41 protein-coding genes and 1 pseudogene are annotated in these 45,006 nt (G+C 69.5%); 18 read left to right on the forward strand and 24 right to left on the reverse strand.

Annotation, left to right across the window (positions count from 1 at the left end; translation table 11 throughout):
* Together TSO221_RS21620 and TSO221_RS21625 are read left to right on the forward strand one after the other, a co-directional pair.
* The coding region (locus TSO221_RS21620) for a flagellar hook-length control protein FliK (RefSeq protein ID WP_146208866.1) at window positions 1-808 on the forward strand (808 nt) is incomplete at its 5' end.
* Window positions 809-822: 14 nt separating this feature from the next.
* Window positions 823-1,482 (forward strand): flagellar hook assembly protein FlgD, encoded by a 660-nt coding sequence (locus TSO221_RS21625; protein ID WP_109120598.1) that lies wholly within the window; start codon window positions 823-825, stop codon window positions 1,480-1,482.
* A gap of 12 nt (window positions 1,483-1,494) precedes the next feature.
* Here the strand turns inward: TSO221_RS21625 and TSO221_RS21630 are convergent, their stop codons facing one another.
* Genes TSO221_RS21630 through flgF form a run of 5 tightly spaced genes read right to left on the reverse strand, consistent with a single transcriptional unit; the run spans window position 1,495 to window position 4,962 of the window.
* Window positions 1,495-1,956 (reverse strand): flagellar basal body-associated FliL family protein, encoded by a 462-nt coding sequence (locus TSO221_RS21630; RefSeq protein ID WP_109120599.1) that lies wholly within the window; start codon window positions 1,954-1,956, stop codon window positions 1,495-1,497.
* A 25-nt stretch (window positions 1,957-1,981) separates the two neighbouring features.
* Window positions 1,982-2,716, reverse strand: coding sequence for a flagellar basal body L-ring protein FlgH (gene flgH, locus TSO221_RS21635; protein ID WP_109120600.1), 735 nt, complete (start codon window positions 2,714-2,716; stop codon window positions 1,982-1,984).
* Window positions 2,717-2,729: 13 nt separating this feature from the next.
* Window positions 2,730-3,425 (reverse strand): flagellar basal body P-ring formation chaperone FlgA, encoded by a 696-nt coding sequence (gene flgA / locus TSO221_RS21640; RefSeq protein ID WP_247878171.1) that lies wholly within the window; start codon window positions 3,423-3,425, stop codon window positions 2,730-2,732.
* Between the two features lie 5 nt (window positions 3,426-3,430).
* Entirely contained in the window at window positions 3,431-4,216 is a 786-nt protein-coding gene (gene flgG, locus TSO221_RS21645; RefSeq protein WP_109120602.1) for a flagellar basal-body rod protein FlgG, read from the reverse strand.
* Window positions 4,217-4,239: 23 nt separating this feature from the next.
* Window positions 4,240-4,962 (reverse strand): flagellar basal-body rod protein FlgF, encoded by a 723-nt coding sequence (gene flgF / locus TSO221_RS21650; RefSeq protein WP_109120603.1) that lies wholly within the window; start codon window positions 4,960-4,962, stop codon window positions 4,240-4,242.
* Window positions 4,963-5,108: 146 nt separating this feature from the next.
* On the opposite strand from flgF, the gene TSO221_RS21655 reads away from it, so the two are divergent.
* The 10 genes from TSO221_RS21655 (at window position 5,109) to ppk2 (ending at window position 16,470) form a co-directional block, all read left to right on the forward strand.
* The gene (locus tag TSO221_RS21655) at window positions 5,109-7,556 is read left to right on the forward strand and encodes a hypothetical protein (RefSeq protein ID WP_247878172.1); all 2,448 of its coding nucleotides are present in this window, start codon (window positions 5,109-5,111) and stop codon (window positions 7,554-7,556) included.
* Window positions 7,557-7,638: 82 nt separating this feature from the next.
* On the forward strand, window positions 7,639-8,526 hold the full coding sequence (gene motA / locus TSO221_RS21660; protein WP_109120604.1) for a flagellar motor stator protein MotA: 888 nt from the start codon (window positions 7,639-7,641) through the stop codon (window positions 8,524-8,526).
* 11 nt (window positions 8,527-8,537) lie between these two features.
* A complete protein-coding gene (locus tag TSO221_RS21665) occupies window positions 8,538-9,521 on the forward strand; it encodes a flagellar motor protein MotB (RefSeq protein ID WP_109120605.1) in 984 nt (327 codons plus the stop codon).
* A gap of 155 nt (window positions 9,522-9,676) precedes the next feature.
* Window positions 9,677-10,936 (forward strand): flagellar hook protein FlgE, encoded by a 1,260-nt coding sequence (locus TSO221_RS21670; protein WP_109120606.1) that lies wholly within the window; start codon window positions 9,677-9,679, stop codon window positions 10,934-10,936.
* Window positions 10,937-10,961: 25 nt separating this feature from the next.
* Window positions 10,962-12,365: a flagellar hook-associated protein FlgK gene (flgK, locus tag TSO221_RS21675; protein ID WP_109120607.1), complete on the forward strand. Its 1,404-nt coding sequence runs from the start codon at window positions 10,962-10,964 to the stop codon at window positions 12,363-12,365.
* 4 nt (window positions 12,366-12,369) lie between these two features.
* Window positions 12,370-13,473 carry a flagellin gene (locus TSO221_RS21680; RefSeq protein ID WP_109120608.1) on the forward strand — a complete coding sequence of 368 codons (1,104 nt, stop codon included), beginning with the start codon at window positions 12,370-12,372 and terminating at the stop codon, window positions 13,471-13,473.
* Window positions 13,474-13,482: 9 nt separating this feature from the next.
* Window positions 13,483-14,622 carry a flagellar basal body P-ring protein FlgI gene (locus tag TSO221_RS21685; protein ID WP_109120609.1) on the forward strand — a complete coding sequence of 380 codons (1,140 nt, stop codon included), beginning with the start codon at window positions 13,483-13,485 and terminating at the stop codon, window positions 14,620-14,622.
* 15 nt (window positions 14,623-14,637) lie between these two features.
* On the forward strand, window positions 14,638-14,946 hold the full coding sequence (locus tag TSO221_RS21690) for a rod-binding protein (protein ID WP_109120610.1): 309 nt from the start codon (window positions 14,638-14,640) through the stop codon (window positions 14,944-14,946).
* The gene (locus TSO221_RS21695; protein WP_109120611.1) at window positions 14,943-15,470 is read left to right on the forward strand and encodes a flagellar protein FlgN; all 528 of its coding nucleotides are present in this window, start codon (window positions 14,943-14,945) and stop codon (window positions 15,468-15,470) included. The genes TSO221_RS21690 and TSO221_RS21695 overlap by 4 nt, the downstream gene beginning before the upstream one ends.
* 169 nt (window positions 15,471-15,639) lie before the next feature.
* Window positions 15,640-16,470, forward strand: a complete 831-nt coding sequence (gene ppk2 / locus TSO221_RS21700; protein WP_109120612.1) for a polyphosphate kinase 2 — start codon at window positions 15,640-15,642, stop codon at window positions 16,468-16,470.
* A 25-nt stretch (window positions 16,471-16,495) separates the two neighbouring features.
* Here ppk2 and TSO221_RS21705 read toward each other — a convergent pair whose 3' ends face one another.
* The 9 genes from TSO221_RS21705 to TSO221_RS21745 form a co-directional block, all read right to left on the reverse strand.
* Entirely contained in the window at window positions 16,496-17,041 is a 546-nt protein-coding gene (locus TSO221_RS21705; RefSeq protein WP_109120613.1) for a hypothetical protein, read from the reverse strand.
* Between the two features lie 89 nt (window positions 17,042-17,130).
* Entirely contained in the window at window positions 17,131-18,237 is a 1,107-nt protein-coding gene (flhB, locus tag TSO221_RS21710; RefSeq protein WP_109120614.1) for a flagellar biosynthesis protein FlhB, read from the reverse strand.
* 9 nt (window positions 18,238-18,246) lie between these two features.
* Window positions 18,247-19,005, reverse strand: a complete 759-nt coding sequence (locus TSO221_RS21715) for a flagellar biosynthetic protein FliR (RefSeq protein ID WP_109120615.1) — start codon at window positions 19,003-19,005, stop codon at window positions 18,247-18,249.
* 10 nt (window positions 19,006-19,015) lie between these two features.
* Window positions 19,016-21,109: a flagellar biosynthesis protein FlhA gene (flhA, locus tag TSO221_RS21720; protein WP_109120616.1), complete on the reverse strand. Its 2,094-nt coding sequence runs from the start codon at window positions 21,107-21,109 to the stop codon at window positions 19,016-19,018.
* A gap of 24 nt (window positions 21,110-21,133) precedes the next feature.
* Window positions 21,134-21,940, reverse strand: a complete 807-nt coding sequence (locus tag TSO221_RS21725) for a transglycosylase (RefSeq protein WP_109120617.1) — start codon at window positions 21,938-21,940, stop codon at window positions 21,134-21,136.
* Between the two features lie 6 nt (window positions 21,941-21,946).
* Window positions 21,947-22,213 carry a flagellar biosynthesis protein FliQ gene (gene fliQ / locus TSO221_RS21730; protein ID WP_109120618.1) on the reverse strand — a complete coding sequence of 89 codons (267 nt, stop codon included), beginning with the start codon at window positions 22,211-22,213 and terminating at the stop codon, window positions 21,947-21,949.
* Between the two features lie 14 nt (window positions 22,214-22,227).
* The gene (locus TSO221_RS21735) at window positions 22,228-22,566 is read right to left on the reverse strand and encodes a flagellar hook-basal body complex protein FliE (RefSeq protein WP_109120619.1); all 339 of its coding nucleotides are present in this window, start codon (window positions 22,564-22,566) and stop codon (window positions 22,228-22,230) included.
* Between the two features lie 11 nt (window positions 22,567-22,577).
* Window positions 22,578-22,997, reverse strand: coding sequence for a flagellar basal body rod protein FlgC (gene flgC, locus TSO221_RS21740; protein ID WP_109120620.1), 420 nt, complete (start codon window positions 22,995-22,997; stop codon window positions 22,578-22,580).
* 17 nt (window positions 22,998-23,014) lie between these two features.
* Complete coding sequence (locus TSO221_RS21745) at window positions 23,015-23,404, reverse strand: flagellar biosynthesis protein FlgG (RefSeq protein ID WP_109120621.1); 390 nt, start codon at window positions 23,402-23,404, stop codon at window positions 23,015-23,017.
* A 111-nt stretch (window positions 23,405-23,515) separates the two neighbouring features.
* On the opposite strand from TSO221_RS21745, the gene fliI reads away from it, so the two are divergent.
* The 4 genes from fliI to TSO221_RS21765 are packed head-to-tail and all read left to right on the forward strand — an operon-like array spanning window position 23,516 to window position 26,101.
* Complete coding sequence (gene fliI, locus TSO221_RS21750) at window positions 23,516-24,850, forward strand: flagellar protein export ATPase FliI (RefSeq protein ID WP_109120622.1); 1,335 nt, start codon at window positions 23,516-23,518, stop codon at window positions 24,848-24,850.
* Entirely contained in the window at window positions 24,847-25,428 is a 582-nt protein-coding gene (locus TSO221_RS21755; RefSeq protein WP_146208867.1) for a hypothetical protein, read from the forward strand. Before fliI ends, TSO221_RS21755 begins: the two co-directional genes overlap by 4 nt.
* A gap of 11 nt (window positions 25,429-25,439) precedes the next feature.
* On the forward strand, window positions 25,440-25,664 hold the full coding sequence (locus TSO221_RS21760; protein ID WP_247878173.1) for a hypothetical protein: 225 nt from the start codon (window positions 25,440-25,442) through the stop codon (window positions 25,662-25,664).
* Window positions 25,661-26,101 (forward strand): hypothetical protein, encoded by a 441-nt coding sequence (locus TSO221_RS21765; protein ID WP_109120624.1) that lies wholly within the window; start codon window positions 25,661-25,663, stop codon window positions 26,099-26,101. The genes TSO221_RS21760 and TSO221_RS21765 overlap by 4 nt, the downstream gene beginning before the upstream one ends.
* Here the strand turns inward: TSO221_RS21765 and TSO221_RS21770 are convergent.
* From TSO221_RS21770 to TSO221_RS21810, 9 genes and pseudogenes are all read right to left on the reverse strand, one after another.
* Window positions 26,052-27,215: an AI-2E family transporter gene (locus TSO221_RS21770; protein WP_109120625.1), complete on the reverse strand. Its 1,164-nt coding sequence runs from the start codon at window positions 27,213-27,215 to the stop codon at window positions 26,052-26,054. The two genes, TSO221_RS21765 and TSO221_RS21770, sit on opposite strands and share 50 nt — an antisense overlap.
* 49 nt (window positions 27,216-27,264) lie before the next feature.
* On the reverse strand, window positions 27,265-30,027 hold the full coding sequence (locus tag TSO221_RS21775; protein ID WP_109120626.1) for a glucosidase: 2,763 nt from the start codon (window positions 30,025-30,027) through the stop codon (window positions 27,265-27,267).
* A 53-nt stretch (window positions 30,028-30,080) separates the two neighbouring features.
* Complete coding sequence (locus TSO221_RS21780; protein ID WP_247878174.1) at window positions 30,081-33,212, reverse strand: efflux RND transporter permease subunit; 3,132 nt, start codon at window positions 33,210-33,212, stop codon at window positions 30,081-30,083.
* The gene (locus TSO221_RS21785) at window positions 33,209-34,336 is read right to left on the reverse strand and encodes an efflux RND transporter periplasmic adaptor subunit (protein ID WP_199229566.1); all 1,128 of its coding nucleotides are present in this window, start codon (window positions 34,334-34,336) and stop codon (window positions 33,209-33,211) included. The genes TSO221_RS21780 and TSO221_RS21785 overlap by 4 nt, the downstream gene beginning before the upstream one ends.
* Entirely contained in the window at window positions 34,333-35,415 is a 1,083-nt protein-coding gene (locus tag TSO221_RS21790) for an efflux RND transporter periplasmic adaptor subunit (protein ID WP_109120627.1), read from the reverse strand. Before TSO221_RS21790 ends, TSO221_RS21785 begins: the two co-directional genes overlap by 4 nt.
* Window positions 35,416-35,443: 28 nt before the next feature.
* Entirely contained in the window at window positions 35,444-36,655 is a 1,212-nt protein-coding gene (locus tag TSO221_RS21795; RefSeq protein ID WP_109120628.1) for an acetate/propionate family kinase, read from the reverse strand.
* A 5-nt stretch (window positions 36,656-36,660) separates the two neighbouring features.
* A pseudogene (locus tag TSO221_RS21800) lies at window positions 36,661-37,590 on the reverse strand (bifunctional enoyl-CoA hydratase/phosphate acetyltransferase); the annotation flags it as partial.
* 63 nt (window positions 37,591-37,653) lie between these two features.
* Window positions 37,654-38,124, reverse strand: a complete 471-nt coding sequence (locus tag TSO221_RS21805; protein ID WP_109120630.1) for a hypothetical protein — start codon at window positions 38,122-38,124, stop codon at window positions 37,654-37,656.
* 56 nt (window positions 38,125-38,180) lie between these two features.
* A complete protein-coding gene (locus tag TSO221_RS21810) occupies window positions 38,181-40,601 on the reverse strand; it encodes a DUF3141 domain-containing protein (protein ID WP_247878175.1) in 2,421 nt (806 codons plus the stop codon).
* Between the two features lie 1,894 nt (window positions 40,602-42,495).
* Between TSO221_RS21810 and TSO221_RS35085 the strand changes: the two genes are divergently transcribed.
* Entirely contained in the window at window positions 42,496-42,876 is a 381-nt protein-coding gene (locus tag TSO221_RS35085) for a hypothetical protein (protein WP_146208868.1), read from the forward strand.
* A gap of 7 nt (window positions 42,877-42,883) precedes the next feature.
* Here TSO221_RS35085 and TSO221_RS21820 read toward each other — a convergent pair whose 3' ends face one another.
* Window positions 42,884-43,339: an EipA family protein gene (locus TSO221_RS21820; RefSeq protein WP_158284169.1), complete on the reverse strand. Its 456-nt coding sequence runs from the start codon at window positions 43,337-43,339 to the stop codon at window positions 42,884-42,886.
* A 1,077-nt stretch (window positions 43,340-44,416) separates the two neighbouring features.
* On the opposite strand from TSO221_RS21820, the gene TSO221_RS21825 reads away from it, so the two are divergent.
* On the forward strand, window positions 44,417-45,006 hold a 590-nt coding region (locus TSO221_RS21825; protein WP_247878176.1), incomplete at its 3' end, for a 1-deoxy-D-xylulose-5-phosphate synthase N-terminal domain-containing protein.

Consider the following 45,006-nt stretch of genomic DNA (forward strand, 5'->3'; position numbering starts at 1 on the left):
CCCTGCCCCCACCCCACCTCCACCGGCCATGGCCGCCCTGCCGCCCGGCGACGGCCCGGCTGAACGTCCGGAGGCGGCGAAAGCGCCGGGTGAGCGCAGCGACGCAAAGCCGCCGACGCGGGCCAACGCGCGCGAGGACGTGTCCGGCACGGACGCGTCCCGCCCCGCCGACCCGCCCGCCACCGCTCCACAGGCGGCCCCGGCGCACACCACGAACGACGGCAAGGGCAACGGCGGCGAGCGCCGCGCGCCGAACGGCGATGCCGTCGCCGACGTGAAGCAGGCCGCAGCGCCCCCCCGCACCGAAGCACCGCCCCTGGTGTCGCCGCAGGCGGCGTCGCAGTATTCGGCGACCACGCACGCCACCGCCGCGCCGATCGCCCGTGGCCACGCGCCGGCCATGCAGCTCGCCGATCAGATCGTGCGCGTCGCCGATGCCGGCGGCGGCGAGTTCCGCATCGAGCTCACGCCCGCCGACCTCGGCCGCGTCCACGTCGTGGCCGGCGTCAACGACGGCCGCGTCGCCCTCACCGTGCAGGTGGAGCAGGCGGACACCCTGCGGCTGCTGATGCGCGACGTGCACCAGCTGGAGCGGGCGCTCGGCGAGGCCGGGCTGCGGCTCGACACCGACACGCTGCAGTTCTCCCTGCGCGGCGACGAACAGCAGCGCGGCTTCTCCGCCCAGGGCGAGACGCCGAACGGCGGGCGCGGCCAGGCCTGGACCGTCGCCGCCCAGGCCGCCTCCGCCGACCCCGTTCCCGAACGCGCCCCTGTCCTGATCGACGGCATCGTCGACGTCACCGTTTGACCGTGAGGCCCCGCATGACCACGACCACCATGACCACCGACAAGCCCTCCCTCCCCGCCGCCACCGCGGCGGAGAGCAAGAAGGGAACCGTCGATTACGAGGCCTTCCTCAAGCTGCTCACCGCGCAGCTGCGCAACCAGGACCCGCTGGCGCCGATGGACGCCACGCAGTTCATGAACCAGTTGGCCCAGATGTCCACCGTCGAGCAGGCGGTGAAGACCAACGACACGCTGGGCCAGGTGCTGGAGACGCTGAAGAACAGCGGCATGCGCATGGACATGGCCTATCTCGGCCGGACCGTGGAGGCGTCGAGCGACGCCCTGGCGCTCAGCGGCGGCAAGGCGCAGACCGCCTACGCCGTGGAGGGCGCCGCCGCCACCGTGACCATCGACGTGCTCGACGATGCCGGGCGCACGCGCTACAGCACCGGCGGCTCGCCGCAGGCCGGCCGGCAGGTCTTCGCCTGGGACGGCCGCCAGACCGGCGGCGGCACCGCGCCGGACGGCGTCTATCACGTTCGCGTCACCGCCAAGGACAAGGACGGCAACGCGGTGAACGTCGCCACCGTGACCTCCGACACGGTGAAGGAGGTGCGCACCGTGGACGGCGCCACCCAGCTCGTGCTCAAGGGCGGGGCGATCGTCCCGGCCAAGGACGTCCTGTCGGCGTCCTGAGCCCGCCGGTTCTCAGAGCCGGGTGTTGTCCTGCTTGAGGAGGCGGTCGATGACGACCGCCTTCACCATCCCGCGGCCGAGCTGCTCGTTGACGCTCTCGCGCAAGGCGCGCGCGGCCGCCCCGAGCTGGATGGCCGGCCCCTCGAAGACGCTGGCACCCGCCAGCCCATAGAGTCCCTGGAGCAGCGCGCTGCGCGCCTGCGGCAGGCGGCGGCGCAGGGCGCTCGCCTGGACGGCGCCCTCGGCTTCCAGCGTGACCTGCGCCAGCACGTACGAGGTGGTCCGCCCGCCGGCGAGCACGGGGACGACGAACTGCCCCAGCTCGACATAGTGCGGCCCCTCCCCCTCGCCCTTCGCCGGGGAGGAGGCGCCGGCCTCCTGGGTTGCCGGCGGACGCATCTGCAGGAAGCCGCCGCCGTAGCCGGCGGCGAACGCCAGCACGGTCAGCGCGGCCAGGACGGCCATCGGTCGCATGGAAAGGTTCCTCCTCGGCACGGGGTCAGAACGGCAGGACGATGTCCAGGACCTGCTGCCCGTAGCGCGGCTGCTGGACGTCGGTGATCTGGCCGCGCCCGCCGTAGGTGATGCGCGCCTCGGCGATCTTGTCGTAGTCGATGGTGTTGATGTTGGTGACGTCCTCCGGACGGATGACGCCGGCGATGCGCATCTCGCGCAGCTCGTAGTTGACGCGCACCTCCTGCCGGCCGGCGATCACGAAGTTGCCGTTCGGCAGCACCTCGGTCACCACGGCGGCCACGCGCATGGCGATCCGCTCGTTGCGCTGGATCGTGCCGTTGCCGTTGGACGAGGCGGTGCTGTCCATGTTGACGAGGTTGGACGGGTTCATGGAACCGGGCAGCTTGGTCTCGAGACCGAAGAAGTTCGGGACGCCGAGTTTCTCCTCGTTGGCGCGCTGGCGTTGCGTCTGGTTCTGCATCTGCGCCTGGTCGGTGATGTTGATGATCACCGTGAGCAGGTCGCCGGTCGTCTTGGCGCGCGGGTCGCGGAAGAAACTGCGGGAGCCGGCCTGCCACAGGGAGCTGGGGATCTGCTCGGTGGACGCGGCCTGGGGCATCGGCATGGAGATCACCCGCGCCTCCGGATTGAGCCCCGGGTTGCTGATCTGCGACAGCGCGGGTTCCTGCCCGACGTTGGCGAGGCGGCTGCACGCACCGAGCCCGATCGACAGGACCCCGATCGACAGGACGGTGAGCGGAGCGACGGCAAAGCGCATGGTGAGATATCTCCTAGGGCGTGGCCACCGCGGCGGCCGAACCGCCGACCGCGACGGTCTGCGGCCCGGTCACGGTGCCGGTGACGACAATGCTGCTGGTGGCGTTCATCACGCGCACGGAGTCGCCGATGCCGGCGTCCTGGAGCGCACGCCCGCGCGCCGCAAGCTGGAGCGGCCCGTCCTCGTAGACGATGGTCACCGGCTTGTTGCGCTGGACGACGATGGGAGTGCCGACCGCCGAGGCCTGGATCAGCCGGCCCGGCGAGAGCTGCCGGCGGCTCGCCTGCCCGACCAGCGCCTCGCGGGAGGCGACGACCCCACCGGTAATCCGCTCGAATTGCATGGCGATGGTCGTCAGGTCGGACTCGGCGATCACCTCGCCGGGCTGGATGCGGCGCACCGGGACCGGAACCTCCACGGTGATCTGCGCCCTGGCGCCGACGTCGTAGAGCTTGCCGCCGCTCTCCACCAGCGCACGCACGGCGCCGGTGCGCGGGTCGTAGCTGAGGTCGCGGACGGCATCGGCGGCGCCCGCGAACGGCGACGTCAGCAGCACCGCGACCCTGGCGTCGGCCGGGACCGCGGCACCGAGGCTGGCGGACAGCTCCCTGGCGAGCGTCGCCTCGACCGAGCCGGCCGCTCCGGCGGAGGGCGCCAGCCCGGCCACGAGCGCCACGGCGGCCACCCACCGCGGCAGGAGGGGAAGCATCGTCATCACCGCATGTTGCTAAGCGTGCCGGCCATGTTGTCGCCGGCCTCGATCACCTTGGCGTTCATCTCGTAGGCGCGCTGCGCCGAGATCAGCTCGGTGATTTCCTGCACCACGTTGACGTTGGACGATTCCAGATACTTCTGCCGGATGGCGCCGAAGCCCGCCTGACCGGCGAAGCCGTCCTGCGGTTCGCCGGACGCGGGGGTGGTGCGGAACAGGTTGTCGCCGAGCGCCTCCAGGCCGGACTCGTTCACGAACACCGTCATGGCCAGCTGTCCCGGCTTGCTCGGCTTGGTCTGGTTCTCGGCGTAGGCCAGAATCTCGCCCGAGCGGTTGATGACGACCTCGCGCGTGCCGGGCGGCACGGTGATGCCCGGCCCCACCGTGTAGCCGTCGGCGGTGACCAGCTGCCCTTCGGGCGACAGCTTGAAATTGCCGGCGCGGGTGTATGCGGTCTCGCCGCCGGGCATGACCACGTTGAAGTAGCCGCGCCCCTCGATGGCGACGTCCAGCTCGTTGCCGGTGGAGGTGAAGCTGCCCGTGGTGTTGATGCGGCTGACCGAGGTGGGCCGGACGCCCAGGCCGATCTCCACGCCGGCCGGGACGATGGTGCCGGTGTCGGTGGACTGGGCACCCTGGCGCCGCTCCGACTGGTACATGAGGTCCTGGAACTCGGCGCGGCCGCGCTTGTACGCTGTGGTGTTGATGTTGGCGATGTTGTTCGAGATGACCTCGACGTTGAGCTGCTGCGCCATCATTCCGGTGGAGGCGATGTTGAGCACGCGCATGGATCGTGACTCCCAGATCCTGATTATGACTTAGCGAGGCGGTTGATGGCGGAGCGCAGCAGGTCCTGGCCCTCGTCCACCATGCGGGTGACCGACTGGTAGTCGCGGGACAGCTCCATCATCCGCGTCATCTCGGCGATCCCCTGGACGTTGGACTGCTCGACCTTGCCCTGGACGAGGCGCGCCTGCGGCGCCGGCCGGGCCGGCGCGTCGGCGGCGAACAGCACGTCGCCGACCTGGCGGAGCGCCTGCGGGTTGTCGAAGCGGACCGGGCGCAGCCGGCCGATCATTTCGTTGTCGGCCGACACCACGCCGTCGGTGGACACGCTGACGTGGCTGCGGTCCGACGGGATGGAAATCGGCTGCCCGTTGTCGTCGACCACGGGGTGGCCGTTCACGTTGACCAGCTGCCCCTCGTTGTCGCGGCGCATGCGGCCGTCGCGCGTGTAGCGGACGCCGTCCGGCGTCTGCACCTGCAGCCAGCCGTCGCCGTCGATGGCGACGTCGTAGGGGTTGCCGGTCTCCTTGAACCCGCCCTGGCGCATGTCGGTGTAGGTGGCGCGGTCGATGGTGAAGGCGATCCGGTCGTTCGGCCGCGTGCCGCCCGGCTCCATGGCGGCTTCGAACAGCATCCGCTCGCCCCGGAACCCGGCGGTGTTCATGTTGGCGATGTTGTTGGCGACCACTTCCAACTGCCGGCGCAACGCCACCTGACGCGACAGGCCGACGTAAAGTGAATTGTCCATCGCCAACCATCTCCAGTTTGAACCCGGCCTTAACCTAGGCGATGCAGTTTAAAGCTGGGTTTCAGCTCTGCCCCTCGCCGACGGTGCTTGTGCTTTCCGGGGCGGCGGAATTCTGACGATTTGCATAAAATTATGGATGTACTGCGATGCATCACTTCAAGGGGACTTGGCCGCTCGTGGCCGCCGGCGTGCTTCTGGCCCTCACCGGCGGGCCGGAGGCCGGTGCGGCGGGGGAACCGGCGCTGCGCGTGCAGGTGGGCGACCACCCCGGCTATTCGCGCATCGTCGTCCGCCTGCCCTCCAACCGTTCGCCCCAGGTGAAGCAGAACGCCTGCGGTGGCCACATCGTCTTCGACGAGGCCGTGGCGTGGCCGCTCGACCGGCTGAACGCAACGCACTCCCGGCGCATCAACGGGTACCGCGCCGGCGGCGGCGGCCGGGCGATGGAGTTCGACGCGCCCTGCGGCTCCCGCATCCGCGGCCTGCGCGAGCGCAACATGTTCATCGTCGATGTCGCCGATCCCCCCGCGCCCGACCGCAAGCCCGACCACCCTGCCCTGCGCACCGCCGGGACCGCCGTGGCCACGGCCACCCCTGCACCGGCGGCCGTCGAGCCGCCGCCGCCGGCATCGCCGGTCGCCGAGGTCGCCCGCATCCTGGCGCCGGTCGCCGAGGCCAGTGCGCAACCCCTTCCACCCGCCGCGGGACCGCCCGTCGACCTGCGTCCGACCGCCGTCCCCGAGGCGCCGCCGCAACAGCGGACACCCGCCAAGGCGAAGCCACCGGCCGGCGATCTTGAACGCGCCGTCCGCGCCAGCGTGGAACGGACGCTGCTGGACCTGGAGCGCACGCCGCGCCTCGCGCCGCCCAAACCCGGCGCCACGCCGCCGGCGGAACCGGCCAGGCATGCCCCGCCCCCACCGCCGCGACCGATCGGCCCCTTCGACTTCGCGGCCTGGGCCGGAGACGACTTCCGCACCACGCGCACCGCGCTGGAGCAGGCGGTCAACGCGGCGCAGGGGGCGCAGCGGGTGGACGCGTCCATCGCGCTGGCGCGCTTCCATCTTGCCCGGGCCATGCTGGAGGAGGGACGCGGCGCGCTCGAATCGGCGGGGAGCTTCGGGCCGACGGCCGACCAGCGCTTCCAGCTGTCGGTGCTGGCGGACGCCTTCCGCACGCTCGACGGAACCGCCGACCCGGCCGGCAGCCTGTTCGCCACCGTCCCGCCCGGCAATGCGGCGGACCATCACGTGTGGCGGGCCGCCACGCTGGCGCCGACGCGGTGGAGCGCCGCCAAGGAGGGCCTGCCGATCGCGCTGCGGCGCCTGCTGTCCTATCCCGCCGATCTGCGCAACCGGCTGCTGCTGGTGCTGGCCGAGGCGGCGAGCGTCGACGACGCGCAGGCACTGAACATGATCATCATGGAAATGATCACCGTCGACGGTGCGGCCTCGGCGGACGGCCAGATCCGCTATTTCCGCGGCCGCCTGTCGGAGTTGCAGAAGCAGCCGGACGCTGCGCTCGACCACTACGGCCACGCGGCCGAATCGCCGGGCCCCTTCGGCCGCCGCGCGCAGGTGCGCAGCGTCGAGCTGCGGCGCGGCCTCGCCCGCCTGGACGACGCCGGCGCCATCCGCGAACTCGAAGCGCTGCGCTACGCCTGGCGCGGCGACTCCATCGAAACCGAGGCGCTGGCCGCGCTGGGCGACGCCTACACGCGTGCGGGCCGGACCGAAGCGGCCCTGGACGTCTTCGGCATGATCGCCCAGCGCTTCGGCGCCACCGCGCGCGGCCTGGCGGCCCTCGGCGCCGGCCGCACGCTCCTGGACGCGGTGGTCACGGCGCTGGAGGACCGGCCGCCGGACGATCCGGCGGCGCTCGGGCTGCACGTGCGCTACGGCGCGCTGATCGCCAAGGTCGACAAGGAGCGCCCGGCGCTGCGCCGCCGGTTGGCCCGCCTGCTGACCCGTGGCGGCTTCACCGTCGAGGCGGCGCGCAGCCTGCACGCGCTGGCCGAGGAGGCGCAGGGCGAGGAGCGCGCCGGGATCGGCGCCGACCTGGCGCAGGTCCTGGTGGCGGCCGGCCGCGGCGCCGAAGCGCTGGAGGTGCTGGCCCGCACCGCGGCACCCGGCGGCGACACCCCGGCGCTCGCCGAGGAGCGCGCGCTGCTGCGCGCCGAGGCGCTGGCCGACGAGGGCGACACGGTGCGCGCCATCGACGCGGTGCGCGGGCTGACCGGCACGCGGGCGATGCGGGCGCGGGCGCGGATCCTGTTCCAGGCCGGGGAATGGACGGCCGCACGCTCCGCCCTCGCCGACCTCGTCGAACGGGACGGCAACGAGGAGGTCACCGCCGACGATGTGGCCCACTACGGCCTCGCCGCGTTCCGCGCCGGCGAGCCGGATCTGGTGCGCGCCGCCGCCGACCGCCACCGGGCACGGCTCGCCGGCACCCGCTGGGACGGCCTGCTGACCACGCTGGCCGCGGCGCCGGAAGCGGGCAGCCGCCCCCTGAAGGAAGCCGACATCGCGCGCCATCTGGCGGCGGCCGACGCCACCGCCGGAATCGTCGGCCGCTGGCGCACCGCGCGTTGAACCGTAAAGCGGCTTTAAACGCCGCGCTCTAGCGTTGCCCGACGGGCGCGACCCGCCGCCCCGCCGATCCGAAGGAGAAGACATGCGTCTGTTGTTTGGAATCATCGCGGTGTTCCTGAGCGTCTTCGGCGGTTTCGCCGCGATGGGCGGGCGCATGGCCGTGCTGTGGCAGCCGGTGGAAATCCTCATCATCATCGGCGCCGGAATCGGCGGCTACGTCATCGCCAACACGCCGCCGGTGCTGAAGGAGACGGCGCGCACGATCGGCTTCCTGGCGAGCGGCCGGAGGACCAGCAAGAACGACTACATCGACCTGATCTCGCTGCTCTACGGGCTGTTGCGCGTCGCCAAGTCGAAGGGCATGTCGCAGATCGAATCCGATGTCGACCGGCCCACGGACAGCCCGCTGTTCACCCAGTACCCGGCGGTCCTCCGGCACGAGCGCAGCCTGACCTTCCTCTGCGACTACCTGCGCCTGATCGCGCTCGGCCAGGACAACCCGCACGACGTCGAGGCGCTGATGAACGAGGAGATCGAGACCATGGCGCGCGAGCTGAACCAGGTGCCGAAGGCGCTGCAGAACCTCGCCGACGCCTTCCCGGCGCTGGGCATCGTCGCCGCCGTGCTGGGCGTCATCAACGCCATGGGGGCGATCAGCGAGCCGCCGGAGATCCTCGGCCACATGATCGGCGGCGCGCTCACCGGCACGTTCCTCGGCGTCCTGCTGTCCTACGGCCTCGTCGGTCCGCTGGCCAGCGCGGCGCGGCACCGGCGCGAGTCGGAGCTGAACATGTTCATCTGCATCAAGGCGGGCCTCATCGCCTACCTGCGCCAGAGCCCGCCGCAGGTGTGCGCGGAGTTCGCCCGCAAGGTGCTGTTCGCCGACATCCAGCCGAGCCTCGGCGAGATCGAGGTGGCCACGACGCTCTCCTCGCAGGGCAAGAACCGCGAAGCGCGGCAGGCCGCCTGAGGAAACTAGCCATGGCCCGCAGCAAGCCCCCCAACACGCTCATCGTCGTCAAGCGCCGTGGCTATGAGGACGAGGAGGAACACACCGGCGCGTGGAAGATCGCCTACGCCGACTTCGTGACGTCGATGATGACCTTCTTCCTGGTGATGTGGCTGATCAACATCACGACCAAGGAACAGCGCGAAGGCATTTCCGAATACTTCAACCCCGTCGCGGTGTCGCAAGCGAATTCCGGGGCGGACGGCGCGCTGGCGGGCCGCTCGGTGGACAAGACCGGCGCGCTGACCTCGCCCAACGCCTCGGGAACCCGCAGCCTCCCCGTCGCCTCGCCGCCGGTGGTCGCGTCGGTCGGCAAGGACGACCGCAACCCCGCCGGCCGCAAGGATCCCACGCCGAACCCGGACAGCGCCGGCCAGCCCGCCACCCTGCCGCAGGTCACCCGCGCCGAGTTCGAAGCGCTGCTCGACCGCCAGAGCGCGTCCGTCCAGGAACAGATGGCGTTCAATCAGCTCGAACAGGATATCCGCAAGCAGATCGCCGCCGCCGGCGACCTCAAGGCGCTGTCCGAAAGCATCGTCATCCAGCAGGTGCCGGAAGGCCTGCGCATCCAGCTGACCGACCAGGCGAAGTTCTCCATGTTCACGGTCGGCTCGGCGCAGATGACCGACCAGACCCGCCGGCTGATGCGTCTGGTCGCGGGGGTGATCGCCACGGTGCCGAACAGCCTGAGCATCAGCGGGCACACCGACGCGCTGGCCTATTCCAAGGACAGCCGGTACGGCAACTGGGAACTGTCCAGCGACCGCGCCAACGCGGCGCGGCGTGAACTGATCGCCTCGGGCGTTCCCATCCAGCGCGTCGTCCGCGTCGAGGGGCGCGCCGACCTCGACCACATGGTCGAGAACCGCCTCGACCCCCGCAACCGCCGCATCAGTATCACGCTCCTGCGCCATGACACCAATGGATCGCCGGCCGCGACCCGTTCTGTTCAGTAAAACCGTACACACTACAAATATAGATAAAATCCGCGGAAGCCCCATCTTTAAACCGGCTTTAACAGCGTGGCTGTAGCGTGGCAGCGTGACTGGTCCGCCGCGGAGAATCCCCGGATCCACTTCCCGTTCAAAAGTCGATACAAGAGGATTCGACGATGAGCCTGTTCAGTGCGATGCGATCCGGGGTCAGCGGCATGTCGGCACAAAGCTCGCGCATGGCCGCCATTTCCGACAACATCAGCAACTCCGCCACCGTGGGCTACAAGCGGGCCGACGTCCAGTTCTCGACGTTGCTGACCTCGCCGAGCCGGGAGAACTATTCCGCGGGCGGCGTGCAGTCGCACACGTTCTTCCAGGTGCAGAAGGACGGCACCATCCAGGGCACCCAGTCCTCCACGGACATGGCGATCCAGGGCGACGGCTTCTTCGTCGTGGCGGACCGCGCCACCGCCGCCCTGGGCACGCCCGAGCGCGCCTTGACGCGCGCCGGCAGCTTCCTGCCCGACGCCGAGGGCTATCTGCGCAACAGCGCCGGCAACTATCTGCAGGGCTGGAAGCTGAACCCCGACGGCAGCCTGCCCGCGGTCAACCTGTCCGCATTCACCGACCTTTCGGCCATCAACGTCGCCAATCTCGCCTATGGCGGCAGCCCGACGAGCCACGTCGACTTCTCCGGCAACCTGCCGGGGCAAGCCGCGATCGGGACGACGTTCGACACGACGACGACCATCTACGACGGTCAGGGAACCGCCCTCGACCTCAAGCTCACCTGGAAGGCGCTGGGCAACGACAAGTGGGAGCTGAACGCCACGCTGCCCACGGACAACGACACGCCGCCGGCACCCTACACGTTCGCGCCGACGTCGCCGGCGATGCCGCTGACGGTGGACTTCGCGCAGACCGGGCCGAACGCCGGCATGCCCATCACGCCGATCCCCAATCTCTCCGTCCTCTCGCCCGCCAAGCCGGTTTCCGACACCATCGCCGTCACCTTCCCGAACGTGACGCAGCTCAACGGCGACTACGTCCCGCAAGTGACCGGCGACGGCTCGAAGGCGGGGATGGTCAGCGCGGTGAACATCGACACCTCCGGCAAGCTCTGGGCGATCTACGACAACGGCGCGCGCCGGGCGCTGTACCAGATACCGGTGGCCGACGTGACGAACCCCGACGGCCTGGTGCCGCAGGACGGCAACACCTACACGCTGGGCGCCGACAGCGGCAACCTGACGCTCAACATCGGCAACGCCGGGGGCATCGGCAGCGTCATCGGCAACGCGCTGGAACAGTCCAACGTCGACCTCGCCGACGAGATGGTCTCGCTGATCGAAACGCAGCGCGCCTATTCGTCGAGCGCCACCATCGTGCGAACCATCGACGAGATGGTCGACGAAACCACGCGCCTGAAGCGCTGAGCGTGCCGGCAAGGGAGCCCAAACCATGAGCATCCAACTGGCCCTGCACGCCGCGCTGTCGGGGCTGCGCGCCACGCAGCAGAACGCGGCGCTGGTCTCGCACAACATCACCAACGCGACGACGCCGGGCTTCGTGCGCAAGGAGCTGAGCGTCTCCGCCGCCCTCACCGGCGGCCACGGGCAGGGCGTGCGCGTCAACGGCGTCAGCCGCGACGTGGACGAGCTGCTGATCCGCGACGCCCGCTTCGAGCAGAGCCGCTACCTCGGGCAGGAGGCGCGCGCCTCCTCGCTGTCCGACTACGCGCAGGTGATCGGCCAGCCGCAGGACGAGCGCTCGGTGTCCACGACCGTCGCCAAGCTCCAGCAGGCCTTCGAGCGCCTGCACGGCATGCCGGACGACAAGGCCGCGCAGAGCGGCGTGATCGACGCCGCCAACGCGCTGGCCGGCCGCATCCACGATGCCGCCTCCGCCGCTCTCACGGTTCAGGGCGACGCGCGCGCCCGCCTCTCCGCCTCGGTCGCCGACGTCAACGCGGCGCTGGTCAAGATCGGTGAGCTGAACACCTCCATCGCCACCCAGCAGGCCCGGGGCGCCGACGTGGGCGACCTGATGGACCAGCGCGACGTGCTGCTCGACCAGGTGTCCGACGACATCGGCATCCGCACCTACACGCGCGACAACGGCCAGGTGGTGGTGATGACCCGCAACGGGCAGACGCTGCTCGACCGCGAGCTGCCGGCGGGCGCGCAGCCGATCCAGATCGTCAACGATCCCGTCAACGGGCTCACGTTCCAGATCGGCGGGGTCGTCTCGGCCAACCCCGGCCAGGACATCCAGAGCGGCCGCATCATGGGCTACTTCCAGGTCGTCACGCAGGACATGCCGCGCGTGCTCGACCAGCTCGACGGCCTGGCGGCCGGTCTGGCGCAGAGCTTCCAGGCGGCGGAGGCCGATCCCACGCAGCCGGGCCTGTTCACCGTCGGCACGCCCGTCAACCCGGGCGATCTGGCGTCGGGCATCGCGGTCAACAGCGCGGTGCAGGGCAACAGCTGGCGCGTGCAGAGCGGCGTGCAGGCGACCGTTCCCCTCGCCCCCGGCGACCAGACGCAGATCGCCAAATTCCTGGATGCCTTCACCGCGGTGAACGGCTTCACGGCAGCCGACATGCCGGCAACGGCGACGCTGGGCGATTACGCCACCGCCATGGTGTCCGCCCAGCAGACCTACCGCACCGGCGCCGTCGCCGACATGAAGACGCACAAGATCGCCGCCGACACCCTGCAGACCGCGCGGATCAACCGCGACGGCGTCAACATCGACGACGAGATGCAGAAGCTCCAGCTCATCGAGCAGAGCTACGGCGCCAGCGCCCAGGTCATCCAGGTGGCCGGCCGCATGATCGACACGCTGCTGCGGATCGCGGAGTAGGCCCATGCTGTTCAACACCGTCTCCACCCTGGGCCTGAGCCGCCGCCTGCAAGGCTCCCTCACCGACGTGCAGATCGAGCTGAGCCGCGCCGGCGACGAGGTCGCCAGCGGCAAGCACGTCGACGTGGCCGAACATCTCGGCGCCCGCACCGGCCGGGCGATCAGCCTGCGCAACCTCTACGACGACGTGGACGAGCACCTGAAGACGTGCTCGCTGCTCGACGGGCGCTTCTCCACCATGAACAGCGCCATGACCAGCATCCTCGCCGCCGGCCAGGACGTGCTCGCCTCGGCGTCGACCGGGCTGGGACAGCCCTCGCCGACCGGCACCTCCCTGCAGATCCGCGCGCGCGGCGCGCTCGAACAGATCGTCGGCCTGCTCAACGCCTCCTCCGGCAACGGCTACCTGTTCGGCGGGGTCGAGGTGTCGCGGCCGCCGGTGCGCAACGTGGCGGGCGACTCGTCCGGTCTGCGCTCGCCGATCACCATCGTGCAGGATGCGATCGCGGCGGCCACCGGCGGCCCGGCGGCGCCGGTCACCGCGGCGGACAGCGCCGCGGCGGTCGCCACGCTGGACACCCTTTTCGCGACCCGTGACCCGGCCACGCCGCCGCCGGCACCGCTGACCGACACCTTCGAGGGCGGCTTCTACGTCGGCGCCACCGCGCTGAAGCCGGGCGGCACCCCCAATCCCCGCCTGACCGGCCGGCCGGACGCCTCGGTCGAGCTGGCCTACGGCGTGCAGGCGAACGACCCCGGCGTGCGCTCGCTGCTGGAGGGGCTGTACATGCTGGCGGCGGTGGACACCAGCAAGCTGCCGCTCGACGCCTACCAGCCCTACGTCCAGGCCGCGGTCGACCGGCTGTCGGCCGGCACGGAAGGGATGCGCGACGCCACCGCGCAGCTCGGCATCCAGCACGCCACCCTGCTCGACGTCGCCGAACGCCACCGCACCCACCAGAAGATCCTGGCCGACCAGATCAACGACCTCGAAAACGTCGATCCGGCACAGGCGAGCGTGCGGCTCAACCAGTTGGAGATGCAGGTCGAGGCGACGGCGAGCGTGACGGCCCGCATCGCGCGCCTGCGGCTGACCAACTACCTGTAAGAGCACCGCATGCCCCCGCACCGCCCTGCCCGCCCGCTTCGGCGCACGTTCGCCGGGCTCCTTCTGGCCGCCTTCGCAGCCCTCGCGACGGCGGCCGGAGCGTCCGCACAGACCCGCGTCAAGGACCTCGTCACCTTCGACGGCGTGCGCCGCAACCAGCTGATCGGCTACGGCCTGGTGGTGGGCCTGAACGGGACGGGCGACCGGCTGATCAACACGCCGTTCACCGAGCAGAGCCTGAAGGGCATGCTGGAACGGCTGGGGATCAACACCCGCAACGAGGTGCTGCGCACCCGCAACGCCGCGGCGGTGATGGTCACCGCGACGCTGCCGCCCTTCGCCCGCCAGGGCACCAGCATCGACGTGGCGGTATCGGCTCTCGGCGACGCGACGAACCTGCTCGGCGGCACGCTGCTGGTGACCCCGCTGCTGGGCGCGGACGGGCAGGCCTACGCCGCGGCGCAGGGGCCGCTCACCGTCAGCGGCTTCGCCGCCACCGGCAACGCCGCCAACATCACCAAGGGCGTGCCGACCACCGCCCGGATCGCCAACGGCGCGACCGTCGAGCGCGAGCTGAAATTCGTGCTCGACGACATGAAGGGGATGCGCATGGCGCTGCGCAACCCGGACTTCACGACGGCCAACCGCATCGCCGACGCCGTCAACCAGCGGCTTGGCCCGGCGAGCGCCCACGTGCTGGATCCGACCACGGTCGACGTGCGGATCCCGCCGGCCTACGTCGGCAACATCGCCCGCCTGATCGGCGATGTCGAGCAGCTGCATGTCCGCCCCGACGTGGTGGCGCGGGTGGTCGTCGACGAGCGCAGCGGAACCATCGTCATCGGCGACGACGTGCGTGTCGGCCGGGTCGCCATCACCCAGGGCAACCTGACGGTCCGCGTCGTCGAGACCCCGCAGGTCTCCCAGCCGCAGCCGTTCAGCAACGGCGCCACGGTGGTGGTGCCGCGCACCGACATCCAGGTGCAGGAGGGCAACGGCCGGCAGTTCGTGACCGTCGGCGGCAACGTCAGCCTGCAGCAGCTGGTCAACGGCCTGAACGCGCTGGGCGTCGGCCCGCGCGACATGGTCGCCATCCTCCAGGCCATCAAGGCCGCGGGCGCGCTGCACGCCGATCTCGAAATCATCTGAACGAGCGAGGATGCCATGGACGTGACGGGTGTCTCCCCGGCCACCACCGACCGGCGCCCGGCCGTGAAACCGGCAGGCGACGCCGGGCATGCCGCCACCGAGTTCGAGGCCATGATGGTGGGCCAGATGCTGCAATCCATGTTCGAGGGGGTGCGCACCGGCGGAGCCTTCGGCGGCGGCGATGCCGAGCGCACGTGGCGGGGCTTCATGCTCCAGGAGTACGGCCGCGCCATCGCCGAAGCGGGAACGCTCGGCATCGGCCGCATGGTGCACGCGGAGGTCGCCCGGCTGTACGGCGACGGCGACGCGGGCGGCCGGCCATGAGCCGGGGGTTGCGCGACGTCATCCGCGAGTTCGCCCGCGACCGCCGGCCCAAGCCCGAGGCGGCCCCGGCACCGGCCGAGCCGGTCGCCGCGCTGCCGGCGGTGGACGGCGCGACGGCGGTCGTCATGGTCGAGTTCCTCGACACCGTCCGCGCGCTGAGCGACCTGCTGGACGAGGAAAACGCCGCCATCGCCGCCGGCGAGGTGAACGGGCTGGAAGGCTTCGCCCGCCGCAAGCTGGGCATGGCCGAACGCCTCGAAGGGCTGCTGGCCCAGGCCGATGCCGATGGGGTGGCGCTCAACGGCGACCTGCGGGCCATGGCGCTCGAACGGATCGAGCGGCTGGACCGCGCGGTCAGCGACAACGCCGCCGGGCTGGTCGCCCTGCGCAAGGCGGTGCTGACCATCAACCGCACCCTGCTGAACGCGCTGGAGAAGGCGGCGAGCGACGGGCTCTACGCACCCACCGGCCGCGCGATCCGCCCGGTCGAGCTGTCGGCCTCCGGCCTCAACGCCGAACTCTGAAGGCATTGCCCCCGGGAGGAGGCACCCGCGAATACCCCATGTGCCTAGGGTCGGCACGCCCTTATTTCGCGGGCGGCGGCTGCATGGACGAGGCAGAATGAGAATGCCAACCGGTCATCCTGATGACGGTGCCGGCCATGCCGAAGTTCCAGCAGCAAGGACGGTGAGCATGTCCAAGAAACTGAAGGCCACCGAAGACGTGAAGTCCATGTCGCCAAAGCTCAAGCGGCGGGACTACGAGGATGAACTGGCGAAGCTTCATGTCGAGCTGGTCAAGCTGCAGCAATGGGTCGTCCACAAGGGCCTGAAGGTCTGCGTCATTTTCGAAGGACGCGACACCGCCGGCAAGGGCGGGACCATCAAGGCGATCACCGAGCGCGTGAGCCCGCGCGTGTTTCGCGTCGTCGCCCTGCCGAGTCCGACCGAGCGCGAGAAATCGCAGATGTACATCCAGCGCTACCTGCCGCACCTGCCGGCGGCCGGGGAAATCGTCATATTCGACCGGAGCTGGTACAACCGCGCCGGCGTCGAACGGGTGATGGGCTTCTGCACGGAGGAACAGACGAAACGATTCCTCGCCATCGTTCCCAATGTGGAGAAGGCGATCATCGAATCCGGCGTGATCCTGCTGAAGTACTGGCTGGAAGTCAGTCCCGAGGAGCAGACGCGCCGGCTGGAGGCGCGGATCAACGACGGGCGGAAGCTCTGGAAACTGTCGCCGATGGACGTGAAGTCCTATGGCCGCTGGTACGACTATTCGCGCGCCCGGGACGACATGTTCGCGGCGACCGACAGTTCATGGGCGCCCTGGTTCGTCGCGCGGTCGGACGACAAGAAGCGGGCGCGCCTGAACATCATCCATCACCTGCTGGACCACATTCCCTACGAAGAGGCGCCGAGGGACAAGGTGAAGCTGCCCAAGCGGCAGGATCCGGACGGCTACCGGGAGCCCGACTATCCGTTCAAGTTCGTCCCGGAACGCGCATGGTCCGTTGGGTAGGGCGGTCTTGGTTTGAAACGGGCCGTCACGGCGTCTGCCGGCGCGCCGCCGAGCGCAGCGTGCCGGCCTGCTCCAGGCGCACGATCTCGGCCACCAGGGCGCGCTGGAAGGGCCGCGCGTCGCCCGGCAGCGCGAAGCCCTGCCCCGTCGTCCAGAACTCCACGAAGGCGCAGTCGGCCGCCTCGGCGGTCGGCCATTCGACCGCCACCGCCAGCCCCATCTCGACGCTCGTCCGGCGATGGTCGGTGACGACGAGCTGCGCCTCCCAATGCATGCCGCCGGCGCCCGCGTCGGCGCGCTGCTGGCTCCAGGTCCGTGCGTAGTCGCGGAAGTTCTCCGACGCCCGGTCCATGCGCAGGTAGCTGGAGCGGTCCACCACCGCCGGCGACAGGCGGACGACGTAGCGGGCCTGCCCCAGCGCCTGGGTCACCTCGGCGGCGAGCCGCTCGAGGGTCGTGAAGGCGCCGCGCAGGTTGTCGGCCAGCGCCGCCGCCAGCGCGGCGCCGTCCAGGGGGCGCTTGGCGCTGCGGTCCGCGTTGTAGATCGCGAAAAGGTCGTCGGGCTCGCTCATCGACAGGCCGGCTGTGGGATGGCGGGAGCCTCATGCGTCCCGTGCGAACGTCATAGGGCGGAAACCATTGAAAAGGAATTAAGCCGTTCTCACGGTCCGCGCCCCGGCGCGCCGCGGCGGGCGGCGGGCCCGCCCTTCAGGCGCAGCACGTAGGTGATGACCTCCGCCACCGCCTGGTAATGCTGGAGCGGAATCGGCTCGTCGATCTCCGCCGAGCCGTGCAGCGCGCGCGCCAGCGGCGGGTTCTCGATGATGGGGACGCCGTTCTCCTCGGCGATGGAGCGGATGCGCAGCGCCATCAGGTCGGCGCCCTTGGCCAGGCACACCGGCGCCGGCATGCGGGCGCGGTCGTACTCCAGCGCCACCGCGAAGTGCGTGGGGTTGGTGACGACTACGGTGGCGCGCGGCACGCTGGACATCATGCGCCGGCGCGAGCGCTCGCGGCGCATCTCGCGCAGCCGCGCCTTGACGGCCGGGTCGCCCTCCGTCTGCTTGAACTCGTCCTTCAGCTCCTGGAAGGTCATGCGCAGGCGCTTGCGCCACTGGTAGCGGTTCCACAGCACGTCGATGGCGGCCATCAGGACCGTCGCCAGCAGCACCGCCAGCAGCAGCCGCAACGTCAGGTCCCGCAGCAGTTCGGGCAAGGCGGCCACGTCGAGGTTCACGACCCCCTCCGTCCAGGTGATGTAGGGTGCGACGGCGAACCACGCGGCGAAGCCGATGGCCGCCAGCTTGGCAAGGCTCTTGAGGAATTCGGCGAGCGCGCTGGTGGAGAAGATGCGCTTCCAGCCGCCGAACAGCGACAGGTTGCTGAGCTTCGGCCGGATGCGCTCCTGGGCGACCACCAGCTGCCCCTGGCCGAACGCCGACACCGCCGCCGCCAGGACCAGGATGCCGAGCACAGGCAGCAGCGCCAGCCCGACCCCGGCGAGCAGCCAGCTCAGGCTGTGCAGCACGTCGTACGGACTGCCGTCGATGCGGATGTCGTCCGGATTCTCGATGAGCGGCAGCAGCGTCGCCGCCAGCCGGCTCGCCGCGCCGGGCGCCGCGGCCGCCACGATCAGCCAGGCCGCCGCCATGGCCGCCAGCAGGCCGACGTCGCGGGCGCGCGGGACGTCGCCCTTCTCCTCCGCCTCGCGCAGCCGCTTCTCGGTGGGCTCCTCGGTTTTCTGCTCGTCGTCCTGCCCGTCGGCCATGCCCCCGCCTCACCCGCCCGCCAGCCAGCCGCCGAGCGCCGTCAGGAAGGCGCCGACGATCGCGGCCGCGGTCGTCATGACGATGAGCAGCCCGGCGATCAGCATGACCGGGGTGCCGACGAAGAACACGGGCATGGCGGGCATGACCCGGTTGACCAGACCCAGCGCCAGGTTGAACAGCACCCCGAAGACCAGGAACGGCGTCGCCATCCCGACCCCCAGCCGGAAGGTGGCGGCGACCAGCTGGGCGTAGCGCCCGGCCAGCAGCCCGGCGTCCGGCCACTCGGCGACCGGCCAAGTGCCGTAGGAGCGCGCCAGCGCGTCGAGCATGACGTAGTGCACGTCGGCCGCGAAGATGGCGGCGAGCCCGGCGATCACCAGCGTGCCGGAGAGCACCGACCCGCCCTCGAACCCCGCCCCCTCGATGGCGAAGGGGTTGGCGAGGCCGATCGCCTGCGCCGCCAGCGTGCCCGTCACCTGGAGCGCCGCGAGGAACAGCTTGGCGCCCAGGCCGAGGAAGGCGCCGATCAGGATCTCGCCGGCGAACTGCTGCAGGATCCCGGCCGCGTGCCCGGGCATCGCGGCGGGCAGGCCCGGCACGGTGGGGGCCAGGGACAGCGCCACCACGCCGGCGATGGCCAGCCGCACCCGCACCGGCACAGCGAATTCGCCGAAGCCCGGCAGGAAGCCCACCGCCGCCGCCACCCGCACGAACACCAGGAACACCCGGTAGATTTCCTGGCTGAGCATCTGCGCCAGAAGGTCCATCGCCCGCCCCTCAGACCTGATCGACGGTCTTGAGCGCCGCCTTGCGGTGCAGTTCGGCGTGGCTGATGATCGGCGTCATCGGGCTGACCCGCTCCAGCAGCGAACGGACGAACGGGCGCACCTCGGCCGCGACCAGCAGCGCCGGCCACACCGACGGGCTGGCGTGCTTCTGGATGCGGGTCCGGATCGCGGTGAGCAGCTCCTGCACCTGGCTCGGCGGCATGGCGAAGCGGCGGTCCTCGCCTTCGGTGACGATGTTTTCCAGCAGGGCCTGCTCCCACGTCGGCGTCAGGGCGATCACCGGGATGAAGCCGTCGCTGCCGGTGAGCTGCTTGCAGATCTGCTGACCGAGGCGGATGCGGACGTGCTCGGCGATCATGGTGATGTTGCGGGTCCAGTTCACCGCCTCGGCGACGGCCTCGACGATGGCGGGGAGGTTGCGGATCGACACCCGCTCGGCGAGCAGCGCCTGCAGCACCCGCTGCACCACCACCAGGGTGATCTGGCTGGGCACCATGTCGTTGATCAGCTTCTGGTATTCCCGCGGCAGGCCGTCGATCAGCTTCTGCACGGCGGCGAAGGTCAACAGGTTCGGCAGGTGGTCCTTGATCACCTCGGTGAGGTGCGTGGTGATCACGCTGTCGGGATCGACCACGGTGTAGCCCTTGGCGACCGCCTCCTCGTGGCGGGCCGGGTCGATCCACTTGGCCTGGAGCCCGAAGGTCGGCTCGCGGGTGGTCTCGCCCTGGATGTCCGGCGCCTCGCCGCCGCTGGGGTCGATGGCCATGAGGTGCTTGGGCCGCACCTCGCCGTTCGCCACCTCGACGCCCATGATGCTGATGACGTAGCCCTTGGGCGGCAGAAAGCTGGAATCCTTGATGCGCACCGAAGGGAGGATGAAGCCGAACTCCTTGGCGAAGCGCTTGCGCAGCGTCTTCACCTTGCCGGTCAGCGGCCCGTCCTTGTTGAGGATGAGCGGCACCAGATGATTGCCGACCTCCACCTTGACGTCGTCGACGCGCAGCATCTCCTCGACGGTTTCCTCGGCCGCGGCGGCCGGCGCCTTCTTGCCCTCGGCCAGCTTGGCCAGCGCCGCCTGCCGGGCGCGCTGGCGCGGCAGGTACCAGCCGGCGGTGCCGAAGCCGGCGCCCAGCAGCGCGAACGGCCCCATCGGCAGCCCCGGCGCCAGGGCCAGCGCGCCGAGCAGCCCGCCCGCCACCATCAGCGCCTTCGGGTAGCCGCCGAGCTGGTCGATCACCGCCTTGTCGACCGAGCCGGTGTTGCCGCCCTTGGTGACCAGCAGGCCGGCCGCCAGCGAGACGATCAGCGCCGGGACCTGCGTCGCCAGCCCGTCGCCCACCGTGAGCATGGTGTAGGTGGCCGCCGCGGCGTCGAACGGCATCCCCTGCTGGGCGACGCCGATGGCCATGCCGCCCAGCACGTTGATGGCGGTGATGATGAGGCCGGCCACCGCGTCGCCGCGGACGAACTTCGAGGCGCCGTCCATGGCGCCGTAGAAGGTGCTCTCGTCCTCCAGCTCCTTGCGCCGGGCGCGCGCCGCGGTGTCGTCGATCAGGCCGGCCGAGAGGTCGGCGTCGATGGCCATCTGCTTGCCGGGGATGGCGTCGAGGGTGAAGCGGGCGCCGACCTCGGCGATGCGCGTGGCGCCCTTGGTGATGACGACGAAGTTGATGACCACCAGGATGCAGAAGATCACCACGCCGATGACGAAGTTGCCGCCCATCACGAAGCGGCTGAAGCCCTCGATGACGTGGCCGGCGGCGCCGGTGCCGGTGTGGCCCTGGCTCAGCACCAGGCGGGTCGAGGCGATGTTGAGCGCGAGGCGCAGCATCGTCACCACCAGCAGCACGGTGGGGAAGGACGAGAAGTCCAGCGGCTTGGCGATCCACAGCGCCACCATCAGGATCAGCACGCTGACCGACAGCGACAGCGCCAGCCCGAGGTCGAGCAGCCACGTCGGGATCGGCAGGAACAGCACCGCCAGCACCAGCACGATGCCGATCGCGAACATCACGTCGCGGTTGGCGAGGCCGACCGTGCCGAGGGCGCTCATCGTCGAGCGGAAGCCACCGGTGAAACTCATGCGTCAGGGCTCCGAAGGCGGGCGTCACCGCTCATGCGCGGCGTCCGGCAGCAGCGGCCGGCTCGGCCCGCTGGCGTAGAGGCTGGAAAGGAACGACAGACGGCCGAGGTCGGCCTTGCCCCAGACTGGTGTCTCCCGGGCCGATGTTTCCCGGGCCGGCGCCGCGGCCTGCGGCCCGGCGGCCAGCGTGCGCAGGTAGTCGATGGCGTGCGCCACCCAGCGCCGGTTGCCGGCGACCCGCTGGCGGTACGCGCTGCGCCGCTCCGCCTGCGCCGAGTGGTAGTGGCCGATCGCCTCCTCGAAGGAGCCGTGCGCACGGCCCAGTTCGGCCAGGAAGCGCGCCGCGTAGGCGGCGTTGGCCCGCGGCTCGAAGGCGGTGGTCAGGTCCGGGAAGGCGCCGGGGTGCCATTTCAGGTTCACCTGCAGGCAGCCGACGTCGATGGAGCGCACGCCCCGGGTCAGCAGCGCCTGCACGTGGGCGACGGCGGCGTCGCGGGTCTCGAAGTACTGCGACTGCCCCTCGGCGTTCACGGTCCACGGCCAGACGGTGAACAGGCGGTCGGCGGTCATCCGGCCCGCCTCGGTGAAGCCCATGGCGAGCAGCGCGTTGTCGGCCAGCCCGGCCTCGCGCTCGGCCGTCAGGATGGCGTCGATGCACACCGCCTCGGGGGGCAGCGCCCGCGCGTGGGGCGGGGGCGGCGCCGGCGGGGGCGCCATCGCGTAGAGCTGCGGCCCCCACGTGCCGATCTGCGCCGCGTGCTGGGCGGTCGCCGGAGCCGACGGGGACGCCAGGAGGCCGACGCACAGCAGGGCTGGCAGCGCGATGCGCACGGACCGTCACTCGACGGAGACGATGAGCTGGCTCAGGTGCTCCGCGTATGAGGCGAGCGCGCTGAACATGAAGGGCAGAGCCAGCACCGTGGTGACCAGGATGGCGACGATCTTCGGCACGAAGGTCAGCGTCATCTCCTGCACCTGGGTCAGCGCCTGCACCAGCGAGATGACGACGCCGACCAGCACCGCCACCGCCAGCGCCGGGGCGGCGATCAGCAGCGTCGTCCAGATTCCGGTGCGCAGCACTTCCAGAACATCGGCCTCGTTCATGGTCCGGTCTCCGCTCAGACGGCCATGCGCATGATGTCCTGGTACGCCTGGACCATCTTGTCGCGGATCGAGACGACGGACTGCACCGTCATCTCCGCGGCGAGGACCGCGCGGACCACGTCCTGGGCGCTCGCCTTGCCGGCGATGGCGGCCATGGACACCCGCTCGCTCTCCTTCACGGTGTCGATGGACTGGGTGATCTGCCGGTCCAGGAAGTCGCCGAACGACGTCTCGGCCGCCGCCGCACCGGAATTGGCGGCGCCGGTGGCTCCGGCATCGACGGGCGGCCGCGGGGTGGTCAGGCTGTGCGGAGCGTAGGCGCCGGCGGCGCGGACGGCGGTCATCTCGATCATGGGGGTCCTCCTCAGCCGCGCAGCAGATCGACCATGCGCGTCATCATCGAGCGCGCCTGCTCGATGACGTTGACGCTCGCCTCGAACGAGCGGCTCGCCTCGCGCATGTCCATCATCTCGATCAGCGGCTGGACGTTCGCGTGCTTGACGTAGCCCTTCTCGTCCGCCGCCGGGTGCGACGGGTCGTAGACACTCTGGAAGTCGCTGCGGTCGCGGCCGATCTGCTTGATCCTGACGATCTCGCTGCCGGTGGCGCGGTCGACGGCCGAGGCGAAGGCGACGGTCTTGCGGCGGTAGGGGTCACCGCCCGGCGTCTGCGCCGTGGAATCGGCGTTGGCGATGTTCTCGGCGACGACGCGCAGCCGGGTTCCCTGCGCCTGCAGGCCGGAACTGGCGATGCGCAGGGTCGCGCTCAAGGGATCGGTCATCATGGCTCGGTCTCCCGGGGTCAGGCCTTCCAGGCGGCGCGCAGCATCTGCACGTTGCGCTGGAAGAGGCCGGCGGTCAGGGCGAAGGCATCGCGCGTCTCGCTGCCCTTGGTCATTTCCTGCTCGAGCGCCACGGCGTTGCCGTCGGGCGTCACCTCCCACAGCTCGGGCCGGCGCGTCTCGCGGACGATGTCGGCCGGGCGCGTGCTGGCGAGGTGCGCGGACGAGGTCCGCGCGGCCGCCACCGGCTTCATGCCGCCCAGCAGCGCCTCGAACGGCTTCACGTCCTTGGCGCGGTAATCCGGCGTGTTGGCGTTGACGACGTTCTCGGCGATCAGCCGCTGCCGTTGCGCCAAGTGTTCCAGCCGGGCGCCGGCCAGCCGGAACACACCAATATTGTTAAAATCCATCTTTTCTGTCCTCCGCGAAGACGAGCCCAAGATGCCGGCCCCGGTTTAAAACCGGATTTAAATTCGCCCCGCTAGCATGCCGGGGTTCGACACCCGCCGGAGCTTCCCTGCATGCGTGTTCTGTCCAACCTGATCGCGGAGATCGAGCGGCTGCCGACGCGCACCTGGCGCGGCCAGGTCCGCACGGCCACCGGCATGACGCTGGAGGTCGACGGGCTGCAGCGCGTCCTCGCCGTCGGCGACAAGTGCCACGCGGTGACCCGCGGCGGCGAACGGGTGCTGTGCGAGACGATCGGCTTCCGCAACGGCCGCTCGCTGCTGATGGCCTTCGACACCCTCGACGGCGTCGCCGAGGGGTGCGCCACCGTCACCGACGACGCGGCGTTCACGCTGCGTCCCGGGCCGGGCTGGCTGGGCCGCGTCGTCAACGCGCTGGGCCAGCCGGTGGACGGGCTGGGCCCGCTGCGCAACGGCGAGCACTGCCGCCCCCTGCGCGCCGCGCCGCCGCCGGCCTGCCTGCGCCGGCGGGTGGGCGCCAAGCTCGACACCGGCGTCCGCGCCCTCGACGCCTTCGTGCCGGTCTGCCGCGGGCAGCGCATGGGGGTGTTCGCCGGCTCGGGCGTCGGCAAGTCGACCCTGCTGTCCATGGTCGCGCGCTACGCCGAGGCCGACGCCATCGTCATCGGCCTGATCGGCGAGCGTGGGCGCGAGGTGCGCGAGTTCCTCCAGGACGACCTCGGCGCCGACGGCCTCGCCCGCTCGGTGGTGGTCGTCGCCACCTCGGACGAGCCGCCGCTGATGCGCCGGCAGGCGGCCTATCTCTGCATGACCGTGGCGGAGGAGCTGCGCGACCGCGGGCTGCATGTGCTGTGCCTGATCGACAGCGTGACCCGCTTTGCCATGGCACAGCGCGAGATCGGGCTGGCGGGCGGCGAACCGCCGACCACCAAGAGCTACCCGCCGAGCGTCTTCTCGGAGCTGCCGCGCCTGCTGGAGCGCGCCGGCCCCGGCAGCGAAGGACAGGGCGACATCACCGGCATCTTCACCGTGCTGGTCGACGGCGACGACCACGACGAGCCCATCGCCGACGCCGTGCGCGGCATCCTCGACGGTCACGTGGTGCTCGACCGCCGCATCGCCGAGCTGGGGCGCTATCCGGCGATCAACGTGCTGCGCAGCGTGTCGCGCACCCTGCCCGGCTGCCACGACCCGGAGCAGAACCGCCTCGTCCGTCAGGCGCGGACGCTCGCCGCGACCTACGACAACATGCGCGAGCTGATCCGCATCGGCGCCTACAAGCGCGGTTCCGACGCGGAGGTCGACGCCGCGGCGCGGGTTCATCCGCTTCTCGAAGACTTCCTGCGCCAGGGCAAGGACGACCGCACGGCTTCGGCCGACGCGTTCGCGCGTCTCGGCGCGCTCCTGACCGCCCACGGAGGTGCATGATGACGGTCGACACCAAGCTGGCCGCCCAGGCCCTCGCCTCCAGCGATCCGACCCCCTCCCGCCCGGCCGCGAAACCCGCCTCCCTGGAGGTGCCGGACTTCGGGGACGTGCTCGATGCGCTCAACCCGCTGCACCACGTTCCGGTGGTCTCGACGCTCTACGAGGCGGCGACCGGAAGCCGGATCAGCACGGCGGCGCGCCTGGCGGGCGGCTATCTGTACGGCGGCCCCGCCGGCCTGCTCGGCAGCGCGGCCATCTCCCTCGTCGAGGGCGTCACCGGCGACAGCGTCGGCGGGCACCTGCGGACGCTGGCGGAGCAGCTCGGCGAGCCGGACGCCGCCGGGCCGCCGCCGGCACTGCCCTGGATGAAACCGGCGACCGCGCCGGACGCAAGACCGGCAACCGGCGCCGCGTCGTCGGACGCGGTGGCGGAGGCGCTGCGCCAGGCCGCCCGCACGTCCGACGCGGCGTTCCCCGCCACCGGGCCCGCAGCCGCGCGGTTGCCGCCGGAGCTGCTGGCCAAGCTGTACGCCGCCCAGGCCACGCAGCCGGACGGCGCCCGCTCGATCCGGATCTGACGAAACAAGGAGTGAGAGAGTTCGTGGACGCGGCAACGAAGCATATGGTCGAGGACATCTACCAGGAGGCGGCGCAGGAAGCCCTGCGACGTGGACTGTCCCGGCTGACGTCGCACAAGGAGGGGGTGGTGGCTGCCGCCATGCTGCTGTCGGCGATCACCGGACAGGAGGACGACGAGGCCAGAGGCGCCGTCGTCGGGCTCAACCTTCGGCCGGCCTACGGGGAAGAGGCATGACGCCGCCCGCCCGCGCCTGCCCGCGCCGCTCCGACCGGCTCCGGCTGGCCGCCGCCCTGGCCGTGGCGCTCACCGCCGCACCGGCGGCGGCGGAGACGTTCGACACCAGCATCTGTCGGCTGTTGCCGCAATATGTGCCGTCCGCCGAGGTCGCCTATACGCCGGGCATCGACGTGCATGGCCGTCCGGTGGCCCCCGCCGACGTCCGCGGCTCCGCCGGGGTGCGGATCGCCGACCGGCTGGACATCCCGCTCACCCTGGGCCTCGCGCGGCGGCTCGGGCTGGCGGTGCCGCCCTCCGCGAAGGCGCTGGGGACGCAGGCCGAGGTCGGGCGTCTGTCCTTGTTCGGCGACGTGCTGCTCTTCAATGGCCAGCCGCTCGGCGAATTCAGCCAATCGGAGCTGATCGCGCTGTGCCGGAGCCCTCCTGCGGACTGACGGCGCCGGCTTGCTCGGTCCCGCCGCTCCATTCCCGGACGAGGCGGTAGGCGACGGCGAGCAGCACCGGACCGAGGAAGAGTCCGATCAGGCCGAGCGCGATCAGGCCGCCGACGATCCCCAGGAAGATGACGATGAAGGGCAGGTTGGCACTCCGGCCGACCAGGATCGGCCGGAGGATGTTGTCGAGGCTGCCGACCACGATCCCGACCCACACCAGGATGAACAGTCCCATCCCGGTGTCGCCCTTGTTGAACAGCCAGACCACCACCGGAACCCAGATGATCGCCGGTCCCATCGGCACCAGCGTGAGGAAGAAGGTGATGAACCCCAGGAGGAAGGCGCCCGGAACGCCGGCGATGCGGTAGCCCAGCGCGGCGGCGATCGCCTGCACCAGGGCGGTGCCGAGAACGCCCTGCACGACGCCGTTGATCGTGTCGCCGGCGACGTCGAGGGACTGGCGCGCCCGGGGGCCGGCGAGCCGCCCCATGACGTTCCGCAGCCGGTGCACGGCGGCACGGCCGTCGCGGTAGAAGAAGAAGGCGATGAAGACGCTGATCGCGATCAGCGACGTCCCGGACAGAAGGCCGCCGGCGGCCGCGACGACCAGATCGCGGATCTCTCCCATCTGCGGCTGAAGCACGGTGCGGAGGTCCGCCTCGCCACGGGCCAGGGCGCCCCAGACCTCCTGCAGCCGGTCGCCGACCAGGGGAAGGCCGGCCAGCCAGTCCGGCAACGGCGGCAGCCCCCGCTCCATCACCGCATGGACGGCCTCGAAAAGCCGCACGACGTTCTCCGACAGCCCGACGCCCAGCGCCGCGAGCGGCCCGATGAGCACCGCCATGACCAGCAGCGTCATGATGGCCGCCGAGAGCGTCGTCCGGCCGCCGAGCGCGCGCTCGAGGCGCTCGTGCAGCCTCCAGGTGCTGAAGGTGAGGATGATCGCCCACAGGATGGCCGCGATGAACGGCCGGAGCACGACGAAGCAGCCGATCAGCAGGACCAGCATCATCGACAGGACGAGCGCCTTGCGGACATAGCCCGTCTCGTCGTGCTCCGGCGCGTCCAGAGGCTCGGAATACGCGAGCCGCCCGTCATGCATGAAGTCCGTCATGGCTGTTCTGCCCTCATCGCGGGTGCGTCCGGCCGTCCGGCGGCGTTGATCAGGCCTCCTGGGCCGGCACGGCGGATTTGGCGGCGTAGGAGCCCTTGCCTCCGGCAAGCACCTCCTGCGGCGTGCTGGTGGCGAAGAAGTGCATCAGCCGGGCGACGACGCCCGTCCAGCCGGTCTGGTGGCTGGCGCCGATGCCCGCTCCGTTGTCGCCGTGGAAGTACTCGTAGAACAGGATGTGGTCGCGCCACTCGGGATCCTGCTGGAATGTCCCGGCACCGCCGAAGACGGGACGCCGTCCGTCGGCGTCCTTCAGGAAGATGTTCGCGAGACGGCGCGAGATTTCCTCAGCGACTTGGTAGAGGGTCATGAACCGTCCCGAGCCCGTCGGGCACTCGACCGTGAAATCGTCGCCGAAGTACATGTAGTACTGGACCAGCGCCCGGATGATCAGGGCGTTGACCGGCATCCAGATCGGCCCGCGCCAGTTCGAGTTCCCGCCGAACATGCCGCTGTCGGATTCCGCCGGCAGGTAGGAGACCCGGAACTCCTGGCCGCCGGCCGTGAAGGAATAGGGATGCTCCGCGTGGTGGCGGGAGATCGAGCGGATGCCGTAGGGGCTGAGGAACTCGCCTTCGTCGAGCATGTGGGCCAGCACGCGGCGGAGCCTGTGTTCGTTCAGGATCGATCCGAGCCGGCGGCCATCGTAGCCCGCCTTCCGCGGGTCGTGCATGGCGGCCACCATGTCCGGCCGGCTGGCGAGGAAGGCGCTGAAGCGTTGCGCGACGTCCGGGAAATCGGCGAGCACCGAGCCGTCGAACACGCACACCCCGCACAGCGGCAGCAACCCCACCATGGAGCGGACCTTGAGCCGCTCCGCGCGCCCGTCCGGCAGACGCAGCACGTCGTAGAAGAAGCCGTCCTCCTCGTCCCACATGCCGGTGTCGTCGCCGAGCCGCGTCATCGCCGAGGCGATCCACAGGAAGTGCTCCGCGAACTTGAGGCACATGTCGACGTAGACCGGGTTGTGCGCCGTCAGTTCGACGGCGATCTCCAGCATGTTCAGGCTGAACAGCGCCATCCACGCCGTGCCGTCCGCCTGTTCCAGATGGCCTCCGGTCGGCAGGGGCGCGCTGCGGTCGAACACGCCGATGTTGTCCAGCCCCAGGAAGCCGCCTTCAAAGACGTTCCGGCCGTCGCGGTCCTTGCGGTTCAGCCACCACGTGAAGTTCAGCAGCAGCTTCTGGAAGACCTGTTCGAGCCAGCGGACATCCTCCTTGCGATTGCGCGCCTTGATCAGGCGGTAGGTGAAGATGCTGGCCCAGGCGTGCACCGGCGGGTTGACGTCGCCGAAGTTCCACTCGTACGCGGGAAGCTGCCCGTTGGGGTGCAGGTAACGCTCCCGCACCATCAGGTCGAGCTGCTGCGTGGCGAAGTCGGGATCGACCAGGGACAGCGCAAGGACATGGAAGGCGAGGTCCCACGCGGCGTACCAGGGATACTCCCATTTGTCCGGCATCGAGATGATGTCGGCGTTGCGCATATGGTGCCAGTGTTCGTTCCGGGGAGCCGACTTCCGCCCGGAGGCGAAGGGGCCGGCCCCGCGTTCCTCCAGCCACTCGCCGACCTCGTACCGGTAGAGCTGCTTGCTCCACAGCATGCCCGCGAGGGCCTGGCGGAACACGAGGGCCTGGTCGGCGCCGCAGCCGGGCGGGCTGATGGCGGCGTAGAACGCGTCCGCCTCGGCCCGGCGCGCCTCGAACGCGTCGGTGAAGCCGGCACCGAAGACATCCTCTCCACCCGCGCCGTCGGTATCGAGCCGCAGATGAATGATGCGGCTCTCGCCGGGACCGAGCGTCAGGCGGTAGTGCGCCGCCGCCTTGGTGCCGGCTTTTTCCGGGTTCACGGCGTCCGCGCGCTCGTGGACGACGCAGGCGTCGATGCCGTCCTTGACGTAGGGGCTGCGGTTCGGGACGCCGAACAGGCGCTCCATGTTGGTTTCGTTCTCGGTGAACAGGAGCGCCGGCTCGCCGTCGCAATGCAGCGTCGCTTCGCTGCCTTCCGGACCGGTGGCCCGGACGGACGGACGCCAGGCCGGGCCGGAGACGCCACGGAGCGCCGGCCGGCGCGCCGGCTCCCCGGCCGGCCGGTCCCATGACCAGGTGTTGCGCCACCACAGCGTCGGCAGGACGTGCAGGTCGGCGGCGTCGGGGCCGCGGTTGCACGCGGTGATCCGGATGAGGATCGTTCCGGGGGACGCCTTGGCATACTCCACGAACACGTCGAAATAGCGGTTTTCGCGGAACACCCCGGTGTCCAGCAGCTCGTACTCCGGGTCGTGCCGGTTCCGCCGGCGGTTCGTCTCGACGAGATCGCTGTAGGGGAACGCCGCCTGCGGATACTTGTACAAGTACTTCATGTACGAGTGGGTCGGCGTGCTGTCGAGATAGTAGTAATATTCCTTCACGTCCTCGCCGTGATTGCCTTCGGAGTTGACCAGCCCGAACAGGCGCTCCTTGAGGATGGGGTCGCGGCCGTTCCACAGCGCGACCGCGAAGCAGAGCTGCTGCTGCTCGTCGGAAATGCCCGCCAGGCCGTCCTCGCCCCACCGGTAGGCGCGCGAGCGCGCGTGGTCGTGCGGGAAATAGGCCCAGCTGTCGCCGGACTCGCTGTAGTCCTCGCGCACCGTCCCCCATTGTCGTTCGCTGAGGTAGGGGCCCCACGCCTTCCAGGGGACGTTCCGTTCACGGACCTGCCGAAGCCGGGCCTGCTCGGCCGTTTCCCTGGCTTCCCGGCGGTCATCCGCTTCCGGCATGCGATCCTCCCTGGTTTGGTGTTGGCCCGTTTTAAGTTGGACGTGTGGCGCGATCAGGCTCCCCGGGCCACTTCCTTCGTGGGCGGAGGCTCATGCTGGCGCATGGTCTCGCCGTGGCCGGGCGTAACGGTTTCCCGCTTCTCCGATTCGGGTTCCTTGATGCGGAACCACGCGACGTAGAGGGCCGGCAGGAACAGCAGCGTCAGCACGGTCGCCACGATCAGGCCGCCGATGATCGCGTAGGCCATCGGCCCCCAGAAGACCTCCGGCGCGATGGGAATCATGCCCAGGCTGGCCGCCGCCGCCGTCAGCAGGATGGGGCGCACCCGGTGCATGGTGGCGTTGATCACCGCGTCCCAGGGGTGCTCGCCCATCGCCAGATGCTCGTCGATCTGGGCGATCATGATGACCGAGTTGCGGACGATCATGCCGATCAGCGCGACCACGCCCAGGATGGCGACGAAGCCCAGCGGCGTGCCGGTCGGCAGCAGCGCCGCGACGACGCCGATCAGGCCGAGCGGGGCGACGCTGATCACCAGGAACAGCTTCTGGAAGCCCTGGAGCTGGACCATCAGCACCGTGAGCATGACGAAGATCATGATCGGGAAGACCGCGGTGATCGACGCCATGCCCTTGGCGCTGTTCTCGACCGTGCCGCCGACCTCGATCGAGTAGCCGGGCGGCAGGCTGCGGCGCAGCTCGTCCACGGCCGGCGCCAGTTGCTTCACCACCGTCGCCGCCTGGAGCGGCGGGACGAGGTCGGCCTGCACGGTGATCGTCGGCAGACGGGTGCGCCGCCAGATCAGCGGCTGCTCCAGGTCGTAGCGCAGCGTCGCGACCTCTCCCAGCGGCACGGTGTGCCCGTCCGGGATGGCCACCTGGAGATTGCGCAGCGTCTCGATGGAGCTGCGCTCGGCGTTGCTTGCCTGGGCGACGACGTCGATCAGGTAGATGTTGTCGCGCACCTGGGTGAAGGCGGCGCCCGACACCGTGGCGTTCAGGGCCTGCGTGAGGGACTTGGAACTGATGCCCAGCTGGCGCGCCTTGTCCTGGTCAACATCGACCCGCACCACCTTCGACGGCTCGTTCCAGTCGTAGTTGATCAGCTGCGTGTAGGGGTTCGTGCCGATGGTGTCGGCCATTCGGGCGGCCAGCGACCGCACCCCGCCAACGTCCGGCCCGGACACGCGGTACTGGATCGGCCAGCCGACCGGCGGTCCCAGTTCCAGCGCGCTCACCCGGGTGTTCAGGTCGGAGAAGTCCTCGTTCAGGATCTTCTCCAGCCGGGCGCGGACGGCGTCGCGGACCTTGTAGCCCTTGGTCACCACCACCGCCTGCGCGAAGTAGTCGTTGGCGAGTTGGACGTCCAGGGGCAGGTAGAAGCGCACCGCGCCCTGGCCGATGTAGAAGCTCCAGTGATCGACGTCCGGGTCGGCGGCCAGCACCTTCTCCAGCCGGTCCACCGTGTCGCGGGTCGACATGATCGACGCGGTCTGGGGAAGCGTCAGGTTGACCAGCAGTTCCGGACGGTCCGAGGCCGGGAAGAACTGCTGCTGCACGAAGCGCAAGCCGTACACCGACAGGGCGAACAGGGCGACCGTCACCAGGATCACCAGATACCGCATCCGCATGGCGAAGCGCAGGCCGCCCCGGAACGCGCGCATCAGCCGGCCGGGCTCGTGCGAATGCTGCTTGCCCATGGTGGCCTTCAGGACGTTCACCCCGATCAGCGGGGCGAACAGGACCGCCACGATCCAGGAGAACAGCAGCGCCATCGCGATCACCGCGAACAGCGTGAAGCAGTATTCCGCCGCCCCGCCCTGGGCGAAGCCGATCGGGATGAAGCCGGCCACGGTGATCAGGGTGCCGGTCAGCATCGGGAAGGCCGTGGACGTGTAGGCGAAGGTCGCCGCCTTATCCAGCGTGAAGCCTTCCTCCAGCTTGGTGATCATCATCTCCACGGTGATCATCGCGTCGTCCACCAGCAGCCCCAGCGCGATGATCAGCGCGCCCAGCGAGATCCGCTGCAACGCGATGCCGTAGAACTCCATGCCGATGAAGGTCATCGCCAGCACCAGCGGGATGGACGTCGCCACCACCAGCCCGGCGCGCAGACCCAGGCTGACGAAGCTGACCGCCAGCACGATGATGACCGCCTCCTCAAGCGCCTTGGTGAAGCCGGCGACCGAGTCCTCGACGACCACCGACTGGTTGGCGACGAGATGCACGCCGATGCCGACCGGCAGGTTGGCTTCGACCTGGCGCATCCGCTCGCGGATCCCCTCGCCGAAGGCCAGCACGTTGCCGCCCGCCGCCATGGAAATCGTCAGGCCGATGGCGGGTTCGCCGTTGTAGCGGAAGATCGGCGTCGGCGGGTCGACGTAGCCGCGCCGCACCTGCGCCAGATCGGCCAGCCGATAGAACTTGCCGTTGGCCCGCAGGCTGATCGCACGCAGGCTGTCTTCGGAGGTGAAGGCGCCGCTCACCCGCACCGTGATCTTCTCGTCGCCGGCCTGGACCACGCCGGCCGGCGCCACCGCGTTCTGGGCCTGGAGTTCGGCGATGACCTGCTCGCGGTCGATGCCCATCGCGGCGAGCTGCCGCGTCGAGAAATCCAGATAGATCCTCTCGTTCTGCAGGCCGGTGAACTGCACCTTGCCGACGTCGCGCACGCGCATCAGCTCGGCCCGCGCGAACTCCGCGTAGTCCTTGAGCTCACGGTAGCTGAACCCGTCGGCCGTGAAGGCGTAGACGGTGCCGAAGGTGTCGCCGAACTCGTCGTTGAAGGCCGGCCCCTGCACGCCCTGCGGCAGGGTGCCCTTCATGTCGGCGATCTTCTTGCGGACCTGATACCAGAGGTCCGGCACCTGATCGGCGGGCGTGTAGTCCTTCAGGTTGACGTAGACGACCGACACGCCCGGCTTGGTGTAGCTCTTGACGTAGTCGAGGTACGGAATTTCCTCGAGCTTCTTCTCGATCGGGTCGGTCACCAGGTTCATGGTGTCGTCGATGGTGGCGCCGGGCCAGTTGGCCTGGACCAACATGGTCTTGATGGTGAAGGCGGGGTCTTCCTCCCGGCCCAGCCGCATGTACGCCAGGCCGCCGGCCAGCGTCAGCGAGATGATCAGATACCAGACGAAGGAGCGGTGGTTCAGTGCCCACTCGGAGAGATTGAAGCCCATCATCGTGCCACCGCCGCTTGGGTTTCCTGGTTGAGCCGGACCCGCTGGCCTTCGGAAAGGCTGCGCACCCCCGCGGTGACCACGATGTCGCCACGGGAAAGCCCGCTCGATACGGTGACCGGACGCTCGGCCTCCCGGGGCTGGACGGCGATCTCGCGGCGATGAACGGCCTGGGCCTTGGGATCGGCGAGCCAGACGAACATCCGCCCGGCGTCCTCGAACACCGCCGACGCCGGCAGCTCGACCACCGGGGCCGGCGGCTGCTTGAGGCGCCCGGTCACGGTCGCGCCCAGCCGCAGGGCGTCGGGCGGGTTCTCCAGCGCGATCCGGACGGTGTGCGTGCGGGTGACCGGATCGGCCTGCGGCGAGACCTCGCGGACACGGCCGGGCGCCGCGACGTCCGGCGCGCCGGCCAGCGCCACCTCGATCACGGGTTCCTTCGGTGCGCCGCGGATGCCGGCCTCGGCGATGTTGAACACCGCCTCGCGCTCCTCCGGCTGGGCGACCCGCACCACCATCGCGCCCGCCTCGACCACCTGGCCGGGCTCCGCGCCGGTCGCGGTCACCACGCCGTTCCGGTCGGCCTGGAGTTCGGTGTAGCCGACGCGGTCGCGGGCCGACTGGAGCGCCGCGTCCGCCGCCACGACTTTGGCTTCCGCCGTGCGCATCGACAGCAGCGCCGCGTCGTAGAGCGCCTGCGACGTGTTCCCGTTCGCCAGCAGCTGGCGCTTGCGGAGTTCCTCGTTGCGCGCCTGCAGCTGTTCGGCCTGCGCGGCGGCCAGGTTCGCCTCCGCCGTCCGCAGCGCGTTGCGCTGGTCCTGGTCGTCCAACCGGGCGAGGACGGCGCCCGCGCTGACCCGGTCGCCGACATCGACGCCCCGCTGGACGAGCTTGCCGGCGATGCGGAAGCCCAGATCGGCGTCGGCCCGCGCCTCGATGGTGCCGGTGACGGTGCCGGCCATGCGGAAGGTGACCGGATCGACGGTCACGGTGCGGACGGGGCGAACCACCGGGGCCGCCCCCTCGTCGTGCCGCTTCGCCTCGTGACACCCGCCGAGCGCCGCGGCCAGCAGGAGGAGGGCAACCGAAGGCGGACCGGCCATCCGCCGCTGCGTCGCGTGCGTCATGCGCCGCTCCCTTGCTTGATGGCGACCTTCTGTCCCGCCCGCAGCTTCTGGACGCCGCCGACCACGACGACGTCGCCGACCGCGAGGCCGTCGGCGACGGTGAAGGTGCCGGTGTCGTACTGCAGCACGGAGATCGGCCGCAGGCTCACGGTGTCGGCCGGCCGTGCCACGACCCACACCGCGGGCTGGCCGTCCGCCGTCTGGAACAGCGCCGTCGACGGCAGGTTGACCACCGACTGCGTCGGCAGCTTGGCCCGCCCGGTCACCGCGGCTCCCAGCAGGAAGGCGGCGGGCGCGGCGGGCAGCGACACCTTGACCGTGTAGGTCCGGGTCACCGGATCGACGTTCGGCGACACCTCGCGGATCGTTCCCTCCATGGCGATGGCCGGGTCGCTGACCAGCCGGACCTCGACCGGCGGCACGCCGGCCCGGCCCTCGAGGCGGAGGCTCGCCCCCGGCACCTGGAAGACCGCCTCCCGTTCGGCGGGATCGGCCAGCCGCAGCACCATCTGGCCGGCGGCGACCACCTGCCCGGGCTCCGCCGCCTTGGCGGTGATGACGCCGTCGCGGTCGGCCCGCAGCTCGGTGTACGACAGGGTATCCTTGGCCGAGCGCAGCTTCGCCTCCGCCGAGCCCAGCTCGGCCTGGGCCTGGCTGTAGCGGCGCTGCGCGTTGTCGTACTGGACCCGGGTGGTGAACCCGTCGGCGAGCAGCGAGCGCTGGCGCTCCTCCTGGGTCCGGCTCTGCTCGACGAAGGCCTGCGCCGCGGACACGTCGGATTCCGCCGACTTCACGGAATTCTCCTGGTCCTGGCTGTCGAGCTGCGCGAGCAGCTGTCCGTTCGTCACCGCCTGCCCGACATCGACGAGCCGCTTGACCACCTTGCCGCCGACGCGGAAGCCCAGGTTGCTCTCGCTGCGCGCCCGGATGTCACCCGTCAGCGCCGCCGTGCGGCTGAACTGCGTCACCTGCACCGGCAGGGCGCGGACGAGGGTCGCCTCGGCGGGCGGCGGCGCCGACTGCCGGCATCCCAGGAGCATGAGGCTGATGACGATCGCCGCTCTTCCCGTCCATGCCATGCTGCCGCGCTCCCTCTCGATGGCCGGCTCAGGCGGGGTGCCGCCCGCCGAGGATGTCCCGGGTGTGGAGCGCGATCATCCGCTCCTCGTCCGTCGGGATGACGTAGGCCTTGACCCGGCTGTCCGGCCGCGTGATGCGCAACTCGCCCGCCTCGTTGGCCCGTTCGTCGACAGCGACGCCGAGCCAGCGCGCCCGCTGCGCGATGGCCTTGCGGATCGCCGGCGCGCGCTCGCCGATGCCGGCGGTGAAGACCAGCGCGTCGATGCCGCCCATGGCGGCCGCCATCGCCCCGATGGCGAGGCTGGCCCGATGGATGAAGTACCCCAGCGCCAGCGCGGCCCGCGGGTCCGGGCTGGCGAGCAGGTCGCGGACGTCGTTGCTGATCCCGGACAGGGCCTTCAGGCCGCAGTCGTGGTAGAGCAGCCGCTCGACCGCGCGGACGTCCATGCCCTTGTCGATCAGGTACAGGACGACGCCGGGATCGAGCTGCCCCGGCCGCGTTCCCATCGGCAGCCCGTCGAGCGCGGTGAACCCCATCGTGCTTTCGACGCTGCGCCCGTCCTGGATGGCGCACAGGCTGGCCCCGCTGCCGAGGTGGGCGACCACGACGCGCCCGCCGGCGATTTCGGGCGCGAGGGCCGGCAGGCGCCGGGCGATGTACTCGTAGCTCAGCCCGTGGAAGCCGTAGCGGCGCACACCCTCGCGGTACAGCTCCTCCGGAATGGCGTAGCGGTCGGCCAGCTCGGAGTGATGCCGGTGGAAGGCGGTGTCGAAGCACGCCACCTGGAGGAGGCCGGGCATGAGCGCGCGGATCGCCCGGATCGGCGCCAGATTGTTCGGCTGGTGCAGGGGCGCCAGCGGGACGTACGTCTCCAGCGTGGCGATCACCGCGTCGTCGACCGCCACGTGGGCGTGGTAAGCGGCGCCGCCATGGACGACGCGATGGCCGACCGCCGCGGGCATCGCGCCGCCGAGTTGCTCGCGCAACCAGCCGCCGAGGAAGGCGAGGGCTTCGGGCACGCTGTCGCCGGGCCGCGCGGGGAGCGGCTCGACATGCACCGCGTCGCCGTCACCCTTCAGGACCAGCCGCGGGTGCGTGCCGATTCCCTCGACCAGCCCGCGCAGGCGCACGCCGAGGCCGTCCGCGGCTCCCCCGCCGTCCGCCCCGCCGTCCGCGTCGAACAGCTGGAACTTGATGCTGGATGACCCGGCGTTGATCACGAGGATCGTGTCGGCCATGGCGGTCACCCCTTCACCGGCTGGCCAAGGCCCTGCCGATGCGCGTACAGCGCCGCCACCGCGCAGGACGCCATGCGCGTCATCACGCTGTCGGCCCGGCTGGTCAGCACGATCGGCACCCGCGCGCCGAGCACGATGCCGGCGGCATCGGCGTTCGCCAGGAAGGTCAGGTTCTTGGCGAGCATGTTGCCCGCCTCGAGGTCCGGCACGACCAGGATGTCGGCCTGCCCCGCGACCGGCGACACGATCCCCTTGATGCGCACGGCGTCCGGGCTGATCGCGTTGTCGAGCGCCAGCGGCCCGTCGAGCAGGCCGCCGCTGATCTGCCCGCGGTCGGCCATCTTGCACAGCGCGCCGGCCTCGACCGTGGAGGGGATTTTCGGGTTGATGGTCTCCACCGCCGACAGGACCGCCACCTTCGGCTGCCCGATGCCGAGCGCCCGCGCCAGGTCGATGGCGTTCTGGATGATGTCGCGCTTCTCTTCCAGCGTCGGCGCGATGTTTACCGCGGCGTCGGTGATGAACAGCGGTTTCGGATAGGTCGGCACGTCCATGATGAAGACGTGGCTGATCCGCCGCTCCGTCCGCAGCCCCGCCTCGCGCTTCGCCACGGCGTGCAGCAGCTCGTCGCTGTGCAGGCTGCCCTTCATCAGGAGCTGCGCCCGCCCCTGCCGCACCAGCTCCACCGCCGCCGCCGCGGCGGCGTGGCTGTGCGGCGCATCGACGATCTCGCAGCCCGCCACGTCGAGCCCCGCCTCCGCGGCCGCCGCCCGGATGCGCGCGGCCGGGCCGACCAGGATCGGCGTGATGAAGCCCTGCTTGGCCGCGTCGATCGCGCCGCCGAGCGAGGTGGCGTCGCAGGGATGGACGACCGCCGTCGGCACCGCGGGGATCTCCCGGCACGCCGCGACGAGCCGTTCGTACTTCTCATGCCGGTGGGCCGACGGGCCGGCCGGGGGTGCGTCGGGCCGAGGCTGCGTGCCGGTCATGGCGTCCCCTCACCAGCGCAGGAAGAGGCCGACGTCGCCGGGCATGCCGCCGGGGTAATCCAGGATCTGCGCGCGGAGCTTGTACCCCTTCTGCTTCAGGACGCGCTCGTAGACCTCGTAGGCTTCGCGGGCGTAGCCGGTCAGGGAATTCGGCCAGTCCGGCTCGAAGTTGTTGATCGCCCGCCCGCCGTCGGTGCACCAGCTGCTCGGGAAGCGGGCGACCTGGATTTCCTTCACGCCGCGTTCGGCGGCTTCCCGCACCGCCCGAGTGAACCGCTCCTTGGCGTCCGGGCGGACGTGCTGGTTCATGAAGGCCTCGCGGACCGAGTCCTGGTCCTTCTGGCGCTTCTTGTCCGCCTCCAGCGCCTCCCGAAGCATCGCCATCTCGCGTTCTTCGGCAATCGTCCGGAGCTGGTCCGGCGTGATCAGGTCGTCGAGGCCGGCTGCCGCCTGCGACGGCGATTCATGCGCGTTGCTCATGGTGCGGTTCTCCTTGGTGGTCGGGCGCTCGGGCCGTGCGGCGCCGGCCTCCGTCCTTATGGTTTAACCTTCCGCTTCGCCGGGGCCCTGCTCCTCCCGGTGCTGTTGCCGATCGCGGCGGCGGCCGCAGCGGCAGCCGTCGTCGATGACGGCTCGCCCACGGGGAGGACCCGCAGGCGCGCCTCGATCTCGGCGCTGTCCTCAAGGGCCAGCAGGGTCTCCACGTGGCGCAGGCGGGCGCGCTGCTCGTCGGTGAGGGGGCCGGAGGCGGCCAGGATCCGCTCGGCCACGGCCGGAAGCTCCTTGCGCTCCGGCCCCTTCCTCACCAGCTTGGGCAGCGCCGCCAGGGCCGCCGGCTCGTCCAGTTGCATCAGGAAGACCTGCTCCCGGAAGATTTCCCGCACGCGGTCCACGGACGGGTGTTCGGCGCCGTTCTGCTCGTCGCGGACCTTGCGCAGCATCTGGAAGACGCGTTCGTCCAGCGCCCCCTCGCGCCGCCGCGCGTAGATGAGGACGCGGAACAGCGCCTCCCGCAGCCCGCCTTCGCCGACGCGGCCCTTGATCTCGTCCATCTTCTTCTCGAAGAGGGCCTCGAACGCCTCGTCGCGGATGTGCGGCGGCCGCGACGGCTCGCCCGATGCGGCCAACCCGACCAGCGCCTGCAGCAGCGGGGAATCGTAGACCGACAGGAACAGCCGCTCGACGGCGGCGTCGCGCTGGTCCCGCCAATGGTCGAGCGACCGCGCGATGCCCTGGGAGATCCTCTCCTGCGCCTTCAGGTAGGAGTTCTCCGCGTCCACCGGGCGGCGGTTGTCGCGGGCCCACTGCGCGAGCGCCTCGACCGGCGCCATGAAGGGGTTGAGGTGCGAGAACAGGTAGTATTGCGCCCGCGCCGGGTTCGTCAGGCGCAGCCATTCGGCCATGGGCTCGGTGACGGCGGCCCGGACCGCGGGGCGCGCGAAGGTCTCGTACAGGCCCTTGTTGATCTCGGAGACCCGGGCGACCGTGGCGAAGCGCCGGTCGTCCTCCGGCGTGTTCCCGCCGAGGTCCCGGATGTCGTCGAGCGTGCGCGGCTCGAAGCGGGTCATGTAGCCGCCGGCGATCAGGTCGGCGCCGGGCGCGTCGGGATCCTTGGGCTGGATGATCATCTCGTAAAGGCCGGGGGGCAGCAGGTCGATCAGGTCGATGTTCTCGACGAACTCCGCGGTCTCCCGCTTCGCCACGCGGCTCGACACGAAGATCCCGAGATGCCCGATGTCGTGGTGGAGGTTGTAGACGATGGTCTGCTCGCGCGACCGGATCTCCTCCACCGTGTCGTAGAGGTCGAGGATCCAGCCGAGCGCCTGCTGCGGCGGCGTGATGTTGTCGCCGAAGGACGCGAAGACCAGGATCGGAGACCGGATGTTCCGCAGATCGAGCCGCCGCCCGTTCTTGACGATCCCGCCGCTGGCGAGCTTGTTGCCGACGAACAGGTCGTCGGTGATCGCCTCGATCTCCTCGCTGTTGAGCAGGAAGAAGCCGCTCCACCACTTCTCGAACTCGAGATAGCGCGGCGCCTCCGTGTCGATCGAGGCGTACAGGTTGTACATCTTCTTCCAGTAGCTGTTGGCCGGGTCGAGCTTCTCGAAGTTGCCGACGAGGTGCGCGCCATCGAAGCGGCCGTTGCCGAGGTCGCCGGCCAGCGCGGCGAGCCACGCGCCGCCGTACAGGCCACCGAGGTACCGCATCGGATTCTGCCCTTTCACGCCGGCCCAGTAGGACAGCGGAGAGCCGGCGATGATGATCGGCCCCATCAACTCGGGCCGGACCGCGCTCAGGGCCATCACCGCCCATCCAGCCTGGCAGTTGCCGATGACGCACGGCTTGCCGTCGGTGTGCGGATGGAGGTTGCCTACGTGCTCGATGAAGGCGGCCTCCGCCATCCCGACGTCGGCCAGGGTCTGGCCCGGCACGGGATCGGGGAAGAAGCCGATGAAGTAGCAGGGATGACCGGCCGCGAGCGCGGCGCCGATCTGGCTGTCCGGCTTGAAGCCGCCGATGCCGGGTCCATGGCCGGCACGCGGATCGACGATGACGAAGGGGCGCTTGGTCGGGTCCGTCGGCGCGCCCGGACCGGGCAGGATGTGCAGCAGCACGTAGTTGCACGGCCGCTTCAGCTTCCGCCCGTCCATCACGACCTCGTGCGGGAAGGTGAGGACCGGCGGCTTCCCCTGCTTGGCGTGCTCAATGAACTGGTCGCCGCGGCGACGCAGAACGTCGAGGAGCAGGAACCAGCGCTGCATGGCGTCGATGCCGTAGTCCACCGCCTGCTCGACGGGATTGGGAAACGCCGGCATCGGCGGCCCGCCCGCGGCGCCCTTGGCCGGGTTCGGGGTGCCGGCCCCCTCCGGCCGGATGGCGAACGGGGCAAACAGGGCGGCCGCCGCGTTCCAGGCCGAGAGCCACTCCGCGAAGGGCTGCTGCCTGCGATCGTCCATCGTGTATCCTCTCAATGATGCGTTCGGCGCGTTGCGAGCGTTTCTTCCGAGAGCCTGGACAGCGAGGCGGAGGAACATCGCGATGGTGCGTCGGCACTCGCCTATTGGTGGTGCCGGCGAAACCGTCCGGCCTCTCCAAGCGGCACAGCACGCCCAATGCCGGCTCACGATGTGACGAAGGCCTTTTCACATGACAGGAAGCCTGCACCGTTCGGCATTTGGCGTTGAAGGGCGCAACAGTTCACTTTGTTACGGTATCGGCGCGCGAACGTATCATGACGATTCCAAATATAAACTCTGGGTATAAACGAATGCGCATACTGCGCTGGCTGCCCCGTCAAGGCATAATTCCCGGATATTGACTTGCCTTGCCCGAGTGCCCTGCAGGATAATCCGTCCGATCAGCCAAGACATACACGAAGTACCCGTGTGAAATTTTGGCGCGATTAGCCCTCAATGCCTCTTCGATTGGCGGGTGTTATTCTGATGCCGCAGCCGATTCGATAAGATACCGCCGTTGATTCCCTGGCGCGGGCGGGAGATCGTTCCCGAACCGGAACAGCGTAAATCGCGCGCCGGCACAGCGCGAGCAAACCCTGTCGGGCGCTCCATCGCAACGCCGGACGCGGCCGGACGTTACCGTAGCATCGTCACGCTCAACCGTCTGCTACTTCAAATCCGTCTCGGTGCTGCGGCTCAACGCCCGTTTCAATATCCGTTGCGCCTGGATGCCGGTTCAACGCTCACTGGAATGACGTCTGCCTTCCAAGGAGCCGGCCATGACCTCGATCACGCTCGAAGGAAAGCGCAGTCTCATGACACCTTCTGAACGAGAAGACGGAGCCGCACATTCGCCCCTTTGCGGAGCCGCTTGGCGCCGCCGTTGCACGGCCTTGCGATGTACGCCGGAGGGCGAGCTGGAAGCGGTGTTCGGCGCGACGAGAGCACTGGGGCCGGCTGGACACCCTGCATCGACGGCGGTTGCCACGTGATCGGCTGGGATGCCGATCAAGCCGCCGCATTCCTGGTGGGGGCTGCCCTGAACCGGGTTGTCGGCAGCCCCGGTGAGTTGGTCATCGCGCTATTGGCCACGCCGATCCAGATGTGTGTCGGCGACCCTTCTCGAATAATGCGGGAGCCCTCCTTCGGATCCGGCCGCGGCCATCCCACCGTCGCTGGCCCCCGAATACGGCGCATAGCCGCCTTGGCTGCTTCCGGAAGTGCCCCCCATGCTCAAAGCGTCACCGCTGCTACCAGTGCACGCGGCGAGCGAAAGGCAAATCACAGACAGGACTACAGTCTTTCCGTTCATTTTGGTCTCCACGGCTCTGAGCCCACAGCTGGGCGTTCAGCTTCCTTTGGCCTGCGTGGGGTTGCTCGATTGTCGCCAATCACCAAATGCTTGCCAAGCGCAGCAGAGAGGTAAGCAAATGTAATATTTAACATTCCCACAAGTGGCAGTCGGTATCGCCGAGGAAGGCTACCGTAACGCCTTGACGACATCGACCCTCCGCCGGCCGCGTGGTTTATGGATACAGGATAGAAACACCAGCTTGGTCGATATGCAGGAAATAGCTACTGCCACCCGCAACACCGTTTTTGACGACACCCCATTGAAACGTCATCCATGCACCCTGGAAGCCTCCTAAGGCATATGGCATCTGAATAGTTGCCTGGAGGCTCAATCTATCTTCCTTTAACCTGGAGATGCGCGCTTGCCGATTGTGAAGCAGTAAAGCGCAGTGCAACGACTTATATTATGACAAATAAACATTGAGTGCGTAATGTTGCAAATATCAATTTTCAGAAAATTAAACGAGACGATGCCCCGGGCGGGCATACAAGGCGGCAACCGGCTTCTGCGATGGCTATGAAAACGGCTGTATACCGAGGAATGAAAGTTACTGTCCTGGCCGTCCGATCACACGGCGGCGGCGAGGTGATTGCTCTCGTCTGCGAAGATGAGGAAGAGTGCACCGTCTACAAGCGCCTCTTCCAAGAAAAGCCGCCGTACCGGCTTGATGACCGCACGCTTTTGGGGCGCCGACTCAAAAAGCATCACCCGACTGTCGTCCTCGAAGTTCTCGCCCCCCCTGCCAAAGGCGATGATTGGCCTTGGATCGTGGCCTTCTACAGTCCGAACCAGGTGCCTGACGGGCAACGTGGCCACTGGGCTTTTGAAAGCGCCGGAGATCGAGACGAGGCCCGGACGATCGCGCTCGACATCCAGCGGGACATCGAGCGCCATGCCAAACGGTTGAAACTGGGCGACTGATCGCAGGTCATTTCATGGCAATGGTCACGCCGCCAACCCCAAGCGTCAGCCGTGCACCCTGCGAATTCGATAGTACTTTCAGGACAACGCCCCTGTCGTTCTGCAGGTAGCCGATGCCGCCGCCACCGACCAGAGCACCGCCCGTCTGCGCGACGCTGTACGTGCCTGGGAACTCTTCCACCGCGCTGAGTTTGTAGACCTCCGCGGTAACCTTGTTCTGGGTGGCTCCGATATCGGCCAGGGTGAAGCCGGACGCCGTGAACGGATACGCCTTCCCCTTGTAGTGCAGGGTGCCGCTTCCCCAGGAATATCCAATGCCGAGGGCAGCGGATCCGCCGGTGAATTCGATGGTTCCGTCCGGCGGCATCTTGGCTTCCTGGGCTACCGAGCCCCCGACCACGCAGACCACGACGACACACGCCGCGGCCATGCAGCCGATCCAATTGGTCAGCACTTTATGCATTCCATCCTCCAGAACATCAGGAACATCATCAAGCATCTTCCAATGCAAAGAGCCGGACTGCTGCCCGATCCCCAAGCATATGCCCGATTAAATCATCCTTTCCGGTGAGTGGAATGTCGTTACCGTATCGTCCTGAATGAGATGGATGCGATGTGACTTCTCTGCGAGGAAAAGCACAATCCAGCAACGACACCGTATCAATCCCCTATACCCCGATGACGGTCGTGCGAGCACGGTGCGTAACGCAGATCATCCCGGCGGCCTCGTCGTTCGTCTGGCGCGGCTTTGCGTCCGTCCGATACCCCAAGCTACTTATCGTGACGTGCACGAGGTTGCACGCTGTCCCACAATCCTGCTTCCAGCTGAAATCGAAGGATCGGCATCGCTATGGGCGGCAAGGCCCACGATTGCCCCGACAAAGCACACGGCGCGGAGGCTGGAAATGGACAGGCTCAAACGATGGGGCGCGATCATCATCGCCATGAGCGCGTGCACCAGTCCTGCGACCGAGCGGACGCTTTACGCCGGACAGCGACGGTCGGCATGTCGAAGACCGACCTTCACGTTTCGCGATGCCCTGGGCGACCGGATCGTCTGGCGGCAGAAGCGGCGAGTCAGCCCGACACAGTCAATGCTATGCCATCGTGCAAAACCGCCTGAAGGCGAGGCCGCAACGATTGCACTCCGCCGCCGATGCGGAGCACCACGTCAGCATTAATCCCAGATAGCGAAAAATTGACCTGGATTGCTCCGAAAAACTCGGAGAGACTGACAAGCTTCCGGCAAAGGAAGAATGCTGTTACCGTATCAATATTGATTGCCTCGCATTTGACGACCGAACACGCTCACTCAGCCTTGCCAACCATTTACATGTTTGTGCATCATTGTATTTGGATGGTCCAGAACAGCAGGTCGCCGCGACCAGCATCAGTCAAAGAACAGAGCACAGAACAGCGGACGGACAATCGATCACCACTTACAGTCGCATTCCGCAGTGCAGAAGGTGACCTTAATACGACACCGGCACTCCGCGCAGCGGACTGATCACGCTGCCGATGCCGCGAAGGAGCTGGAACCATGACCGCGCAAGCCAAGACGCCGCTCCTCGACCAGGTCCGCGTTCCCGCCGATCTGCGCGCGCTGCGGCCCGACATGCTCCGCCAGCTCGCCGACGAGCTGCGCACCGAGACCATCGACGCCGTCTCCGTCACCGGCGGGCACCTCGGCGCCGGCCTCGGCGTGGTCGAGCTGACGGTGGCCCTGCACTACGTCTTCAACACACCCGACGACCGGCTGATCTGGGACGTCGGCCACCAGTGCTACCCGCACAAGATCCTCACCGGCCGGCGCGACCGCATCCGCACGCTGCGCATGGGCGGGGGCCTGAGCGGTTTCACCAAGCGCTCGGAGAGCGCCTACGACCCGTTCGGCGCCGCGCACAGCTCCACTTCGATCTCCGCCGGGCTCGGCATGGCGGTCGGGCGCGACCTCAAGGGCCGCCGCAACACCGTCGTCTGCGTGATCGGCGACGGTGCGATGAGCGCCGGCATGGCCTACGAGGCGATGAACAACGCCGGCTCCATGCACAGCCGGCTGGTCGTCGTCCTCAACGACAACGACATGTCCATCGCCCCGCCGGTCGGCGCCATGAGCGCCTACCTGTCGCG

Source organism: Azospirillum sp. TSO22-1 (assembly GCF_003116015.1).
In the GTDB taxonomy this organism is placed as follows: domain Bacteria; phylum Pseudomonadota; class Alphaproteobacteria; order Azospirillales; family Azospirillaceae; genus Azospirillum.

What these genes read in the sequence shown, in the direction of transcription:
- TSO221_RS21625 (WP_109120598.1), top strand. Translation starts at nt 823, where the DNA reads ATGACCACGACCACCATGACCACCGACAAGCCCTCCCTCCCCGCCGCC.
- TSO221_RS21630 (WP_109120599.1), bottom strand. Translation starts at nt 1,956, where the DNA reads ATGCGACCGATGGCCGTCCTGGCCGCGCTGACCGTGCTGGCGTTCGCC.
- flgH (WP_109120600.1), bottom strand. Translation starts at nt 2,716, where the DNA reads ATGCGCTTTGCCGTCGCTCCGCTCACCGTCCTGTCGATCGGGGTCCTG.
- flgA (WP_247878171.1), bottom strand. Translation starts at nt 3,425, where the DNA reads ATGCTTCCCCTCCTGCCGCGGTGGGTGGCCGCCGTGGCGCTCGTGGCC.
- flgG (WP_109120602.1), bottom strand. Translation starts at nt 4,216, where the DNA reads ATGCGCGTGCTCAACATCGCCTCCACCGGAATGATGGCGCAGCAGCTC.
- flgF (WP_109120603.1), bottom strand. Translation starts at nt 4,962, where the DNA reads ATGGACAATTCACTTTACGTCGGCCTGTCGCGTCAGGTGGCGTTGCGC.
- TSO221_RS21655 (WP_247878172.1), top strand. Translation starts at nt 5,109, where the DNA reads ATGCATCACTTCAAGGGGACTTGGCCGCTCGTGGCCGCCGGCGTGCTT.
- motA (WP_109120604.1), top strand. Translation starts at nt 7,639, where the DNA reads ATGCGTCTGTTGTTTGGAATCATCGCGGTGTTCCTGAGCGTCTTCGGC.
- TSO221_RS21665 (WP_109120605.1), top strand. Translation starts at nt 8,538, where the DNA reads ATGGCCCGCAGCAAGCCCCCCAACACGCTCATCGTCGTCAAGCGCCGT.
- TSO221_RS21670 (WP_109120606.1), top strand. Translation starts at nt 9,677, where the DNA reads ATGAGCCTGTTCAGTGCGATGCGATCCGGGGTCAGCGGCATGTCGGCA.
- flgK (WP_109120607.1), top strand. Translation starts at nt 10,962, where the DNA reads ATGAGCATCCAACTGGCCCTGCACGCCGCGCTGTCGGGGCTGCGCGCC.
- TSO221_RS21680 (WP_109120608.1), top strand. Translation starts at nt 12,370, where the DNA reads ATGCTGTTCAACACCGTCTCCACCCTGGGCCTGAGCCGCCGCCTGCAA.
- TSO221_RS21685 (WP_109120609.1), top strand. Translation starts at nt 13,483, where the DNA reads ATGCCCCCGCACCGCCCTGCCCGCCCGCTTCGGCGCACGTTCGCCGGG.
- TSO221_RS21690 (WP_109120610.1), top strand. Translation starts at nt 14,638, where the DNA reads ATGGACGTGACGGGTGTCTCCCCGGCCACCACCGACCGGCGCCCGGCC.
- TSO221_RS21695 (WP_109120611.1), top strand. Translation starts at nt 14,943, where the DNA reads ATGAGCCGGGGGTTGCGCGACGTCATCCGCGAGTTCGCCCGCGACCGC.
- ppk2 (WP_109120612.1), top strand. Translation starts at nt 15,640, where the DNA reads ATGTCCAAGAAACTGAAGGCCACCGAAGACGTGAAGTCCATGTCGCCA.
- TSO221_RS21705 (WP_109120613.1), bottom strand. Translation starts at nt 17,041, where the DNA reads ATGAGCGAGCCCGACGACCTTTTCGCGATCTACAACGCGGACCGCAGC.
- flhB (WP_109120614.1), bottom strand. Translation starts at nt 18,237, where the DNA reads ATGGCCGACGGGCAGGACGACGAGCAGAAAACCGAGGAGCCCACCGAG.
- TSO221_RS21715 (WP_109120615.1), bottom strand. Translation starts at nt 19,005, where the DNA reads ATGGACCTTCTGGCGCAGATGCTCAGCCAGGAAATCTACCGGGTGTTC.
- flhA (WP_109120616.1), bottom strand. Translation starts at nt 21,109, where the DNA reads ATGAGTTTCACCGGTGGCTTCCGCTCGACGATGAGCGCCCTCGGCACG.
- fliQ (WP_109120618.1), bottom strand. Translation starts at nt 22,213, where the DNA reads ATGAACGAGGCCGATGTTCTGGAAGTGCTGCGCACCGGAATCTGGACG.
- TSO221_RS21735 (WP_109120619.1), bottom strand. Translation starts at nt 22,566, where the DNA reads ATGATCGAGATGACCGCCGTCCGCGCCGCCGGCGCCTACGCTCCGCAC.
- flgC (WP_109120620.1), bottom strand. Translation starts at nt 22,997, where the DNA reads ATGATGACCGATCCCTTGAGCGCGACCCTGCGCATCGCCAGTTCCGGC.
- TSO221_RS21745 (WP_109120621.1), bottom strand. Translation starts at nt 23,404, where the DNA reads ATGGATTTTAACAATATTGGTGTGTTCCGGCTGGCCGGCGCCCGGCTG.
- fliI (WP_109120622.1), top strand. Translation starts at nt 23,516, where the DNA reads ATGCGTGTTCTGTCCAACCTGATCGCGGAGATCGAGCGGCTGCCGACG.
- TSO221_RS21755 (WP_146208867.1), top strand. Translation starts at nt 24,847, where the DNA reads ATGATGACGGTCGACACCAAGCTGGCCGCCCAGGCCCTCGCCTCCAGC.
- TSO221_RS21765 (WP_109120624.1), top strand. Translation starts at nt 25,661, where the DNA reads ATGACGCCGCCCGCCCGCGCCTGCCCGCGCCGCTCCGACCGGCTCCGG.
- TSO221_RS21770 (WP_109120625.1), bottom strand. Translation starts at nt 27,215, where the DNA reads ATGACGGACTTCATGCATGACGGGCGGCTCGCGTATTCCGAGCCTCTG.
- TSO221_RS21775 (WP_109120626.1), bottom strand. Translation starts at nt 30,027, where the DNA reads ATGCCGGAAGCGGATGACCGCCGGGAAGCCAGGGAAACGGCCGAGCAG.
- TSO221_RS21780 (WP_247878174.1), bottom strand. Translation starts at nt 33,212, where the DNA reads ATGATGGGCTTCAATCTCTCCGAGTGGGCACTGAACCACCGCTCCTTC.
- TSO221_RS21785 (WP_199229566.1), bottom strand. Translation starts at nt 34,336, where the DNA reads ATGACGCACGCGACGCAGCGGCGGATGGCCGGTCCGCCTTCGGTTGCC.
- TSO221_RS21790 (WP_109120627.1), bottom strand. Translation starts at nt 35,415, where the DNA reads ATGGCATGGACGGGAAGAGCGGCGATCGTCATCAGCCTCATGCTCCTG.
- TSO221_RS21795 (WP_109120628.1), bottom strand. Translation starts at nt 36,655, where the DNA reads ATGGCCGACACGATCCTCGTGATCAACGCCGGGTCATCCAGCATCAAG.
- TSO221_RS21805 (WP_109120630.1), bottom strand. Translation starts at nt 38,124, where the DNA reads ATGAGCAACGCGCATGAATCGCCGTCGCAGGCGGCAGCCGGCCTCGAC.
- TSO221_RS21810 (WP_247878175.1), bottom strand. Translation starts at nt 40,601, where the DNA reads ATGGACGATCGCAGGCAGCAGCCCTTCGCGGAGTGGCTCTCGGCCTGG.
- TSO221_RS35085 (WP_146208868.1), top strand. Translation starts at nt 42,496, where the DNA reads ATGAAAGTTACTGTCCTGGCCGTCCGATCACACGGCGGCGGCGAGGTG.
- TSO221_RS21820 (WP_158284169.1), bottom strand. Translation starts at nt 43,339, where the DNA reads ATGCATAAAGTGCTGACCAATTGGATCGGCTGCATGGCCGCGGCGTGT.